Raw genomic sequence first — 57,671 nt, forward strand, 5'->3', positions numbered from 1 at the left:
TGTAATCGCATTTTTTGAAAAGATGATTGGCAATTTCGGAAAATTGATGATGAAGATTCTTTACTTTTGGCTTTTGAGGGCGATAATGGGAGATGGAATTGCTACGCCAAAGTTAGAGAAGAACAAAAACAATTTGTATTTTATTCCATTTGTCCTGTACAAATATCAGAAGATAAAAGATTAACCATTTCTGAATTTATCACCAGGGCAAATTATGGCATGATTAATGGTAACTTTGAAATGGATTTTAATGATGGAGAAATTCGTTATAAAACTAGTATAGATGTAGATGGAGATCAACTGAGTTCTGCACTAATTAAAAATATAGTTTATGCCAATGTCACCATGATGGATGAATATTTACCAGGAATTATAAATGTAATTGAAAGTGATATTTCTCCTGAATTAGCTATTAATAAAATAGAACAAAATCAAGAGATTAACCAATCATTAGATCAAGTTGAACAGTTACCATTGATTATAGCTGTTGATGAACAAAAAGAGGATCTTAAAACCCAAGAGAGAACTCCATATATACTAACAATATTAACACCAGAAGAAATTGCCCAATTTCATCACGCATTACAAGTAATGCCTCCTTATCAACATAAACAAACTAATGCTATATTGGAGAACCTTAAAAAAGAACTTATTTCCAGATTAGGGGAATTAGGAGAAACAATATTTATTCAAGCAAATATCTTTTTCAAAGAAATAACAATATCCGCAAAAAATATTAAATTGATTCAAAGATATTCAGGAATAGCGGGAAAAATACAGTCACTAGTAGAAAAATTACAGAATTTGAGCCAAAAATATGATGAATTACCTATAAATGCTCCTGAATTAAAAGCAATTTCCGATTTACAAACATTATTTAATAGTGTTGAACAACGGTTACAAGAATTACCAACTGATGCACTAATTGGTAATAAAGAAGTAGAATTATTGGTAGAAATTGAAGACTTGAGAGCAAATTTAGTTCGCCGAGAGAAGTTGTTATAAGTAATGTTAGTAAATCAATGGTGATGGATAGGATTACAGATTTTGTAACTGATAAATGCCATTATAGATTCAGTAACAGCGATCGCTACCCTCACCGAAAGCATCGCATTGCAGTTATGCACATTCGATAGAGAAGTAGTAGGGATAAGGGTAGAGAGAAAAGTAAATAAACCTACATTTCAAGAAATTCAAAATCTTCCTGATATAGGACAACAGAATATTCAAACAAAAAGAAATCCTACTCATCAACCATTCGACAGAGAAGTAGTAGGGATAAGAATAGTTATATAATCCGTAAATTACCCAGGGGGAATATGACTGACTGTTTTATACATACTTTTCCAGGTGAACAGATTAGACTTGTAAATAATCCTCTGGAAGACCTGGATGACTTGCAACTGGCAACTTTAGGTGTTGAATTTATTCAAGAATTTTACTCATTTATACAACCCCTCTCTGCTGATTTGATGGTTGTTTTCCGAGATACTGATTGGTCTGCTATGAGTAATATAGCGCCATTACTTCCACACTGGTATATTCAAGCTTTATCTGCACCTAGCAACATAATTTTAGGAGCAGGATTTACTAATCCCGATCCACAAGTTTCTCAAGCTCCCCAACTTTCGCCAGAGATTTTATTCAACTGGATAAAAACTGCATTGGAGCAAGACTGCACAAATCCTGATTATAGAATTACTTGGCGAATTATCCATATTTACGCAACTCGAACACGTCTATTTAATGAACAAGAATTTCAAGCAAGACAGTCATTGTTGTTAAATTCCAATGCTGGAGAACTGAATATTCCTATCGAGAGATTAGAGGATGGCTTGTGGGTTTCAGGGCCTGTCAAAGAAACATCCATTGAACCTCCTGTCACCTTTGCACTAAGTCAGGAATATGGAGGTTTGTCTGCTGACATGATGATTCATTGGTCTTTATGGACACAGCCTGGTCAGCCTGAACAAATAGCACTTCAAGATGCTATATCTCGCTTGTTAAATAAAGGTTGGGAAAAAGCCTAGATTTCCGTAAATCCAAGTCGCTAAACAGATTTTGTAACTAATACCATTATCCAAGCAGGAATAGAGTTTGTGCTGAGTATGTTAACCCCAGCATCTGCATTTGTGAAAGCCTGTAAAATGATTATTGATGTTGTCAAATTCTTTATGGAACGCGCTCAACAAATAGCTGATTTGATAAATGCCATTATAGATTCAGTAACAGCGGCTTCGCTGTCCGTAGACATCGCTAGTAGCAATAGGAAAAGCAACTCAAGCCATAGAAAATGCCCAGGGATATCTTTAATAAATTGAAAGAAATTAGCTTCCTCCAGACTCCTACAAATACTGATGCAAAGATAAGATTTTTGTTAAGCTTCCTGGAAAATTAAAATTTGAGTAACTTTTAAGACAGAAAAAAGTAGTGAATATTACGAATTGTATGTAATTAAGACCAATATCGCCGACGAATAGGAACGAAAATAAGTGTTCAAGAAAGTGGTCATCATTGGATGTTTAACCCTATTGTTGCTGATAGGGTTATTGACAGGAAATGCTTCTGCACAAACTTCAATTCCTGGACCTGCTCCTGATCCAGGAGATACAGCATTTATGCTCATATCATCAGCCATGGTATTGTTGATGACACCGGGGTTAGCATTTTTCTATGGTGGATTTGTGCGATCGCAGAATATTCTCAACACATTAATGATGAGTTTTGTGTTGATGGCGATTGTCGGAGTAACCTGGATTCTCTGGGGTTACAGTTTTTCCTTCTCACCGGGTAACTCGATCATCGGTAGTTGGCATTGGATGTTTGGGAATGTGGGTTTAGAAACTCAAGGCTATTTACCCCACATGGCTTATGAAGATGCCCTCAAAGCCGCAGATCCTACCTATGCTGATGTCACTTCCTATGCTAAGACAATTCCCCATCAAGCATTCATGATCTATCATGCCATGTTTGCAATTATCGCCCCAGCCTTAATTTCGGGAGCGATCGCCGAACGGATGAGTTTCCGTGCCTATTGTCTATTTGTGCTGCTGTGGTCAACCTTCATCTACACACCCCTAGCGCACATGGTTTGGGCAAAAGGAGGATTTTTAAGTTTATATGGCGGACTAGGCGCTCTAGACTTTGCTGGGGGTACAGTCTTGCATATTAGTTCCGGTGTTTCGGCACTAGTCGCAGCCATTGTCCTCGGACCCAGAAAAAATTATCCCAATCGTCTTAGCCCCCCTCACAATGTCCCCTTTATTTTGTTAGGTGCTGGCTTACTTTGGTTTGGCTGGTTTGGCTTTAACTCTGGAAGTGCCTTATCTGCTGGCACAGTAGCCACAGTAGCCTTTGTTGCCACTAATACATCAGCCGCGGCTGGGGCATTAATGTGGTTGATTTTAGAAGCCCAATTAAGGGGAAAACCTACTGCTGTAGGCGCAGCCACGGGTGCTGTAGCTGGTTTAGTTGGTATCAGCCCAGCCGCAGGATTTGTCACACCTCTAGGAGCAATGTTAATAGGTTTCATGACTGCTTGTGTCTGCTTCTTTGCTGTCAGTTTCAAGCATAAGTTACGGATTGATGATGCCTTAGATACCTACCCTATACATGGCGTTGGTGGGACTGTAGGTGCGATTTTCACAGCCATCTTTGCCACAACTCAAGTTAATCCCGGAGGTAAAGATGGTTTACTGCGTGGTAACTTTAGTGAATTATTTGTAGAACTAATAGCGATCGCTCTAGCCTATATTGTAGCCGGATTGGGAACTTGGATCATTCTCAAAATTATTAGTGCTACAGTCGGTTTACGAGTTCCAGAGCAAACAGAAAATCAAGGTTTGGATATCCACGAACACGGTGAAGAAGGTTATAACTCCGACTTCGCTGATCGCATTTCTCATAAGTAGTCAGTAGGGAGCAGGGGGGCAGGGAGCAGGGGAGTAGGGGAGCAGGGGAGTAGGGGAGCAGGGGAGCAGGGGAGCAGAGGAGCAGGGGAGCAGGAGAAATAATTCTTACCAATCACCAACCCTTCGGCTACGCTCAGGGCAAGTCACCAATCACCAATGACAACTGACAATTACCCATGACCAGATTTACAATTAATTCAATATCGGTAATGTTTCCTAGTCGTGTCTAATCGTGTAAAAACCTTTCCTTTCTGGGGATTCTTAGCATTGTTAACTAACATCATCCTAATGTTAGCGGTCATTTTATTGATTTGGCGACAGCAAAAACTAATCCCTGGATTAGAAACCACAGCTATCCCAAATCCCCCAGAACCAGTTAACCTCAACTGGAAAAATCAATATGTACCCCCAGAGTTGGGTCCTCGTCATAAACTCAGTTATCCCCAATGGTTAGACATTCTCAAACAAGAAGCGAAAGCAACTGTTGAAAAAAATCCCCAGCGATTAACTATCCTCGCAGGAGATTCTCTGAGTTTATGGTTTCCACCGGAGTTATTACCTGAGGATAGATCCTGGCTAAATCAGGGCATCTCTGGGGAAGTTAGCAATGGATTGTTACAAAGATTAGATTTTTTTGACCGCACCCAACCAGATATGATTTTAGTTATGGTGGGGATTAATGATCTAATTCGGGGACTAGGTGATCAGGAAATTTTAGGTAATTATCGGCGAATTATCAATTATCTGCAAAAAAAACACCCCCAAGCAGAAATTGTTGTGCAGTCAATTTTGCCTCATGGTGCAGAAGGAACAACTTGGGAAGGAAAAGAAAAACTCCTAGCTATTCCCAATCTGCGGATTCGTCAGTTGAATGAGGAATTGAATAATATCGCTACTGCAAAAGGTGTCAAATATCTCAATTTACATCCTTTATTCACTGATAAACAAGGTAATCTCCGTTCAGATTTTACTACCGATGGTTTACATCTGAGTCCCCCTGGTTATCTAGTTTGGCGGACTGCTTTACAAATGTATACTAACCAACAAGTAGCACCCCAGCTTCCTCAACCACAAAAGATCAACTCAGGAAATAGGATATAAATCACAATTTTCTGTATTAATCGTCTCCAAGCGCGAGAAAATCAAAAATAGTAATTTTAGTGGCTTATTTCAAATGGATACAAAAGCTTTTAAACGCAGCCTCCAACATTCAGCCAATTACAATCGTAAGGGTTTTGGTCATCAAGCGGAAGTTGCTACACAGTTACAATCTGAGTATCAGAGTAACTTAATTCAGGAAATACGCGATCGCAATTACACTCTCAAACGTGGTAATGTCACTATCCAACTAGCTCAAGCATTTGGTTTTTGTTGGGGTGTGGAACGGGCTGTAGCTATGGCCTATGAAACTCGTCAGCATTTCCCCACGGAACGCATTTGGATTACTAACGAAATTATTCACAATCCCTCTGTGAATAAACGAATGCAGGAAATGCAGGTAGAATTTATTCCCCTCATTGATAAGGTAAAAGATTTTTCTGTTGTTGGTAAAGGTGACGTGGTGATTTTACCAGCCTTTGGTGCAAGTGTTCAAGAAATGCAAATTCTCAATGATAAAGGTTGTCAAATTGTTGATACTACTTGTCCTTGGGTATCTAAAGTTTGGAACACTGTAGAAAAACACAAAAAAGGCGATTACACTTCAATTATTCACGGAAAATATAAGCATGAAGAAACCGTTGCTACCAGTTCTTTTGCTGGTAAATATTTGATTGTTTTGAATTTAAAAGAAGCAGAATATGTAATTAACTATATTCTCAATGGTGGCGATCGCGAAGAATTTTTAGCCAAGTTTGCTAAAGCTTGTTCTGCGGGATTTGATCCTGATCAAGATTTACAACGGGTAGGTATTGCTAATCAAACAACTATGCTCAAAGGTGAAACCGAACAAATCGGGAAAATGCTAGAGCGAACTATGATGCAAAAATATGGACCAACAGAGTTAAATCAGCATTTTCAAAATTTCAATACCATCTGTGATGCTACTCAAGAACGTCAAGATGCTATGTTGGAATTAGTGGAAGAGAAGGTAGATTTAATGATAGTTATTGGTGGTTTTAATTCATCAAATACTACTCAATTACAACAGATTGCTTTTGATAAAAATATTCCTTCCTATCATATTGATTGTGTGGAACGAATTCAATCAATTAAGACTATTGAACATCGGCAATTAACAGGAGATTTGGTAGTTACAGAAAACTGGCTACCGTCTGGAGAAATTAAGGTTGGTGTTACTTCTGGTGCTTCTACACCAGATAAGGTAGTTGAAGATATAATTGAGAAAATTTTCGCTCTCAAAACAACCGCAGCTTTAGTTTAATTATAGACTCCTGAAAGGGCGCAGACCCTGCGCCCCTACGGACTCCTAAAATCTTCCATTACCTTGAACAATGTGTTTCACAGTTGTCAAAGTTTCCAAACTAATAAATCCCCTTCTATGTCCTTTTTGATTTGACATTCCTAAAAATACTGCGTCTCCCCGTGAGGAGTTGCGAGCAAAACGGGGGGAAGCATTAATGTAGGTGGAGGCGCTATTTACTCCTAAGGCAAATTGACGACTTTCTTGATAGGATTCTGTGACAATGCTATCAGCATGACCACTACTATATTGATTAATCCAAGCGATCGCACTTTCTAAACTATCTACCAATTTAAACGCCACTGTTTTGGTTAAATAAGGTATTCCCCATTCTCCATCTTTTGCTAATTGCAACTGGGGAAAGGCTTCTACTAATTCCGCATCACCTCTGAGTTCAAAACCTTTTTCCTTTAAGCTACTCCACAACACTGATAAGGAAGATGGTAAAGATTGACGATGAATTAAAACTTTTTCAATCGCATTGACTGGATCTGGTTCGCTTTCATGGCTATCCATGATCATCAAGCGCACCATTTCTAAACTACTATTTAGTGACCAGTACAGGTAACAATTACCCATTGCTGATTTTAAAACTGGGCAGGTTGCTTGTCTAACTACTTGTTGAATTAAGCTAGAACGTCCGTAGGGAATAACTAAACTTAAATGCTGATCTTGAGTGACTAAATCTCGCACAGAAGCCCCATGTTCAGCGGTGATTAATTGTACACAACCTGCTGGTAAACCAACTTGAGTAATGGCTGATTGTAGTGAATTAGCGATCGCTGTATTAGAATGACTAGCTTCTGTACTCCCTTTGAGAATAATACTATTACCAGTTTTCAGGCAAAAACCAGCCGCGATCGCCCCTAAATCGGGGAAAGCCTCATAAATAAAGGCGATCACCCCTAAAGGCATTAACTGGGTATAACTTTGGGAGTCTTCCTGTTGATAATCAGCAGTTCTTACTCGTCGCAAAGGATCTGATAATTCCCCTAGTCTTTGCAGAATCTTGATTGTATTCTCCAATCTGGAGGGAGTTAGCTTCAACCAGTCCAAAATTAATTCTGGAACTGCCATTTCTCGACTTGCTTCTAGATCTAATGTATTAGCTTCGAGAATTTCATCAAAATCACATTCTATTGCTTGTGCCATTGCTAACACAGCCCGACTCCTGTCTATCCCCTTAGTAATTCCCAACTTCAATGAAGCTTGAAAAGCGCGTTCTGCACTAGTCATGGGTTCGGGGTAATCATCAATCACTTCACCTGTCATGGAGTTAACGTCTGTAAGTAAGCCAGACCATTAGTGCTGGCAGAATTGCCAACAACACTGCTACCATTGCCCACGAGAGGATGCTGGAACTAGTAGCAAACCACAGGGCTAATGGCAACCATATAATCACTAACACAAAAATAATGCTTAGTGCTATGGGTAAATAGCTTTGTCCTAAGCGAGGTTGAACTATGTGCCAGTTATTTCCTTTCCATCGCCAAGCCCGCTTATAGGGATAGGTTGTAGAAAGTTGTTCTAATACATATCCATTTTCCTCTACAACAAAAATCTGCTGGCAGCGATCGCATCCAAAGGCTTCTGTGAGAGTAATAGGAATCAATTGTCCCTTGCGACGACAAGGACAAGTATATTCCTTATTCAGGTCAATTTTATCTGGTTTTGGAGATTGCACAAGCGAGGTAAATAACTTGAGCGGTTTTTTTACATTATTCCCCAATTATTCTGAAAATCAGTATGGGGAAACCTAAAATTACTTCTAAAAGTTGATGTAGCCCGGAAAGTTTATATTACTATCCCAACTGAAAAAGCCATGACCCACTAGATTAGTAGGAACAAAAGACCGTTTAGCCCTGTTCTCATATCATAGCTTTAAATTAAAAGCGGGTGATGGGATTCGAACCCACGACATCAACCTTGGCAAGGTTGCGCTCTACCACTGAGCTACACCCGCAACTGCACAATAATCTTATTATTCCAGATTTATTATCAGTTGTCAACCCCTAAATTAAATTTTTTTGTCAGTGGTCAGTTGTCGGTGGTAAGTCGTCGGTTTTAACTGGCTAAATTTGGGCGTAGTTGACGCATTAGACTAGCCATTTCGATCGCATTCATGGCATATTCCCAACCATGATTACTTTTAATTCCGGCTCTTTCTAGAGCTTGCTGCATAGTATCTGTTGTCAAAATGCCAAAAATTACAGGTACACCTGTTTGAAAACTAGCCGCAGCAATGCCTTTAGAAACCTCAGCCGATACATAATCAAAATGTGGTGTTTGCCCTTTAATAACCGCACCAAGGCAAATTATGGCATCATACCGACCAGACATAGCCAATTGCCGAGCTACATTTGCCACTTCAAAACTACCAGGGACCCAAACGTAGTCCACTTGTTCACCTTCGGGATCAGGATCGATCCCGTGACGTTTCAAACAATCTTTACACCCTTCTACTAGTTTAAGTGTGACCAAATCATTAAATCGAGCAATGATCAATGCAAACCGCAATGACTCGGTTTGCAGAAAATTCCCTTCAAAAACTGCCATAACTGCCTCTGAATAAATTTACTCTACCTGCTTTATCAATATACTTTTCTATCTTCAAAATAGAAGAGCAGGAAAGCACAATTAGGAAAAAGTCATCGAGAAAAAAAGTTTTTTCCTTTTTGACCCTTTACCTGGGCTTTTCTGCTCCTCTAATCTGTATGTTATGTGTTAGTGGATAATTAAAGCAGTCAATTAAACCACAAAAAAGTTTAATATACCGACTAACACCACTAAAATTGCCCAAATTCCCGAACCAACCCAGAGCAGTTTTTTAGATTCTACCCAGTTTTGAGGAGTGGCGTAAACAACAGGTACACCAACTACAAGCACAAAAGAGAACAAGACTAATGATATTAAGGCGATTTGAAATACTATGGTCATTTTATTTTTCCCAACATAACGAAATCTTAGTTTTGCCCATAACTGTTACTGTATAAGCAGTCTGGGTTTTTCAGTGAACCTCATGAACTCACAAGGCATCACCTGATCAATTAATATTTTACGTCTGGTTTTTGACACTCTCAGCGTCTAAAGACGCTGAGATTCTTTAATCAATGAGCCAACTTACAATTGCTGGATTACTCCAACAAAAACAGAGGTCGATTCTCCTAAAGCGTTAATTCCGGTATGCCCTACCGTACTTGATTTTTGCATTTCATTTCTCACCAAATTTAGCTTTCCTAAACTGCAATACCGTTAGGTATGACTACGCACTCAACCAAATAAGTTAAGTTTTTACGTTGTTTAGTTATACTTAAATTCTAGAATCGTTGAAATTGTATCACATCTACTATTACCATTCGATGAATTAGGCGCAATATTTTCGCCCGTGTCGCTTATATCTCAGCACGCTTTGTGACTGAGCTTTACGCTTACCGGGTAATCTTGTATGTAACAGTTGCTCATTTCTCATCCTGCAATCTGTTATTTCTTTCGAGGATTGGGTATGGGGATTAGAGAAATGATTAAGATAGAAGTGGCATTAGCCATACTTCTGGGTGCAGTCCTTGCGCTCCTACATATATGGATTTAATTCTTTGTCATACAACTGCTGATTTTGATGCTTTAGGGGCAGCAGTGGGGTTAACTTGTCTTAAAGCAGGAAGTAAAATCGTCTTGACTGGAGGGGCCCATCCTCCTGTAAGAGATTTTTTGGCGTTACACCGAGATGAATATCCGTTGATTGAAAGACGTTCGGTAAATCCTGAAAAAATTCGTTCTTTAATGGTTGTTGATACTCAAAAGCGCGATCGCCTGGGTAAAGCTGCTGAATGGTTCGATTTACCTAATGTCCAAGAAATCATCGTTTATGATCATCATCTCGGACAAGAAGGGGATATTCCCACTACCCAATCATATATCGCCCCAGTGGGTGCTACAACTACCTTAATGGTAGAAGAATTGCAAAAAAGCCATATTTCCCTCAATTCTGCCCAAGCAACCGTTATGGCTTTGGGTATTCATGTTGATACAGGTTCATTAACATACAAACAATCTACATCTAGAGATGCTCTCGCATTAGCTTGGTTAATGCAGCAAGGGGCAAATTTATCAGTAATTTCTACTTACCGTGATCCTGGTTTATCGCCACAATTACAACAATTATTAAGTGAAGCTTTAGAAAACTTACAATATCTCTGTTTACGGGGATATACCATTGCTTGGGTGACACTGACAACAGATGGTTTTGTACCGGGTTTATCAAATTTAGCTTCCGAAATAATTGATTTAACCGAATCTGATGCTGTCCTCTTAGCGAATAAATATCCCTTGGGTGAAGATGATTGGCGCTTAACAGTAATTGGGAGAACTCAAATTCCCCATACCAATCTTAATTACTTATTCCAACCTCATGGCGGTGGTGGCCATTCCCAAGCTGCATCTCTCAACCTCCGCACTACAGATGCCCAACCAATTTTACAACAATTATTAGATGGTTTAAAAGCCCAAATTCCCCATCCTCCTACAGCTAGAGACTTAATGTCTTCTCCAGTCCGGACCATTCGTCCTGAAACCACAATAGCCGAAGCACAGCGGATTTTATTACGCTATGGACATTCAGGTTTATCTGTAGTTAATACCCAAGGTTTATTAATAGGAATTATTTCTCGACGGGATTTAGATATTGCTTTACATCATGGGTTTAGTCATGCACCAGTTAAAGGTTATATGACAACTAATTTAAAGACAATTAACCCAGATACTTCTTTACCTGAAATTGAATCTTTGATGGTGATTTATGATATTGGCAGATTACCAGTATTAGATCACGGGCAATTAGTTGGTATTGTCACCCGCACCGATGTTTTAAGAGAATTACATCAATTAACAATTCAAAATAGTGGTTCTGCTAGGCTGCCGGCAAAAAAATTCAAAACTCAAAATTCCGAACATAATTTAGGACTTAGTAGTGAATTAGAAAATCGTCTCGCGCCTCAACTTTGGCAATTACTAACTATAGCATCGCAAGAAGCAGAAAAACGAGGCTGGCATCTTTATTTAGTTGGTGGTGCAGTCCGAGATTTGCTACTATCAGAAGCGGAAACTCACGCCTTAATGATTAATGATATTGATCTAGTAGTTGATGGTTTCCATAAAACCGCAGATGTCGGTGCAGGTGTAGAATTAGCTAAAGCATTACAACCACTTTATCCTCATGCTAGATTAGAAATTCATGGCGCTTTCCAAACTGCGGCTTTATTATGGCACAAAGATCCAGAATTAGATTCATTATGGGTAGATATTGCCACAGCTAGAACGGAGTTTTATCCTTACCCAGCAGCAAATCCAGAAGTTGAAGCTAGTTCCATTCGTCAAGATTTATATCGGCGAGATTTTACTATTAATGCCATGGCATTGAGATTAACTTCTCCCCGTGCTGGAGAATTATTAGATTTTTTTGGTGGTTTTCTAGACTTACAAAATCAACAAATTCGGATTTTACACGCCAATAGTTTTATTGAAGATCCGACTCGGATTTATCGCGGAGTGCGTTTTGCTGTGCGGTTTGGATTTTACATAGAACCACAAACAGAAGCCTATATTCGTTATGCTATCAATAGTGGAGTTTATGATCGGACTAGTCAAACAAATCATAAAACTCCGGCTCTACAAACTCGTCTAAAAACCGAATTAAAATATATATTAGCAGCTTCTTATTGGCAATCAGCTTTAGAATTGCTGAATAGCTTAGGTGCTTTACAATGTATTCATCCTTCTCTCGAATTAGATACAGAACTGGCTCGACAATTAAATTTGTTAGCACGCTGTTTAGAGAAATTTGACCGCAACCAAACTTTAATAAATTGGCAACTACGTTTAGAAGTATTAATAGCTTATTTAAAACCAGAATATCGCCAAAAAGTAGCGAAGAATCTCCAATTAGCTGATGATAGTATCGCCAGATTACAGAAATTATCTCAAATTCAGTCTGAGGTGATGACATTATTGCCGACTTTTGAAAAACCTAGTCAAACTGTCTATTTACTCAAGAAGTATGATTTGCAAACTTTAATCTTAATTGCTTTACAAAGTCCCAGGAAAATTAGAAGACGCATTTGGCAATATTTAACTAACTGGGGAAATATTCAACCGCTGTTAAATGGGAATGATTTAAAAGAATTGGGTTATAAACCTAGTCCTCAATATAAGCAAATGCTTGATGATTTATTAAGTGCTACAGTAGATAGTTTGATTAAGAATAAAGTTGAAGCAAGAGAATTTTTAGCCAAGCATTATCCTCGGTAATTTAGCGACTAGAAGTCGCGGCTACACAGACAAAACCCATCTTCATGGGTTTCAAATTCTGGCGTTGCTGATTAAGAGTATGATTTTGTTATGCCTACGGCACGCTGCGCGAACACGCAGAGGCGCAGAGTCTACAGAGAGTAAGAGTTTGAAATCATTGATTTTTGAATTTCATACCCTAATTCAGCAACGCCCAAATTCTCATTCGTTAGTCACCAGTGCGGTGAATGAAACAATTGTCAATTATCAATTGATAAGATTTTGCCCAAAATGACTGAACACAAGCAACTCCAGTTGGATAATTTGCTAGAATTACGCATTGATTTTGGGAGTTTGATTAATGGCAATAATTTTAGAGATAAATAGTATGAATTTACTATCATGGCAACTACTACAAGCAGGAGTACCTGCTGAGGCAGTTACTAGCCAAGTTGATATGCTGCAAGGACTTATCCAGGCGTTTATTTTAGGGATTGTGCAAGGGATTACAGAGTTTTTACCCATTAGTAGCACTGCACATTTATTAATTGTTACCAAGATATTTGGGTGGAAAGAACTTGGTTCTAAAGATTTTGTTGATGCTATTCAGTTTGGTAGTGTGATTGCTATTTTATGGTATTTTTGGTCTGTGATTTCTAGTTTAGTTAAAGGTGCAATTAAAGCCTTTAAAGATAAAGACTGGGAAAGTGAAGATTGGAAAATTGTTGTGGGGATTACTGTGGGGACAATCCCGGCTTTAAGCATTGGTTTCTTGTTTAAAGATGTCATTCCTGAAAGTGCATTAATTATTGCTATAATGTCAATTGTTATGTCAATTTTGCTAGGTTTAGCCGAGAAAATTGGGACTCGCAAACGAGGTTTCGATACGTTAGAAATTAGAGATGGTATTTTGGTAGGATTAGGACAAACTCTAGCTTTACTTCCTGGAGTTTCTCGTTCTGGTGCAACTTTAACTACTGGGTTATTTCTAGGATTAGAAAGAGAAGCAGCAGCGAAATTTTCATTTCTGCTAGGGTTTCCAACTTTGACGATCGCTACTTTATACAAAAGTCTGAAAATCTTCCAAATGTTTCAATCTCAACAGTTACCAAATAATATTGTCATCCTACTAATTGTTGGCATCATTTCCACCTTTATTTTTTCCTATTTATCAATTGCCTTTTTAATCAAATATTTACAAACTAAAAACACATTTGTTTTTGTTTGGTATAGATTGGCTTTTGGTATTTCCATTTTATTAGCGATCGCCAGCGGTTGGCAAGGATAACCCTGTTATGTAAGAATTCAGGAATCAGGAGTCAGGAGTCAGAATATTCCCTATTCCCTGTTCCCTGTTCCCTGCGATGCACTGAGCTTGTCGAAGTGTTCCCTGTTCCCTGTTCCCTGTTCCCTGACTCATGACTACCATTCAACCTGCTAAAATTACTAAGGTGCTTCCTGACTCAATTGCTTCCGAAATTGGCTTTGAAGCCGGGGATGCGATTGTGGCTATTAATGGCACACAACCCCGTGATTTAATTGATTATCAGTTTTTATGCGCTGATGAAATTTTGGAATTAGAAGTTTTAGATACGACTGGAAAAACTCATCATGTAGAAATTGAAAAAGATTATGATGAGGATTTAGGATTAGAATTTTCTACAGCTTTATTTGATGGTTTAATTCAGTGTAATAACCGTTGTCCTTTTTGCTTTATTGATCAACAACCACCGGGAAAACGTTCTAGTTTATATTTAAAAGACGATGATTATCGCCTAAGTTTTTTGTATGGTTCTTACCTAACTCTTACAAATTTGACAGCAAGAGAATGGCAAAGAATTGAACAAATGCGGTTATCTCCTCTGTATGTTTCTGTGCATTCCACAGAACCAGATGTGAGAATTAGACTTTTGAAAAATCCTCGTGGTGGAGAAATTATTTCCCAAATTCGTTGGTTTCAAGAACGAAGATTACAAATTCATGCTCAAGTCGTGGTTTGTCCAGGAATAAATGATGGTGAACATCTAGAAAGGACATTACAAGATTTAACATCTTTTCATACTGGTGAATTACCAACAGTAGCATCAGTAGCAGTTGTTCCCGTGGGTTTAACGCGGTTTCGTCCCCAGGAAGATGAGTTAATTCCCGTGACTAAAGAAAAAGCACAAGAGGTAATTTGTCAAGTTAAATTACTCTCTCAACAATTTCGGAAAAAATATGGTTCTAATGTGGTGTGGTTAGCTGATGAATGGTTTTTAATTGCAGGGGAAGAACTACCAACAGAAGCTGAATATGAAGAGTATCCACAAATTGATAATGGTGTTGGTTCAATTCGTTTATTTATTAAACAATTTACCCAAACTGCAACTGAGTTATTACCACCAAAAATTACACAGCCCCGCAGATTAACTTGGGTTGTTGGTAATGCAGTGGAAACAGCATTTCAACCACTTGTACAACAATTAAATACTGTAGCAGGATTAGAAGTAAAAATACAAGCTTTCTCTAGTGATTATTGGGGACAAAGTATCAGTGTCACGGGTTTATTAACAGGACATGATTTACTTTTAAACTTAAAAGGGCAAGATTTAGGAGAGGGAATTTTATTACCTAGTGTTATGCTTAAACATGGGGAATTGGTATTTCTAGATGATATGACGGTTGAGGAAGTATCTAAAAAATTGAATGTCAGTATTTTCCCAGTAGCGGGAGTAGAGGAATTAATAAATACTTGTATACAATAGGATTGATAATTGACAACTAACAACATTACGGGCGAAGCATTCGGTGTAAGGGCGTTCGAGAAGCGTGCTGGAAGCATCAGCATTCGGAAGATAAATTATCGGTTTTTTCCCAAGTTTACTTTCCGAATGCTTCGCCCTTACGACAACTGACAACTGACAACTGACTAATGAATAACAAAACAGTCGGATTTATTATTTTAAATATTAACCTTTTCCTGTTTAATATCTTGGGAATATTACCTGCAAAAGCTACCAATAATACTCCTGTATTTAGTGTAGTGAATAGCCAAAATAATCCTGAACAGTGGAGGGGAATTAGTAACCGTTTACAGAAACTAGGTGTGAACTATTGTGTCATTTCTTTGAGTAACGTCAAAAATAAGGCTGATTGGGGTAAACCACAGGTATTATTTTTGCCAAACGTAGAGGTATTGACAACAGAACAAGCGATCGCTTTAGATCAATGGGTAAGTCAAGGTGGTTACTTAATAGCTACTGGACCAGTTGGTAATTTATCCACCCCCGGAGTTCGTCAATTATTACGAAAACTGCTGGGAGGGGCTTGGGGATTTAGCTTAAATACTGCGGAAAATTTACAACCCACAAACACGACTATTCCCAATTGGGTAAATCAATCAGAACTTTTTGGGATAGTTCGAGGTGGTGTCATTATTCCTAATAATTCTCCTAGTCAAACTGCTGTAGTTTGGAACTCAAAAGATCGTCCATTAGCAATATTAACAACAGAAAAATCTACCTTATTAGGTTGGCGTTGGGGAACAGATACTGTCGCCCCAGAGGGGTTAGATATTGCTTGGTTAAAAGCCTCTTTGAATCGGCATTTAAAATTACCAGTTAATAGTAAACTAAAAATTGCGAATCCTGCACCAAATTGTCAGCCAGCAACTATAAATACACAAAATCAACCACAAACTCCCACTTCTCCAGTCCAACCTAAAACTATATCCCAAAATGTCCAAGATCCAATTAATCAACTAGAACAAAACGTGCGTTTAGATGTTATACCTAATTCTAACTTACCGATTGATCAAAAAGAAGCGATCGCTCTGCAAACAGAATTAGAAAATCTCATTAGCCGTGTAGAAAGCGCCCATATAGCAGCCTCAGTTACTAATTTGTCTAGAGTAACTAATTCTCAAATCAAAAAAATAGAACCTAGAAAAACAGCGCCATCAAACTTAGAAAAAACCTTGATCAAAGCCAGGAATTCCGTCAAGTATCTCCCCTTATTAATTGAACAGAAAAACTATGCAAAGGCGCGGCAATTATGGTTGCAAACAAAATCTGATTTGTGGCAACAATTTCCGATTAATCAACAATTAGCCCAACCAGAAATCCGTTCAGTTTGGTTAGACAGAGGCACAATTGTTAAAGCTGGAAACGAAGCCGAATTAGCCAAAATTTTTGATAAACTAGCACAATCTGGGATTAACACCATCTTTCTAGAAACAATCAATGCTAGTTATCCTATTTATCCCAGTCAAATAGCACCCCAACAAAACCCTCTCATTCGTGATTGGGACCCTCTCGCCAGCGCCGTCAAATTAGCCCATGCTAGGGGAATGGAGTTACACGCTTGGGTGTGGGTATTTGCAGCCGGAAATAGCGCCCATAATAAACTTATTAATGCTAGTCCTGATTATTTGGGTCCCGTACTTGCAGCAAATCCTGATTGGGCTAACTATGATAACAAAGGTAACATTATTCCCATTGGTCAGACCAAACCTTTTTTCGATCCAGCCAATCCTCAAGTCCGGGAATATTTACTGAAACTATATACAGAAATTGCTACTCGCTATCAGGTAGATGGTATCCATCTAGATTACATTCGTTACCCTTTTCAAGACCCTTTTGTAGGTCGTACCTATGGCTATGGTAAAGCCGCAAGAGAGCAATTTCAACAACAGACGGGGATAGATCCTTTAGATATTTCCCCCAGTCAGCGGGAATTGTGGCAAAAATGGACAGCATTTCGGACTCAACAGGTTGATAGCTTTGTGTCCGAACTATCAAAGACGTTGCGACAAAAGCGGAAAAATCTGATTCTGTCAGTAGCCGTTTTTCCCTTACCAGAATATGAACGAATGCAAAAGATTCAACAGCATTGGGAAGTATGGGCAAGACGGGGAGATATAGATTTAATTGTGCCAATGACTTATGCTTTGGATACGCCGCGGTTTCAACGATTAGCCCAACCCTGGATTAGTTCGACAAAATTAGGTGCTACCCTATTAGTCCCCGGAATCCGTTTACTGTCTTTACCAAGCATAGGTGCATTTGATCAACTGCAACTGATTCGAGATTTACCAGTCAGTGGTTATGCCTTGTTTGCAGCCGAAAACTTTAATTATGAACTTGAGCAAATATTTAATAGTACCCAAGGGAGAAAAAATGACCCTATACCCCAGCGTCAACCTTTTCGCACTGCGGCTTCTCGTTATGCAGCGTTGCAAACAGAATGGCAGATAGTCCAAAATAATGGTCAATTATCCATGTCTGCGATCGCTAATACTGAGTTTAATAACCGAGCTAAAGAATTACAAATAGCTTTAAATCAACTGGCAAATGCCCCTACCGCCATTAATTTAATTACAGCTAGAAAGACTTTAACCCGTTTCCAGTCACAATTTCCCACCTGGATACAAGCAGAAAATTCTTCCAATCCTTATCAAATTAAAGTTTGGCAAAACCGTCTTTTGACCATAGAACGATTAATACGTTACGGTGAAAGAAGAGTGAATCTGCGTCGGCAGACTAGTACCAGTGTGAATTAAAAATTAATAATTGTAGCAACTGCCAAGGTGGTTAGGACATTAACTAATGATAAAACAAAAAACAGAAACAGACTTCCCACCCTGTCACGTGCTATAAAAATGAACATAATTTGGTCTGATCTCAAAACCTGGATAGAGAATTTTTGTCTACGATTTTCTAAGTCTAAATTTATACCTTTGTTAAGGAATAGTGATGTTTCTATAGATAGTGAAAAACGCTTTTGCTTTCTAGCCGAATCTATCCCCCAACAAGTCTGGATTGCTGATATTGATGGCAGTATTGAGTATGTCAATCAAAGAACCCTAAATTACTTTTGCTGTACCAAAGCAGAGATTCTGGGCTGGCAATGGTTAGAAATGGTACATCCCGACGATGTATCAACAACTCTGACTGCTTGGAATTATGCCTTAGTAACAGGCACAAATTATGAAATTGAATTTCGTCTTTACGACAAAGCTTCCCAATCCTACCGTTGGCATTTAGGACGGGCTGTACCTTGGAAAAATCAGCAAGGTAACATTATCAATTGGTTTGGAACAAATACAGATATTCATGACCGATTATCAGCAGAAATTTCCTTGCAAAATAGTGAACGTCGGTATAAAACTATTACCGCAATATCACCAGTAGGAATATTTCATACAGATGCTTTAGGCAATTGCCGTTATGTTAATGACCGTTGGTGCGAAATTACTGGTATCAACAGAGAAACAGCCCTGAATATGAGTTGGATTAATACTATTCACCCAGAGGACCGAGAACGAGTTGAAGCCGAGTGGTATCATGCTCTTACACAAAAGCGGCCATTCCGTTCCAAATACCGTTTTCAGCGTTCTCACGGAGAAGTAACTTGGGTTGTAGGTCAGGCTGTAACAGAGATAGACACAGGAGAAAAAGTTATTGCCCATGTCGGGACTATCACTGATATTAGTGATTATAAACAAGTTGAGGAAGCTTTAGCTGAACGGTTGCGATTAGCTGATTTGCAAGCTGATATAGATGCTATTTTAACCCGATCAGAAAGTTTGGAAGCGATGCTGCGCGGTTGTACGGACATTTTAGTTCAACATCTTGATGTTGCTTTTGCTCGAATTTGGATACTCAATCAAAAAAATAATATCTTAGAATTACAAGTCAGTTCGGGAATGTATACCCATATTGATGGATTTCATAGTCGCATACCTGTGGGTAGATTAAAAGTTGGTTTAATTGCTCAAGAGGGTAAACCTTATTTTACGAACTCTGTACCAAATGATCCGCAAATTAGTGATCAAGAATGGGTAAAAAGAGAGGGAATAATGGCTTTTGCTGGTTATCCCTTAATTCTTGAAGGTGAAACTATAGGAGTAATTGCTATATTTTGTTGTCAAAAAATTAGCGAACTTATTTTTAATGCTTTGTCTATTTTAGCAGATGAAATAGCCTTGGGTATTCAACGGAAAAAAACTGAAATTGCCCTGAAAGAAAGTGAAGAACGTTTTCGCAATTTAGTCGAAACTAGCAATGATTGGATTTGGGAAGTTGATCAAAATGCTGTTTATACCTATGTAAGTCCCAAGGTTTACAATATTTTAGGTTATGAAATCAAAGAAATGCTGGGTAAAATTCCTTTTGATTTTATGTCATCAGCACAAGCAGAAAATATCAATAATGATTTTGCAGAAATTTTTATCTCACCACGACCTTTTCAATGTTTGGAAAATTTGCAAATTCATAAAAATGGTTATCAAGTTATACTAGAAACTAGTGGAGTTCCTATTTTTAATGTTGCAGGACAATTCTGTGGTTATCGTGGCACAAGTCGAGATATCACCCTTCAGAAACAGGAAGCAGCCAAGTTAAAAGAAACTCAGCAGTGGCTTCAGGCAATTTTAGATAATTCTCCGACAGTGATCTATGTCCTAGATCCTGAAAATAGATTTATTTTAGTTAATCGGCAATTTAAAATCCTATTTAATCTGACTCAAGAGGATATTGTTGGTAAACATTTGAATGATATTTTTCCTGTTGATGTTGTCAATCGGTTTGCTGAGTATAATTTTCAGGTATTATCATCTGGTATTCCTCAAGAAAGGGAGGAAATTGTGCCTTTAGCAGATGGAATCCATACATATTTATCTGTTAAGTTTCCTTTGAAAGATGTTAATGGTATTTCCTATGCTTTATGTGGAATTTCTACAGATATTACGGAGCGAAAACGATCAGCAGAATATTTCCGGTTATTAATTGAAAGTGTTAAAGATTATGCAATTTATATGCTAGATCCTCAAGGACGGGTAATGAGTTGGAATTCTGGTGCAGAATGTATTACTGGATATACAGCATCAGAAATTATTGGCAAAGATTTCTCCTGTTTTTTCCCTCCAGAAGATATTTTGAATTCTCTCCCCCGTCAACAATTAAATAGAACAGCTATAGAGGGACGTTGCGAATGTGAAAGTATTTTTGTTCGCAAGGATAATTCTCAGTTTTGGGCAAATTGTATTTTAACGGCTTTGTATGATGATTTTGGTAACTTACGTGGTTTCTCAAAAGTGACCCGTGATATTACAGAACGCAAGTTAGCAGAAAAGTCTTTATTGCGGTTACAAAAGGCGATAGAAAGTACAAGTGATGCTATCAGTATTGCCGATATTACTGGAAAAGCAATTTATGTTAATCCCGCTTTTACGGAAATATTTGATTATACATTTACTGAGTTAAATGAACAGGGCGGATTATCAGCTAATTTTAAAATTCAGGAAGTATTTCAAACAGTATTTAGCACTGTCCAAAAAGGTGATTCTTGGCGTGGGGAAGTGACAATGGAAACCCGGAATGGTCAGGCTGTACAAATTCATTTATGCACAGATGCGATTAAAGATGCTACAGATACAATAGTTTCTTTTGTCAGTATATATACAGATATTACCCAACGAAAATTAATAGAAGAAGATTTGCGATTAAGTAACCGAGCGATCGCTGCTAATAGTAATGGTATTATCATCGTTGATGTGACTACTGTCCATAAACCGATTATTTATGTTAATCCTGCTTTTGAAAAGATGACAGGATACTTAGCCGCAGAGGTCATTGGTCAGAGTTTTCCTTTATTCACTGATATTCATATCAATCAATCTAGTTTAACACAACTCACTGCTGCCATAGAAACAGGACAAGATTGCACAGTTATTTTACGTAATTCATCTCAAAATGGTAACTTATTTTGGCATGAATTAAATATTTCTCCTGTTTATGATCATCATCATCTGATTACTCACTATATTGGTATTCAAACAGATATCACTGAACGTAAACAAGCAGAAATAGCATTACTTGTCAGTCAACAACGATTGCAATATTTACTCCATTCCAGTCCCGCTGTCATCTATACCTGCAAAGCTTATGGTGATTATGGTGTTACCTTCATGAGTGAAAATGTTAAATCCATTATGGGTTATGAAGCTAGTGAATTTGTAGCAGAATCTGATTTTTGGTATAGTCATATCCACGCAGAAGATAGAGAATATGTAATTACCGAAATGTCAACCACCGTACAAAGACAAGGTGAGTACATTCTAGAATATCGCTTTTTACATCAAGATGGTGTTTACCGTTGGGTATATGATCAAGGTAAAGTAGTATTAGATCAATCTGCTAATCCCATCGAAATAGTTGGTTATTGGGCTGATATTACAAATCGTAAACAATTGGAACAAGAACTAATAGTAGCACTTGAGAAGGAAAAAGAACTAAATGAACTAAAATCCCGTTTTATCTCCATGACTTCCCATGAATTTCGCACACCTTTAAGTACAATCCTTTCTTCCTCTGAGTTGTTAGAACACTACCGCCACCGCTGGACCGAAGAAAAACAACTAACTCATCTTCGTCGTATTCAAATGGCTGTTCAACGCATGGCAGAAATGTTAAATGATGTTTTAGTCATTGGCAAAGCGGAAGTAGGTAAATTAGAATATAAACCTATTTATATTGATTTGGTTGCTTATTGTCATCAATTGCTAGAAGATGTAAAATCCCATGGAAATAATCACAAAATCATTGATTTTAATTGTCAATATCAATCTATCCCCTGTTACATGGATGAAAAATTACTTAGTCACATTCTAACTAATCTCCTTTCTAACGCTATTAAATATTCACTTCATGCCGATATTGTTAAATTCACCCTTATTTGTCAAGAGGGAAAAGTAATATTTGAAATTGAAGATCAAGGAATTGGCATTCCGGAAGCAGATATCTCTAGATTGTTTGAATCTTTCTATCGTGCTGGTAATGTTGGTAATATCCTGGGGACTGGACTAGGACTAGCAATTGTCAAAAAATGTGTTGATATTTATCAAGGGGAAATTTCCTTCACCAGTCAAGTTAATGTTGGTACTAAGTTTACTGTTACTCTGCCTTTAAATTAAAAAAATCATCGTAAAATGAGGTGAATCATGCCGAAAATTTTAGTTATTGAAGATGAAGAATCAGTGCGGGAGAATCTACTAGATTTACTAGAAGCTGAAAATTTTGAAACTGTTGTCGCTGCTAATGGCAAAATAGGTTTAAATATGGCTATGTCGGAACAGCCAGATTTAATTTTATGTGATATGATGATGCCAGAATTGGATGGCTATGGTGTATTAACAGCTTTACGTCAAGATCCTTTGACAGCCACTGTTCCTTTTATTTTTTTGACTGCTAAATCAGCTAAGTCTGATTTTCGCCAAGGGATGAATATGGGCGCTGATGATTATCTCACTAAGCCCTTTACTAGGAATGAATTATTAAGTGCTATTCTCAATAAATTAGAGAAATATGCAAATCTCAGGAAGCATTTATCAGCTATTGCTAATAAGTTAACCCCAAGAATGCAGATAGTTATAGAAAATTTACACCAAACAATTAAAGAAAAAAATTTTGCAGGTTTTGAGATTAACTATCAACCAATTGTTGATATTAATACTGGGAGAATTACATCAGCAGAAAGTCTATTACGTTGGCAAAGTACAGAATTAGGAAGAGTTTCACCACAAGAGTTTATTCCTTTAGCCGAGTCGAATGGGTTAATTATTGATATTGGTAAATGGGTTTTAAATACAGTTTGTCAGCAAATGCGAATCTGGCAAGATGCAGGTATTTATGATTTAACCATAGCTGTAAATCTATCGGCAATTGAATTTAATCAACCAGAGTTGATTACTAAAATTATGTATTTAATATCTAGCAATAATATTCAACCAAATTGCCTAGAACTGGAATTAACAGAAACAATGATTATGGAAGATGTTAATGGGGCAATTGAGGCTATGAATACATTGCGTTCTCTAGGAGTGAAAATCGCCATTGATGATTTTGGTGTTGGTAATAATTCTTTGATTTCTCTGAAACAATTACCAATAGATACACTCAAGATTGACCGCGATTTTGTCCAAAATATTAATACGGATTACCGGAAATCTGCAATTACAAAAAACTTAATTCGGTTGGGGCATGAACTTAATCTTAAAATTATTGCTGAAGGAGTAGAAACTGAAGAAGAATTAGCATTTTTACGAGAAAACAATTGTGATTCTATTCAGGGCTTTATCTGTAGCCCAGCTTTACCTGCGCTAGAATTTTATAAGTTGTTAATTACGAATAAATCTTTATCTATTTAAGGAGTTAGTTGTCAGTTGTTAGTTGTCAGTTGTCAGTTGTTAGTTGTCAGTTGTCAGTTGTCAGTTGTCAGTTGTCAGTTGTCAGTTGTCAGTAGAAAGAAAATCACCAATTCCCAATTCCCAATCACCAATCACCAATCACCAATCACCAATCACCAATCACCAATTCCCAATCACCAATTATAAAATGGAAACTAAATCTAATTCGAGTATAAATTCATCCCATACAGGCGATCGCTATTGGGGCTATGTGGAAGTTATAGAAGAGGGCGCAAATTATCGCATCAGTCGCGTAGAAATTAAGCCTAGACACGGCATAAAATCACAAATCCATTATCATCGTCATGAACATTGGGTAGTGGTTTCTGGCGTGGCTAAAGTGACTTGTGGTGATGAGGAAATATTACTCAATCACAATCAATCAACCTATGTACCAGCAGCAACACTGCATAAAGTAGAAAACCCTGGTACGATTCCTTTAGTAATTCTAGAAATTCAAAATGGAGAATATTTAGGTGAAGATGATATAGAACGTCCAGCGGAGGTTAACGAGTAATTTTAAACAAGTTAAAATTTGCCAATGAATAATGCTTCCTTCAACTGGTTTGCCAAAAAATTAGCAAAATTGCAACTAAGAACCTTCTTAATAGTGCCGTTTGTTTTGCAAACGATGGGGATAGTCACATTAGTAGGCTACTTGTCATACCGCAGCGGACAGGAATCTGTAGAGAAGCTGGCTGATCAGTTGATAACAGAAGTAGGCGATCGCACTGATCAACATTTAGATAGTTATTTAGGAAAAGCCCAGGAAATCAATCGTATAAATGTAGATGCTTTCGAGTCCGGAATCTTAGACTTAAATGATTTTAATCAACTAGGCAAATATTTTTATCGTCAGGTGCGATCGCTCAATTTTACATACATCAATTTTGGTAGTCAAAAAGGAGAATTTATTGGTGCTGGTTATGGCATAGATAATAAACTAGGAATTGCCGAAATTCCCCTATCTGACATCAGCAAAATCCGCTCCTACTCAGTAGATGATCAAGGTAATCGGCTAAAGTTAGAATATGAAGCTAAAAACCCACAAACTAATCATACTGCTTGGTATTTAGATGCCGTCAAAGCTGGTAAACCGATCTGGAGTTCTATTTACACTTGGGGAGATTTACCTGATTATATCAGTATTTCCGCCAGTACACCTGTCTATGACCAGCAGAAAAATTTGTTAGGTGTATTCGGTATTGATTTGGAACTCTCGCAAATTAGTCAATTTCTGAAAATACTGGATCAGAGAAGATCAAATCACATCTTTATTATCGAGCAATCAGGGCTAATTGTTGCTAGTTCTGAGGATGAATCCCCTACTCCCATCATCAATGGTAAAGCAACAAGACTCACAGCCTTAAATAGCCGTGAACCGATGATCCGCGATGTGACGCAGGATTTAATACAGCGGTTTGGCAGTTTGCAAGCTATTTCTCAGCCACAAAGTTTCCGCCCTGCTTTAGAACAAAAACCCTTTGTCAGAGTCACACCCTACCGCGACGATTACGGCTTAAATTGGCTCGTAGTGACCGTAATTCCCGAAACGGAATTTATGGCAGAAATTCATCGGAATGCCCATAGAACCATTTTAATTTGTGGTTTGGCGTTGATAATTGCTATTGGCACAGGTAGCTTCACTGCATACTGGATAGCTCAACCGATTTTAAGGCTAATTCAAGCTAGTCAAGCAATGGCCAAAGGAAATTGGCAAGAGTCTTTATCTGAGGATATAGCGGACGTAGAAATAGCCGAATTGAAGGTTTTAGCAACGTCTTTTAACCAAATGTCGGCTCAAGTGAAAAAAGCCTTTCAGGAATCCGAAACAAAATTTTCAACCATTTTTCACACAACTCCTAGCCCCGTTTGGATTGCTACCTTAGCAGAAGGAAGATTTTTAAATGTAAACGAAAGTTTTTGCCAGTTTTGGGGAGATACTCCAGAAAATATCATCGGCAAAACCTGCATTGAATTAGGATTGTGGTTAAATTTAGAAGATTTGCACCACTTCAGACAAACCCTAATTAATCAAAGAAAATTTCTGAATTTTCAAGTAAATATTTGCACCTCCTCTCAACAAATTAAAACTGTTCTCATCTCTGCTCAGGTAGAATGGTTGGATGGGCAAGATTGTATTATTGGTGTGATTAGGGATATTACTGATCTCCATAATGAGCTTAGGTTACGCCAACAAGCCGAACAAACTTTATTAGAAAGTGAACACCGATTTAGAAGTTTATTTGAAAATTCCCCCGTTGCTTATCAGTCTCTCGATGAACAGGGATGTTTTATTGATGTCAACTCGCAATTGTGTGACTTATTGGGATACACCCAAACAGAATTAATTGGTCGAAGTTTTGGGGAATTTTGGTCACAGAAGACACAATCTTATTTTCCCGAAGCATTTGGATATCTCAAGTGTAATAGATATGCAAATGCAGAATTGTACCTAACCAAAAAGGATGGTAGTGAAATATTTGTTCTCCTGGAAGGTCGCGTTCAGCAGGATGTAGATGGTAAATTTGTGAGAACACATTGCGTTATCTACAATATCACCGAACGCAAGTACATGGAGGAGGCATTACAGTATAACCAGAATTTATTAGAAACATTAGCATCTAATATTCCGGGAACAATGTATACCCTTGTCCAGCATTCTGATCAATCTTTGACTTTTGAATATGTCAGTGTGGGTTGCCGATATCTTTTAGAATTAGAACCAGAACAAATTTTAGAAAACGCTAATCTTTGTTGTGAACAAATTCATCCTGATGATCTAGTTGGATATAATCTTGCTGCTGCCATTAGTGCCAAAAATCTCCAGCCATTGTTTTACGAGTGGCGAATAATTACACCTTCGGGCAAACTGAAATGGGTGCAAGCAAACTCTCGTCCAGAACTGCGAGAGAATGGTGATATTATTTGGCATGGTGTTTTGCTCAATATCACTAAGCGGAAACAGGCAGAAGCCGCGCTGAAAGAGAGTCAGCATTTCATTGAACAAATTACGGAACTAACACCAAACTTACTTTATATTTACGATCATATTGAACAGCAAAATGTTTATATGAATCGCTCTGTGGGGGAAATATTGGGTTATTCTGCGGCACAAATTCAGGAAATGGGAGCTAATTTGTTTCCTATGATTTGTCATCCTGATGATTTGAATCTGGTCTATAATTCCATACAACAGCTTTATCGTTTGCAAGATGGTGAGTTCGTGGATACAGAGTATCGAGTCAGAAATGCTCAAGGACAATGGCGTTGGCTTTATAGTCGAGATATGGTGTTTTCTAGAACTGGGGATGGTAGGGTAAGGCAAAATTTAGGAACATCCCAAGATATTACTGATCGTAAACAAACAGAGTTAGAACTCAGAAAAAGTCGAGATTTCAAAGAAGCTATTTATAATGAATCTACCGATGGAATTTTTCTGGTTGATGTTCCTGATCCATTGATTCTGGATTGCAATAATCGCGCTGTGGAAATGTTTGAAGTTGCCAGCAAAGAAGATTTAATTGGCACTAAAGGGCAGACTTTGCAAAAACAGCAATTTACTGATGATGAATTGGTGATGATTAATGAAGATGTAGCCAATTTGGGTTTTTGGAGTCGAGAAATAGAATATATTACTAAAAAAGGTCGGAATTTCTGGGGCAATCTGGCAGTAAAACGCATTAATATCGCGGGTAAAGTTATTGATTTGGTGCGAGTTACAGATATCAGCAACCGTAAGAAAATAGAATTAGCGTTGCTGAAAAGTGAGAAGCGGTTAAAAGAGATTTCTGCATCTTCTCCAGGAGTAATTTATATTACAGTTAGAAGATTAGACGGCTCTTGGTATTACGAATATATGAGTCGTGCATTTGAAGATATTCATGAAATTTCTGTGGAACAAATACTAGAAAATCCTGATCTTTGCTTTGAGCAGTTCCATCCTGATGATTTGGCTGGTTATGGAGAAGCGGTGACTTATAGTATGAAAACTATGTCTCCTTTTAATTATGAGTGGCGCATTATTACCCCTTCTGGAAAAATTAAGTGGATAAAAGCTAGTTCTAGACCAGAACTGCGGGAAAATGGAGAGATTGCATATTATGGTATTGTGTTAGATGTGAGCGAACGCAAAGTAGCTGAATTAGCTTTAGAGGCAGCGGAATATAACCTCAGATTAGCAAATCAAGAATTGGAAAAACAGGTACATACTGATGGTTTAACGCAAATAGCCAATCGCCGCTGTTTTGATAGTCGGTTAGAGCAAGAATGGCAACGACTCTACCGAGAACAGCAACCTCTATCTTTACTTTTATTTGATGTTGATTATTTTAAACTTTATAACGATACCTATGGTCATCAAATGGGGGATGAATGCTTGATTAAAATCGCTGAATCCGCACAGCAGGTGATGTACCGGGCAACAGATTTGGTAGCTCGTTATGGGGGGGAAGAATTTGTGGTGATTTTACCTAATACTGATGTTGAAAGTGCGATCGCTGTTGCTGAACGAATTCACGCTGCAATTCAAGATTTAGCAATTCCTCACCGAGCTTCTGAAGCACGGGATACAGTAACTATTAGTTTGGGTATGACTAGTATCATACCTACTTCTGAATCATCACCAGCTACTCTCATTGAACAAGCAGATCAAGCACTCTACCGCGCCAAACAACAGGGACGGAATCAGTCGGTTATTTTCTGCAGATAACTCAAGTTGCTGGTTATTTTTGGTGATTGGTGATTGGTGATTGGTGATTGGTGATTGGTGATTGGTTAGGACTTACGCACAAGTCACGGAAGAATGAACCACGAAGACACGAAGGACACGAAGGGAAGAGGGTTTCAGAGATATTTTGCGTAAGTCATATTAATTTTTAATTGTTTAAAACCATCCGTCTTGTTCGAGGGTTTCGATTAATTGCAAACCGCGAGGATCGCCTACTCCTAGAAGTGCGGCTTTAGTATCGGCTCTGACTCCTAAATCTTTATCTTCAGCAAAGGCTTGTATTAATGCGTCAATGGCTGTGGCATAGATGACGTTAGACGGGAGTTCTTTACAAAGCTGGCCGATTGTCCAAGCGGAGTTACTTCGCACGGCAGCGATGGGATCTTGCACTAGGGCTTCGATGAGGGCAGGAATCGCGCCAACGATGGCTTCATAGCCTACTTCTGTCATCTGTGCTAGGGCGCTGGCTGCCCAAAGACGGACGGCGGAAATATCGGTTCTGAGGGCATCTGTGAGGGGTGCTAAGGAACGGCGATCGCGGCAATTTCCTAAAGCCCAAACGACTCCTTTGCGAACATAACCATTCCAATCGCGGTTAAGTTGAATAATTAATGGTTCTACAGCTTCTTTCGAGGGGTTGCGTCCAATTCCATAGGCGGCACTGACTCGCACTAGGGGACAGTTATCTGTTAATAGATGAATTAGATGGGGTGTTGCTCGTTCATCTTGAAGATCACAAAAAGCACGCGCTGCTAACATCCGCTGCTGGGGCTGAGGATTTTCTAAAAGTACCAGCATTAAATCTGGATCAGGTTTTTCCACTGCTGACTCGTCAGTCAGTGGTTCTATGTGATCTAGAGGGCTTTCTAGCTCCCCTTCGGCATCGAGTAGGCTTAATTCGTATTCGTCGTACATCATGATTTCACTGTAATCCCTGGTAGGGATCAACATATCAACCCCTGTCAACTGATAATTGTCAATTGTCAATTGTCAATTGTCAATTGTCTAGAGTGATTTTACCATCCAGAGGGATTGTTCTTGATAACCGAGTTGATGATAAAGATTTAATGCGGGTGTGTTGGATAGAAATACTTGGAGGCCGATTTGGCGATCGCCTTTTTGTTTAGCCCAATTTTCTATATAATCCATCAATGCTTTACCAATGCCTCTCCGGCGATGTTCTGGGATCACGTAAAGGAGAAAAATATGCGGATGGCGATCGCCTCTAACCTGATCTATGGCATTTCCCACCCAAAGACAAGCTACGGGGGAAAATGTCTCTCCTTTGCTCCCTACACCCTGCTCCTTTGCTTCTTCATCTACCCACCATAAGGGAGTATCACGAGAAAAGTATTGCTCTACGGTATGAGCAAGGTGGGAAAAATCTTGATCAGGAAACTGTTCTTGGTAAGTCCGCTGCATGAACTTTACCAAGAGGGCTTTATTAACAGTAGAACCTTTGCGGATTGTATAGCCGGGGATTAATACATTCAAAATTTCAGATTGGGGAAATAAAATTACTGTTTACCCAATTACTAATTATCATCCCAATAGGTGCAGGTGCAGCCATATCGGCAGGTAGAAAAATCCGGGCGCTGACAGCAACTAAGGCAAAGGCAAATATGAGAATTGCGATAAAAGGGGCAATATATTGACGAAGAATAGCCATGTTGTTGATTGTAAATAAATAGCAACAGTATTGATTCTAGCGAACTACGGAAAATAGGATAGGGACGGTTAAATAATTGACAATTGACAATTGACAATTGACAACGAACAACTGACCAATTTTTCTATGATTGCTGATCTCGATCTAATTCATCTAAAACTCTTTCACAGTACCAATTTTCTGGCATTCCTGGATAGTTTTGCTTGGCTTGTTCAATTAATCTTTCAGCCGCTGCCACGTCTCCAGATAATCTAGCAATTAGACGATTTTTGAGGTAATTGCCAGTTACTTCTTCGTCTACTGGGGTGGGTATGCTGGGATTAACTGTTTGTAGTGGTTCTCGTCGCAGTTGCCAAAATAAGACGTAATAGAGTGTGCCGAAAATCAGTACCAGGCTAATTGTTCCTAGAAGGGTAAGGAAATTAAAAGCCAGGTTTTGCAGAACTAACTGCGAAAGGACATAGCCTAGTAAAAGACCTGTAACTATCAGAACAAATGTACCGACAAGAATAACTACTTGGGTCCCCATATATCCTCTTCTTCTTCAAGTCCTGGTCTAGTTACTGCCATTGGTTTAGAATTCCAAGGGGCAAACAGTGGTAACAGGAGAAGTCCCGGTACAGCAGCAAAAATACTAATTATGAAAAATAATGGCCAACCTGTACTTTTTGCTAAAGAACCTGCTGGCGCAACTAGAATATCACGACTTACGGCCATAAAACTAGAAAGTAAAGCATACTGAGTTGCGGAATAACGCTGATTACACATATTCATCAAGAAGGCAACAAAGGCTGCTGTCCCTAAACCAGCACAAAAGTTTTCTATGTTGATTGTCAGTACAAGAACCTGATAATTTTTACCAACTTGTGCAAGGATAAGATAGGCTAGGTTGCTGATTGCTTGTAAACCACCAAATACCCAAAGTGAGCGATTCAGTCCAATTTTACTCAAAAATGCGCCACCTGCCAATGTTCCCACTATTGTGGCTATTAATCCCATTCCGCCTTGGATTGCCCCAATGTCGGTTTGTGTGAAGCCGGTTTGGAGTAAAAACGGCGTGGACATATTATTGACAAAGGAATCGCCGAGTTTATAGAGAACTATAAATAACAGAGTGAGTATGGCTTGCATTACTCCTTGACGTTGGAAAAATTCTCCAAAGGGCAGAATCACAGCGGCTGTTAAGGAGTCTGGGGGACGGATTTCTTTTGGTTCTGGTGCAAAGAGGGTGGCAATAATCCCTAATGCCATGCCGACTGACATTAGTAAATATACTGATGACCAAGCTATTCTATCGGCAAGAATCAGGGCTAATGAACCGGTCAGGAGGAGGGCGATACGATAGCCAAGGACGAATACTGCTGCACCTGCACCCATTTCTAGGGGTTCGAGAACGTCGGTACGGTAAGCATCAGCGGCGATGTCTTGGGTGGCGCTGAGGAAGGCAATAACTACGGCGTTGATGGCTAGGAATTGCAGGGCTTGTTTGGGTTGCTGTAAGGCCATGCAGGCGATCGCTATTAGTAACCCAATTTGAATTGTAATTAACCAACCCCGTCTTCTGCCTAAAAATGGCAATGTAAACCAGTCTAACAGCGGCGACCACAGAAATTTTAAGGAATATGGCACACCTACGAGGCTAAATAAGCCGATGGCGGTTAAATCTACTTTTTCAACGGTCATCCAAGCTTGTAAGGTCTTGCTGGTCAAAAATAGGGGCAACCCAGATGAAAATCCGAGTAGGATCAAGGCTGCCATTTTCTGACTACCGAAAACTCGCAGTAGGGATTTGACTGGATTCATTTTTTATAGTCATTAAGGATATTTGCAGTCATCTGGCTATACTGGCTAGAGATTGCAAAATCAGGATTGTACTTTGTTTGTGGCGATCGCAATTAAATCTTCAATTTTCTTGATATTCTGATCTCCTGCTAGGTAGCCAATACCACGATGTAAGTGTAAGCGAAATTGGGTAATTAGGGTTTCTCTATCGGTATCTAAGCCGTCGTTGTAACAGCGTTGTTTGAGGGCTAAAAGCAATATATCGGCTATTTCTCCACCAAAAACCCGCCATGTCAGTTCGACGTTGCTATCTTGGGGGATAGGTACGGGGGAGGGTGGGGTGATTTCTGCGAGGGAACGACAAAACGCCCACCGACATAATATGTTCCATTGTTCTATTTTTGTACTGCGTTTGAGTTTGAGTAGTTGTTCTTTGGCTGTTTGGGAAAGTTTGATTCTTTCTATTGGTGATTCCATGTATTTTGGTGATTGGTGATTACATTATTTGTGATGATGAGGAATTGTATCTAATTTTGAATGGGATCTTCTGGAGGTGGATGACGATTAATAGCTTTATCAGCAGCGCGAATATTGATAATTCTTTCTCTATTTAAATCTAGTATTGCTATGGTTGCTTTTCCTGTAGGTGTCAAACCAATAATTATTAATCCATTTTTTGACCAAATAAAATGTTCGTTCCATAAGCTTTTTCTAGGGTTGAATAATGCAACTTGATTACCGGAGTCAGGATCTATTGCTGTGAGATTATTTGATTTTCTGCGATTACAATGAAAACAGGCTAATGCTAAATTATCTATAGTATTTTTGCCATCTTTACTTAATGGAATTACATGATCTACTGTAAATAGTACATATTGCCATTTTTCTGAGGCGTGACAATATTCGCATAATTCTAATGCGCGTTGACGTACTTGCTGCTGAATTGAATCTGTTATTTTCCGAGTTGACACTTTTATATAGTTTGGTGGTTTTGATTATGAGCAAAATTACGGACTATGCGATTTAGAAAACTGAGATAATCATCTATTTCTTCATAACTATCTAATTCTTGTTCTTCTTCTGGTGTCAGTTGAGAATTTTGTTGTTGCAAGAGTAATGTTTCAATGCGATTCTGGACATTACTAGAAGCACGAAAGATAGGTGTTCCTTCTTGTAACTCGATTCTGATAGCACCTTCTAAGGGTAAGGTAGCAGGTAAATTATGTAAGGTTGGTAGTAAGGGAATTGTCATATTTAACTCTGTGAAATACTAAATGATATTTTACCAAAAATAACCGGGTTTTATTGTGGTTTCTCTTTTACCGGAGTTGTATTGGAGGAGGTATTCGCGGGCTATGGCTTCGGTTTCTTGCAGGTTTTGATATTCTTTTTTTGCTATTTCGGTGTCGGTGGAAAGGAGGATTACTTGATGACTGGCTGAGGGGAAGTATCTTTCTACTAGGTTGTTACGGTGGGAGGAGTCTAGTCTTCCTAGAGGGGTGTCTATGGCGACGGGTAAGCGTCTTCCTGATACTTTGGCTAATCCCCACAAAAATGCGATCGCTAATAGTTGTTTTTCACCGGCGGAAAGGCGATGTTTGGGAACTGGTTTACCGTTTAAATCATATAATGATAAGCCGAAGGTTTTGCTATCAATAGCTATGCGATGTACTAAATCTGATTTATGTAATAAATACAGAAAACAGTTTTTTACTTCTTCTTCTAATTTATTAAGTTTTCTCAGGGTTAATCTTTCTCGAAACACTTTTAATGTTTGTTGAACTTTTAAGGCTGAATCAATAATGTGTTCGCTATTTTGATATTTGAGATTTTCTACTGTATATTCATTTAGTTCTTGTCTCAATCTTTTAGTTTCTGTTTCTAATTCTATCAGTTTTTGAGTCATTATATCTGACTGAGATTTAAGTTTATTAAATTCAGTTTGTGCTTCTTTTACTGCTTTTTGTAGTTTTGTATATTCTTCCGGTGCAGCCGCTGTTTGTACTTGTCTTTCTAAGGTGAGGATTTCTTCTTCATAATTAGTTAGTTCATCTAATTGTTTTTGGGCTGTACTTTTGGTAGTTTGCAAACGATAAGTTATATTGTCAAGTAAACTTAAACTTTCTTCATCTCCATTTAACCAGTTATTTTCTGTTGATAAGTTATTGGTATATAAGTTATTGATATCTTCAGCTAAAAAAGATTGAATATTAGTAACTTTATTAGTTTCTAGATTTAATTGTTGTAGCCAATTTAATAATCTTTCATCTCTGGCTATTAAGACATCTTTAGCTAATTGGATTTGTTGAGTTTTTAGTTCTTTTTCTCCCTGTCTTTGGACTTGCGATAACAAAGGACTAATTAAGGCTAATGGTAAAACATCAGCAGCTAGTTCACATAAGGATTCACGAACGTTATTACCAAGTTTGATTTTATCTTCTTTTTGTTGTTCTAATTGGCTACGTTCAGCGGCGATTTTACCACCTTCATTCACAAATCTATCTAAAGCTTCTTCATGAATTTTTTCTAATTCTTCAACTTCAATATTCAAATTCGCTAACTTTATCTGATTATTTTCGTATTCTGCCTGTTTTTCATGGAGTCGGGTTTCAATTTCTTCTAATTTTGCTAAATCTTTTGTATCTGCAAATTCTCGTTTTTTGCGATTTACTAATATTTCTAAATCAATTGCTAATTTATCTGCTAATTCTAAACCCAAAAGTCCGTTAATCGCATCAACAACTATAGGGGGCGGGATTTCCTGTTCTGCAAGTTCTTTAACTTGTTCACCGTCGAAGAGAAATAAATTGGAAATACCTATAGGTAAGATATTTTCTATATATTCATCCCAAATATTTACTAATGAATCAATTGGCCATGTTTCATCATCTCCTAATATTCCTAAATGGTCTTTTCCGTCTTTGGGATTTTTTTCCCAAGTCCGCACAACTCGATATTTGATTGGTCTATCTTCTTCGATATGTTCAAAAACTAATTCAATTCTGGTTTTTTCTGTAGGGGTACTTTTACTATTTACACATTGGGTTAAAAAGTCACTATAACTCAGATTTCCCCTTGTTGAACATTGGGCGCGTTGTCCATATAATGCGAGGCGAATGGCATCCATTAGGGTGGTTTTTCCGCCGCCATTCATTCCCCCAAACAAGATAATTGGACGGGCGTTATCTTCGTCAATTTGGGGGTTGAGGTTGATGATTTGTTTTCCAGCATAAGGACCGAAGTTTTGCAGGACTAATTCTAGGAAGATCATGATACAATTTTGGATTTTAGATTTAAGATTTTGGATTGATATTGTTCTCTATCGGATGATTAGAGGAAGGGTAAAGATATTACTTTCTTCTCAGCCGAAGAATATAGATTAAATGAACCACGTTCGCGGAGCGTCCCGAAGGGATAGGAGCGAAGAACACGAAGAAGGAAGAAGGAAGAAAGAAGAAGGAAGAAGATAATTAATTTTTATCTGGGAAGGGAGTATTCTATTCATCTGGGTTCTTTTGTGCATATTTGAAGTTAGCCCACGTTTGTGGTTTACTTTCTTGTTTTTCGGGGGTATCTCCTAAGCTTAATTGCTGGAATTTTTCCCGAATTGTGGCAACATCACCATCTAATGCTGCTTGTCTTAAATCCCTTTTTAAATGGGCATTTGCGATCGCTTTTTCTGGAGAACGGGAACTTGTATCAAAGCATTTTTCTAGGCTTTCGTAGATACCTACACGGCGGATTTTTTTCTTGAATTGTCTTTCTGTATCTAATAATCTGGCCATTAATTCTAGGTGCATTCCGTCACCGTCACATATTTCTTCTAATACTCCCCATTCGTCGCTACCAAGTATGCTATGGTCAGCACCAGGACGGGGATCTTTAAATACTTCTCCTGTTACTTCTTCGTATATGCGGGGAACGCTATCATCAAATTCGTGTTTTTCTTCTAACCATATTCGGCGAATTTCACTTAATTCTGCTTGAGAAATTAGGGTAATATCGCGCATATTTTCGGGCGCATTTTGTCGCATTTCTGTTTGCGCTGTCAATAATTTTCTTAGCCAATATTCTCGCCAATATTTTGTATAAGGACCATGTATAGGTTCAACAGATGTTTCACCATTTACATTACGTTCAAATAATTGAACTTCTCCCCGTAACCGACGAAAATCTCTTTTTTCGCGGTCACGGTCAACATCTAATTCAGCACGAAAATCAACTAATGGTTGTAACCATTCTTTTTCTTCATCATTTTGAATCATTGCTTGCATAGATTTATCACTATTAACCAATGTGCAAACCCAGCAACCAAAGCGAGAACTACCACAGCTAGGAGTAGAAGTATCAACAACTAAAGGACATTCATTATCTGCTGTTGCACCCCTATACATAGAAAATAAATCTTTATTGCTATATCCCCAAGGGTTTTCCCATTGCATTAAATATAGCCAAACTTCATCAGTCCGCCAATCTTCAATAGGTGTGTAAAGTAGAGAATTTATTAAATTAGGATGAGGACAAAGGCGTTCTCTGACTCGACCTAATTCACGTTTTTCCATAATCAAACCGCGAGTTATGCTTTCAGTTTTGCGAGTTCCTAAAATAACTATTGTTTCACCATTAGCTCTCACAACATCACGAATAAAAAGATTAGAAGGTTCTATTTTTAATCGTCCGGTACACCAACGGAATTTATTGCGCGGTGCTGGGTAGCCTTTACCAATTAAACCTGCCCAATATGTTTGTTTAGTTTCTGGTTGTAACAAATGAGGTTGTATTGGCATTTGTTGTTCTTGAGCAGCTACTTCCATTTGTTTTAATGAATTTTTTACCCAAGCAGAAACATAGGGATTTTCTACCCCTGTATCTGTCGTAATTACATGAATTGGTTTAGTTCGTTTTTTCTGGTGGAAGTCCAGAAATTGCATTCCACACAAGTTGTAAAGTAGCACTGCTATCTTTTCCACCGGAATAGCCTACTACCCAAGGTATCTGGTCTAAACAATACAATTCTTGAATTTCTGTAGAGAGAACTTGGATATACTCCACTAACTCTGCTACAGTACGATTCGGCTGATTTTTATTTTCTGGCTGTTGGGCTGTAGTCATTTTTCCCCACCTATGTATATATGGACTTAGACTCAATACTTCCCTGCGGGGGAAATTATCTGGTATATAAATAAACCTAGCTACGAGTGCAACATATTTTTAAAAATTGCATCCCTAGTATCCATTTTTTTTGACAATAAAGCAAGAGTTAGTTACTAAGTTTTCAAAAAGCAATATGAATAATAGTACAAACACACTAAATGATCAACTCGCTAACGAGTATTTAGAACGGGAAAATAAGGATAAACAGGTATTAGCTTTGCTGCTAGACAGGTTTTTAGAGAAGAAAGACCAAATTCTTGTCCAAAAGACTGAAATGGGTGGAACTGAGGCTTATGTAGGTTCTGTGACATTGGAATGGTTCGCGGGACGGGTACATTTTGCGTCTGGTTTACCCCTGCTGCAAAAAAAGTACAACCCAGACACAGAGAATATTGAAATTGACGCTGATAGTATTGATGAAATTCAACAACGTCCTGTTGATTGGTCGCGTCAAGCACCGTTAGTGCAGTATTTAGCAGCAAGAAAAAACCATAAATTTCCGGCTGTTTTGGTGGTAATTAATCAACCTTGGGTAGATAACCCCAAAGCAGCGGAGTGGGATAGTCAAGGAAGGGCTAAAAAAGCGACTACTGATTTTATACCTTTAGATAAAGATGGTAAAGTTGGTTTACTGAATATTTCTGAAGAAAATGTGACAATTTATGCTTTAGATGGTCAGCATAGATTAATGGGTGTCCAAGGTTTAATGGAGTTAATTAAATCTGGTAAACTCCAACGTTATAAAAAAGATAAAACTGCTGATGAAAGTTTTATTACTCTATCTGATTTAATCGAGAAATATCAAGTAGAACCTGCTTATTTACAAAATTTGCGTCAAGAAAAGATTGGGATTGAATTTATTTGTGCGGTGAATACTGGGGAAACTCATACAGAAGCAAAACGACGGGTAAGATCAATTTTTGTTCATGTGAATTTGATGGCTGCACCTTTAACTAAAGGTCAGTTAGCACAATTAAATGAAGATGATGGTTTTGCTATTGTAGCGCGAAAAATTGCGGTGACACATCCACTTTTAGAACAAAAACCAAATCGTAATCCCCGTGTTAATTGGAATAGTGCCACAGTCGCTGCTAATTCTACAGTTTTAACGACGCTGCAAGCCTTACAAGATATGTCTGAAAGGTATTTGGGGCAAAAGTTCCCCCATTGGAAACCTTTGGAAAAAGGGTTAATTCCCATGCGTCCAGAAAATGAAGAAATTCAGGAAGGAATTGCCGATTTTAAGCTACTTTTTGATAATTTAGCTAATCTTCCCAGTTATAAAATATTGGAACATGAAGAAACAACTGCTTTGCGTCGCTTCTATTTTGAAAAAGATGGTGGTGAGGGAAATATGTTATTTCGTCCAGTTTCTCAAGTTGCTTTAGCACAAGCTTTGGGAACTTTGGTATTTAAAAAAGGTTTTGCTTTGACGGATATTTTTAAGAAGTTGGAGAAATTTGACCGTCAAGGGGGTTTTAGTAGTATGGAATATCCTCAATCTTTATGGTATGGGGTTTTATATGACCCCAATAAAAAGCGGGTGCAGGTAGTAGGAAAAGATTTAGCTGTGAAGTTATTTATTTATATGTTGGGAGGAATGACTGAAAAAATGGAAGTTACTGCTTTACGTAAAGCTTTAGCTAATGCTAGGACGACAGAAGAACAAACTATAGGTTTTGATGGAAAGTTGGTCAAACCACAGGAGGTAGGGCTACCAGTTATTTTATAATAATGGCTAATTATGGCTGAAATATATGATAACGATGCCATTGTAAGGCTTCAATATCTGGAAAATATTTCTCTACTTTCGGTAATATGAGTATTTCCCCATGAAATTCCGTTATTGTTCTAGCATGGGGAGATACTTCTTCTAATTCTTTACTAACGATAATTTTGTATTTATCATCAACAGCAAACCAACCTCTATCAAAAGCCCAATGATGATTTTTACAAAGTGCTATGCCGTTATGTATTCTACTGTCATAGAAAGCAGAAAATGGCTTTATATGTGCGCCGTCAACAATATTTTGATTACCAGTTTTAGTAACTTTCAACCCACAAAAAGCGCATTGACAATCATATACAGAAACAACCGCTTTTCTAAAAAAAGCATTTCTAATTAGGGTTTTTTTTAAACTCCATTTAGGGTTGTTAGGTAAATTTTCAATATTATCTAGTTTTTCTACTTCTGGATAATCTTGAAAAGTCTGATTAATTTGTAGAAATTCCTCAATTTCATCTTCATTATCCGAGAAAAAAGCAGCTACAAGTGCATCAATTAATTCTTTTCGAGAAGATTCATTTTCTAAATAATTAAATAATTCACGGTCTAAATATGCGTATTCAACAGCTAATTTTAATTTGTTAGTTGTTTTTGGTTGTAAATTATTAAAACCTGCTTTTATTTGTACGTGCCAAAATCCCTCATTTTGCAGATGAAAAAATGGGTAGTGTAAACCCCCTTGATAAGATTGTGAGCCAATTACATCCCAATATTTATTAAAAGTTTGAATTAATTCATCTGAAACAAAAATTTGATTATTGGTAATAACTCCTCTCATAATCAAATCAATTACGGTTAAAAGTAATATTGGTTTATATTGAGCATTACCACGTTTTCGGCTATTACTTACTTTCAAGCTAGAGAATTTTTCACAATAAAAACGAAGATTATTCATGTTTAACTACTTTAGAAAATGGATCATTTTAAAAATCTACTTAAATTAAATTCTTCCTCTATGTTATTTTCTGGATAATCTCTTGCAGTAATTAAAATTACTAGAAGTTGTGCTGCATAATCAACAACTCCGCGCAATTCACTTTGTAATATTTCTAATCCACCATTAGCATACTCTTCAAATATTTGAGTCCGTTTATCCTCATATTCATCTTCCCTAGACGCAAGTATTTGGATATCACTGGTCTCAACAATTCCTAATAATTTTATAATTTTGTCATATCCAAGTGAAGCAAAATTGTCTTGTGGAATTGGAGAAGGATCTCTTTTTGTGGTATCTCCTAGAGGAACGCTTTTTTTATACTTTACGCCTAATGCTGCTGCAAATATCATCACCTCCACATAAGTCTGGAAAGGTCCCGGTGTTTCCTTAGACGCTAGTAACGATTTCACCAACTCAGCCTTATCTTGAGCAATTTTGATTCTATTTGCAGCCATAATTATAAAATCTACACCCTAAATATATTAAACCAAACCTAACTTACTAATACCATACTCTTATGCTCCTCTTTGCGCCTCTGCGCCTCTGCGTGAGAAAAAAATCAAAAAACATCCTCATAAACCAGAGAAAGAGGAAAAGTAAAATCAACACTAACTAAATGTACCTCATCACCCTCAACAAAAGGATGCAACTCCCATAAACCCTTCTCATTTAAGCGAAAACAATCCAAACCGATTTTATCAGCACTAATTAAAACATATTCCTGTAAAGATTCAATCCGTCTATATAGCTGAAACTTTCCCCCCCTATCATAAGCTTCCGTACTCGGAGAAAGCACTTCAACAATTAAACTAGGAAATTGAATAAACTTAATTGCTTTACCAGCAATATATTGAGGAGGTACAGCATAAATATTTAACGCTCGACACATTAAAGCAGCAACTTCACCTCTAGTAGCAGTTGCTTGAGGTTTTAACTTTTTGACATCAGGATAATTAACAACAATACTATTAATAGTTCCCGCAGCTATAGAACTTTGAGCATAATTAGGAATTAAATTAGCATCTTCAAAATAACGTTGTAATATCTGCGCTGGGTTAGAGACAGAAGCATAATTTTTTCCCCCAGCAACAACACCAATAATTTGCGCTCTGGGAATTGCTTGATTAGGTTGAAAAATATTTCCTGGATAACCAGAGAAAAAACCCTTTTGATAAGCAGAATTAATTGCTTTATATCCCCAATAATTAAGAGATACATCCTTAAATATTACCGCATTGCGTTTCACCGACGCATTAGGAAAAGCATTCAACATTAAAACCGCAGCTTCCGCGCGGGTAACAATTGCATTAGGACGAAAACTACCATCAGGATAACCAGAAAGTAACCTCCTTTCTCCTAACTCTTGAATACAATCTTTACCCCAATAATTTTGAGTATCAGAAAAAGCCAAAACACGAACAGGAAAAAAACTTAAACCAACCACCAACAAACAACTTCTAAATAACATTCTTCCTTTGCGTCCTTTGGGATTCTGTGTGAGATATATCAACTAAAAATTCCTAACAACCAACGATTCACTTCACCATCATCTTGAGTTAAACTCTTCTGAATAGCTTCCTTAACAATAGCGATTTGCAAACCTGGTAAAACCTTTGACTCCTCAATTCTTCTACTTCCTCCGTCAATAATTTCAAAAGCAATAATATCATGATTATTAGCATCCATTACCCAATATTCCTTTACACCCAAACGTTCATAGAGTAACCGCTTAAAACCCAAATCATCATTAATAGAAGAAGCAGCAACTTCCACAACTAGAGTCGGTGCTGCTAAATCATTAATATTCACAGGAGAATTATTCAAAGGAGGGAATTTTATTTTCTCACCAATATAAAAAGCTAAATCAGGTTGACATTCTCCTTCATTCATTCTGCGAAAACTGGTATTTACCCAACCTTTAATTTTAATATTTTTCAATGTCGCATAAAAATTCACAACATTGGCCACAACATTATTATTGTTTCCATGAATTGAACCAACAGGTGACATTTCTACCCTCATATAATTTTGATAAAAATAAAATCTTCCTTGCTGATAATCAGAATGTTCAACAAATTCTAGAAACTCATCCCAACTTACCTTTACCCAACTATCAGTAACCAAACTCAAAGAACTAACAACCATTTCTTTCTTCCTTTGCGCCTTTGCGTGAGACATTCTAACCTCGTTCCACTTCCACAATTTCCGTATATTCAAAACCATTCAAACTCTGTCTTACCAAAGCATATCTTTCCCTACCCAACTCAATAAAATCCTGTTCACAATTAGGCTTAGAAGAATAATAAACCAACACATATTCCTTACCAATCTTATCAGCAATTTCCTCCTCAACCTCCACCCGCCATTGCGTCTTAGTCACCAAAACAACCAACTGATTTGCTAACTTAGGAATAGTTCTAGCAATGTGACGACGAGAATTAGCATCTAAACTTCCAAAAGGAGAATCCATAACAATTGGAAAAGTGCTACTATCAGGAACCATCATCATTTTCCGCTTCTCACTCCAGTCTCGCACCTTATCAATAATACTAGCGATAAAAGATAAACTGAGAACTTGATTTTCACCCGTCGAAGCTGCGACTGGTGCTTCAATTCCCGTCGTATTTTCCACCAAACTCAACTCATACTTTTCGCTAATTTTGGGAACATAAGGAGTAAAAGAAATATCCGAGAAAATTTCCTGTACCCGCTGTTCTAATTGCAGACGAAACTGATTTTCTTGACGATTTTTAACTTCCGATAACCGTTCAATAGCATCTTGAGTAGCATTAATCCGCCGCTGTGCTAAAGATTGTTTTTCCTCATTTTGTTTTTGCTTAGATATTTGTTTTATCAAAGCATCAATAGCTGTTTTCAGGTGAGAAACTTCCTGTTGATTTGCACCATGTTCTCGATTCAACTCATCAATTTTCGCTTCAATTTCATCAAGACGTTTTTGTAAACTACTAATTTCCTCATTCGGATCTTTTCGTAATTGTTCTTGAATAGTTGCTAATTCCAGTTCAACTTGACTGAGATTTTCCCTTAACTGTTGAATTCGTACTTGTTCCCTATCCGCTTCTTCCCAAAAAGCAACTGCTTGTTTATCAATTTCATCAACTTGTGCGCTCATTCTAATTGCGGTTTCTTCCACAGTCGAAGAACCTGCTTTTTTCATCAAATTCTTCACATGAAAATGAGTATGCGTTCCTTCCCTTAAATCTGCGCCACAAATACAACGCCCACTAGTGAGTAAATCATTCACAAATTCCCGTGAAATTCCCGCAGTCAATTCACCCTTTTGTTTTAAATCTGTGAATATTTCCCGAAACTTAGTCGTAGTTTCTGACAACAAAACAGTATAACCCCGTGCGGAAATAACCTTTTTCAAATTCTCCCGTGTTTTCTTCAACTCCTCCCGTAAACTATCTTTTTGAGATTCTAAACTTTGCTTTCTTTCCTGTAATTCCTTAACAGCACTCAATTCTCGTAACTTATTACCAACTTCCTTTTTAAAAGTTTGTTGATATTCCAACTCTTGATTTATTTCCGTTTGACGTTTATTGATATTGTCAATTTCTAATTCTTGCTTTTCTTGCTGAGTCAATAACTGTTTAGTTTCCGCATCACCAATATGTTTTAACTCAGTTTCCAACGACTTCTTAGCATCTTTCAAGTGTTTAATAGAAAGTTCAATCACTTCTACACCTAAAAAAGTTCTAATTGCTTCAGAAATTTCCGCCTTATTATCAGAACGAACAATTTCCTCAATCCGTTCACCGTCAAAGAAAAAATATTGATGTAAACTTGCTGGTAAAATCTGAGTAATAATTTCCTCCGCTTGCTGAAGAGGAAAATACCATTTTCCATCATCTCCAGCAACTTGAATTTTCAACTGAGTTTTCCCAGCTTCAATCACATCACTTTCATTTTTATAAACCCGACAACCACGAGTAGCACGATAACGATTACTTTCATGTTCCCAACCAACTTCCACCCAACATTCCACAGGTTGACTAGGTTGAGATTCCGCAATGGCACGTTTATTTACTAACTGTTCAGTTGACGCAAAAGCCGCACTAAATTTTTCATATAAAACCCAAGTAAACGCATTCAAAATACTAGTTTTACCTGCGCCATTACTACCATAAATCATCGTCGTATTACGAACATCTCCACCAGCTAAAATTATCTCCGGAGTTTTCCCATAAAAAGAACGAAAATTACATAATTTAATAGAAGTTAGCTTCATTGCACCGCTTCCTTCACAATAGTGAGAATATCATCATTAATATGACCCTTACTTTTCCGATCTAATCTGCTTTTCTCCAGTCTCCATACCTTCTCAATAATTTGCTTTACCTCCGGTGGTGCGCTAGTAATTGGTTCTTGAACATCATCAATATTTGCTTCTGGAATCATTTCAAAATAGCAATAGATTTATTTTCCATTTTAACCATTTCTGATACTATAAATATAACCCACACAAAAATTCTCTAAAACCCTTCTTCCTTCTTTTCTTCCTTCGCTTCCTTCGTCCCTTCGTGGTTCATTTCTCATAATTCCTACATAAATACAAGTATTAAATTATATTTAAGTAGAAAAAAAATTTCTTTTTTTGAGGTTTTGGGGGTTGACTTGCGCCGCTAGGGATGATATTCTGATAATGGGAATGCGTGCTTTCATAAAAATTTTATCACCACTCCATTATATTAATATAGCACATCGCCGGCGATGTTGCAAGCCAAACCCCGAAAAAAAATTCGCCCCAGACACAAAACTGAGAAATTGTGTAGAATTGCTGTGTGTAACGTTGAATCTGGATAATGAATTTTAATTTACAAGCACCTTTTGTACCTACGGGTGATCAACCGCAAGCGATCGCTCAACTTTCTGCTAGTATTCAAAAAGGAAATCATTATCAAACATTACTGGGTGCGACAGGAACAGGAAAGACATTTTCCATAGCCGCAGTCATAGAAAAAGTCGGTAAACCAACCCTAGTATTAGCACATAATAAAACATTAGCAGCCCAGTTGTGTAACGAACTGCGGGAGTTTTTTCCTAATAATGCAGTTGAGTATTTTGTCAGTTATTACGATTACTATCAACCCGAAGCATACCTACCTGTTACTGATACTTATATAGAAAAAACATCAGCAATTAATGAAGAAATAGATATGCTACGACATTCCGCCACCCGGTCCTTATTTGAACGTCGGGATGTGATTGTTGTCGCTTCCATTAGTTGTATTTATGGGTTAGGAATGCCGGCGGAATACCTCAAAGCTGCAATTCGTTTACAACTGGGAATGGAAATTGATCCACGTCAAGTTCTACGAGATTTAACAGCAGTCCAATATACCCGCAACGACATCGAAATGGGGAGGGGGAAATTCCGAGTTCGGGGTGATGTTTTAGAAATTTCTCCTGCTTACGAAGATAGAATTATTCGTGTAGAATTCTTTGGTGATGAAATTGATGCAATTAGATATGTAGATCCTGTTAGCGGTGAAATTCTCAACAGTTTAGAAGCAGTAAATATCTACCCAGCCCGTCACTTTGTTACCCCCAAAGAAAGAGTAGAACTAGCTTGTGAAGATATAGCCACAGAATTAAAATACCAACAATCAACATTAGAATCAATGGGTAAATTAGTTGAAGCGCAACGCATTGATCAACGCACCCGTTATGATTTGGAAATGTTACGAGAGGTGGGATATTGTAACGGCGTAGAAAATTATTCCCGTCATTTAGCAGGAAGAGAAGCAGGAGAACCACCAGAATGTTTAGTTGATTATTTTCCTAAAGATTGGTTATTAGTTATAGATGAATCTCATGTTAGTGTTCCCCAATTGCGAGGAATGTATAACGGAGATCAAGCTAGGAAAAAAGTATTAATAGATCATGGTTTTCGGCTTCCCAGTGCGGCGGATAATCGTCCTTTAAAAGCCGAAGAATTTTGGCAAAAAGTCAATCAATGTATTTTCGTTTCTGCGACTCCAGGAAATTGGGAATTAGAGATTTCCGAAGAGAATATTATTGAACAAGTAATTAGACCAACAGGAGTAATTGATCCAGAAATATTTGTGCGTCCCACGGAAGGACAAATTGATGATTTATTAGGAGAAATAAAAGATCGAGTTGACCGTCAAGAAAGAACTTTAGTTACCACATTAACTAAACGTATGGCGGAAGATTTGACCGAATATTTAGAAGAAAGGGGAATTCGGATTAGATATCTGCATTCAGAAATTAATTCAATTCAACGGATTGAGATATTACAAGATTTACGAAATGGTGTTTTTGATGTGTTAGTTGGTGTAAACCTCCTCAGAGAAGGTTTAGATTTACCCGAAGTTTCTTTAGTGGCGATTATGGACGCGGATAAAGAAGGATTTTTACGAACTGAACGTTCTTTAATTCAAACTATCGGAAGGGCGGCGCGTCACATTAGAGGAAAAGCAATTTTATATGCTGATAAACTCACAGGGAGTATGATTAAAGCCATTGATGAAACTGATAGAAGAAGGGGAATTCAAACTGCTTATAACAAACTGCATGGAATTACACCACAACCAATTATTAAAAAACAAAGTAATTCGATTTTATCATTTTTAGATGCTTCCCGACGATTAAATGCCACTGATTTAAAAATGGTTGATGAACATTTAGATGAATTATCGTTGGAAGATATTCCAGAGTTAATTGTACTGTTAGAGAAACAGATGAAAGAAGCAGCGAAGAAGATGGAATTTGAAGAAGCTGCAAAATTACGCGATCGCATTAAACATCTGCGAGATAAAATGTTGGGTAGATAAACTAAATTTATAATTAACGCCTTACTAACTTCTTTTGCATAGCAGCATCTTGAATAACATATTTATTGCTAGTAAACACCTGAATACCTGGAACAACACTATAATCCATATCATCAGTAATAATCTTAACTGTTCCTGCTCCTGCTTTGCTAATAGCTTCAAGCATCAGCAAATCATAACCATCAACTGCTTGAGTGGTAAATCGGTTAATAGCAGCATCAGTTGTTGCGTCATCTACTGTTAAATCAATAGGAATTGCAATTTTTTTGATTCGTCGCCAAGTAAACTGAACTTCAGCGACTACATTAGCTCTTTCTGTTGGATAATCATGACGGTATTTCTTAAAGTGTAAATATCCATTAGATTGAACATAAATATCATATTCTGTTTTCTCAATAATATGAGCAAGTTCAGCTAAAGTGAGTCCAGAATAAGTAAGAGTAGCTCCATTTTGGCGTGTTTTGTTGATATAGTTGGGATAATCTGTAATTTGGTAACGTTTAGCCGTAAATGCAGCATTTGTATAAGTTTGCCAAAACCAGATGTTGGTATCTACAAAGAAAATGTCACTTTGCTGTGGTATGTCAGTTGTGATATCTATGATATCAGCTTGAATAATTGCCATACCTCAAAAACTTGCAGCCATATCTGTTATCACCGTATCCACAGCATTACGATATTTTTCATCAGAGTAATAACGTTTAGCTCTAGTCATTACGTGATTAATAACATCCCAACCATCAGCATTGAGAGAGGTAAATTCAAGTAATTGATTCAACTTTTCAGATGGAATATCTTTCAACAATTGACCAAATGCAAAATTCACAAATGGAGATGCAAAAATCTTCACTCCTGCAAAATCTAATTCCACTGTTTCATCACTTAGTAAACATGGATGAATCTGATCATATAACCTTTGTCCACCATCAGGAGTTATGGCATACTCACCAACTATATCGTAAACTTTATACATCATGTCCTTATCTCCCTCTCTCTAGAGCTTCAGCTTCTTGAGTTTAGGAACTTCTGAAGCTAAACAATAGTATTTTTCATCACATCGAAAAGCTATATTGACTAGCGTTCCTGAAAAGTTAGTACAAATGTTTTCGTATTTAACTCTATTATCCCCTATATTGACATAGCTGTCATTACTGAAAATCATCAGATTTCCATGATTTTTTTGGACAAATTCTTGTAGGATGTGTAAACCTTCACCCTGTCGGACACCTCGCTGCTTGGTGCTATTTCCTGGCTTAAATGCCCACTCTAGAGCCTCAATAGATGTCATTGCTGCATTTTCGGGTAAAGTACGAACACTATTAGAAATACCAATCCCAAAGTCAACCACCGTTAACTGAAGAGTACCTGAAGTAGTGTAATGTTGACCGCAGCTAAATACACCTATGGGAGAATTGCTATGTTCAAAGGCATTAAAGTATATTTCTACAACTTTACCTGCGATCGCATTCTGTAATCCAGAACTGATATTAACCCAACCTTTACCCAGCCATTTATATCCTAAGTAGTCAGCAATGGCTATAGGGTCGTGTTGAGTATCACTTCGATAAGGTACGGAGTTACCATCCCAAGGTTTCTGATTGTAGCCAAAATCATAGAGGAATCCATTTTGAGCCAAATTCACACGGATTTTCTCTATAAGCGTATCCCATAGGAACTTGACCTTCCCACCCCTGTATTCAAATAGACGAACTATTCCGCCTAAAAAGGCAACGCCAATGTGTCCTAAGAATGTGCAATAGTGGAAATCAATTATCAATTCTAAGCAATCTTCAGGGAGTTGCAATATCTCATACCAGTCTTTCAAAAGCATCTCTACATGGCGCGGATAGTCTCTTATTGTATCCACATACAAAACTGGTGGTTGATTTTCGGTAATTATTAATGACAAAACAACTCCAAATAATTATGATTCTCTAGAATTTTGACCATTAGATGTCAATAATACTAGATGTCATAACCTCATTGGTTATTTTTGGCTAGAGTAGTATATTTTTATCCTTCGCATTAAACATCTTCGAGATAAAATGTTAGGAAGATAGATAATATATATCAAAGGTGATTATTCTGTAACTTTTCCTCTAGTCAACTTAATTTGTCCACGCTTGTTTTTACTATCGAGACGTTTTCTTTGAGAATTGCGACTTGGTTTAGTTCGTTTGCGTTTTCGTGGTAAAACAGACACACTTTTGACTAGTTCCTGAAGTCGTCTGAAAGCCTCCTCCTTATTCTGTTCTTGACTGCGGTATTCCTGCGCTTTAATCACCACAACTCCCTCAATAGTAATGCGGTGATCTTTCAATTTCAAAAGCCTTTCCTTATAGATTTCTGGTAACGACGAAGCCCCAATATCAAAGCGCAAATGAATAGCAGTAGCCACCTTATTAACATTTTGACCACCTGCACCCTGAGAACGAATTGCACTAATTTCAATATCGCTATCAGGAATAATTACAGTATTAGAAATTTCTATCATAGTAATTTAGATCCATAGCTCATAATATTAACATACAGCAGTTTTAACTCTTGAATTCTCTTTGCGCCTCTGCGCCTCTGCGTGAGACATCAAAATTTCCATCCCCGCAAATGCTTATGAACCACCGCTAAATACCACATATAATCATCAAGTTTGTAATCATCAGCAGCCTTAACAATATATTCCCGCGCTAACTCCAAATTACCCTCAACCTCATAATATAAACCCAAATAAAGATGACTGTAGAACTTACCCTTTAAACCTGCCAACTTTCCCACATTCAAAACATCATCTTTTGAACAATTACCAGCAAAGAAATCATATATAGATAGCATAATTTTCCGAGGATCATTTTTCACAAGTAATAGAGAATTACGAGCTTCTTCAACACCTGATAACTTCGCCATACAAAGATATCGCCAAACAGTTTCCTCCACATCTTGAGCATTAACAGTCAAATCAATCTCAAACTGTTTTGCACCCTCAGCAAATCGTTCAGCATAATAATAAGATAAACCCCGTTGCCAAAGATAAGGAGTAATTTGAACATCTAACCTTTCAGCAGTATCAAAATCTTGAATTGATTCCTCAATTTTTGCCAACTTAAAATAAACCATGCCTCGACGAATATAAGCACTAGCATTATTTGGCTGCTTACTAATAGAATTGTTCCACTGCTGGAGTTGATTTTCTAGAGAATTGGTAAAAAACATATTGGTAATTGGTGATTGGTAGAAGGCTTAATTAATCTACTTTTTTAATTTTTAATTTTTAACTCCACCCTGCGGTACTAGCTTATAATTACCAATGGGCTGATGCTCTGTACTCGTAAATTAAAGGGGAATAGATGACAATTAAGCGGTTGCTGTTACTGGGGCTAACATTGTTAGCGATAATGTTGTCAGGGTTATCTTTATTGAATAGCTGGCAAAAACCTCAATTCCAAAGTCGTCTAGAATTATATCAGACTAATATTATCTTACAAGCCCAAGCATGGCAACCAGAAGATAGCAGCGACAAAAATATTCAAACGATTCAAGAATCTATTCTGGGTGCAAATCCTCAGATGAGCGCGACAAAGCAATATAAAGAAGCGAGTGAATCTGTCCAAACCAGTTTAAAGACAACTAAGGAAAAATTAGTAAAACTGCAATCGTCAGCACCTACTCCTGTTTTATCTCTCTCTGTAGAGGAAAAAAGGTTACAAAAATCTATCCAGCAACAACAAAAATTGTTAGCAGAATTAGATTTGCGTCTAGGGATTTTGCAAACACAGCAACAGGAAATAGACAATGCTATTAAAACTTGGAGTCAATTACCACAATACTCAAATATCAACCCCAAATATCAAGAAACCGCTGAAGTATTAAGTGGAATGTGGAGTAACCCTCCGCGTCTATTTCCCAAAGCTGAACAACTAATTCAACAAAACTTAGATAGTTGGTTTCGTTCAACGGCGTTAGAGAAATTATATCAACTCCAACAACGTCAAGAAGCTTTATCATCTCTAAAAATTGCCCAACAAGAAGCAGCAACTCAAGCATTATTAAAATTAGCTATAATTGCTACTATCCCCACCTTAACAGCCTTGCTAGGTACAATTATACTGATTTTCTTATTGCTTCAAAGGTTATTTAAAGGTCGAGAATCACTATTAGCAAGAAATGGCGATTTAGTTTGGTCAACTCCTTGGAATTGGGAAATAATTATCCAGGTTTTCGTCCTTGGCTTTTTCTTAATGGGGCAATTATTTATCCCCGAAATATTATCTATTTTGCCGATTCCGCGGGGGACAGGTAATGCCAGAATTGAGGCTTTTGTCGTTTTAGTTAGTTATCTGTTAGTGGCTTTTGGTTCTTTGTCAGTTCTGTATTTTTCCATTAGACGGTTTTTCCCCCTTCCTGAAAACTGGTTTCGCTGCAAATTCTTCAGTAATTGGTTTTTTTGGGGACTGGGTGGCTATTGTGCAGCTTTACCCATTGTGGTGATAGTATCCTTGATTAATCAAAAATTATGGCAAGGACAAGGTGGCAGTAATCCACTATTGCAAATGGCACTAGAAAGCCGGGATAATACAGCATTGGGGATATTTTTCTTTACCGCAGCCGTGGCCGCACCATTTTTTGAAGAATTCCTATTTAGGGGCTTTTTATTACCATCCCTGACTCGTTATACATCCGTTTGGGGAGCAATTTTCGCCAGTAGTTTGTTATTTGCGGCTGCTCACCTCAGTTTAGCGGAAATACTACCTTTGACAGCATTGGGAATGGTATTAGGAGTAGTTTACACGCGATCGCGCAATTTACTCGCCCCCATGCTCCTCCACAGTCTTTGGAATAGTGGCACATTAATCAGTTTGTTTCTTTTAGGTAGTAATAATTAGGGCGTTTATTCCTAGTTGTAGAGACGTTCCATGGAACGTCTCTACGATCTTTTTTGGAAATGTCTATTAAATGCTAGACAAAAATAGGCTTATAACTATCTAGTTATAGGTTAAATTATCTTGAAATAACTTTTAAAAAAATCCTCCGGATATCTCCAAAATAGATATGTAGAAAAATCTATATTGTTATATCTTTGTTTGCCATTTTCAGAATTATTCATACCTTGAAAATTGCAAATATGCTACACAATATTTTCTGCCAAATTGGCTACATTTTATCTAAAAATTTGATATTTTTACGCTCATTCTTGAGGAGCATTTCATCATTATCTAAATCATAGCTAGTCAAAGCCCAGTGATGTTTGATAGCACAGCTTGATGTCAAACATGGTTTGATCTGTATTTTCCTATTCCTTAAATTTTATAATTCATCTATCAAGGAGCATAACTAAATATGAGTAATCTCAACCCCTCTCATACCACCAAACAACTATTAGCCGGCTATGCTGGAATTATCTTTGGTGGATTTGGACTGCATAAGTTTATTTTGGGTTATCCATCCGAAGGTTTTATTATGTTAGTAATTTCTGTAGTTGGTGGCTCTTTCACCTACGGTTTTGCATTAATAGTTATGCAACTCATCGGTTTAATTGAAGCCATGATTTATTTAAATAAACCCCATGAAGAATTCGTTAATACCTATTTTGTTAATAAACAAGGTTGGTTTTAAAAGATTTGATATGCACATTTTTAAGCAAAAACAGATACACTGGCTCATTTTGGTGATGATGAGTATGGGATATTTTAGTGTTGTATCAAATTGGGAAATAACTTTTTTTTACAAAAGCCTAATTTTGATGTTGCCTATACAATTAACTGCTATAATTTACACTACGAGAATAAAATTATAATTCTTGTGGTAGCGATGATTTGAATGTCAACTATTCTTGGTTTGTTGGGTTATGGCTTCGCCACACTTCGTGAACGTTCCTTAACCCAAGCTACGTGATTTCATTGTTTTGAGCTTAACTGACAAGTATTGAGACGTGAGGGATCTCAAGAAACTTAATATTCTTTCACTTGGTCAAAGTTGCAGATTTCGCCTAACCTCAAAGTAGAGACGCTGATTGTCAAGCCTCTAAATAACAAAAGCAAATCTCAAAACTGACCATGCAACTGATCCCAAAAACTGAAATAGTCCCAGAATCCGCCCTTCCCCAAACAGTATTGAACTTAGAGAAAATTATTTTAGATGTTGGGGGAATGAAGTGTGCAGGATGTGTAAAAGCAGTAGAAAAACAACTAACTCAGCATCCAGGAGTCAAAAGTGTTTGTGTCAACCTAGCAACAGAAGTTGCTGTAGTAGAGACAGAAATTGGTACTGTAGATGCAAATGCACTAGCACAGGGATTAACAGCCACAGGATTTCCTAGCCAATTGCGGACTGCTAAACGTGCGGGTGAGCAATCTGCAAACTCTAATCTCGAAGCCAGACATCGCCAAGAAATGGAGGCGACAATTAGACAGTTGCTAATTGCTAGTTTACTACTGGTACTATCAGGAATTGGACATTTTGGTAATATTGGTAGCTCCATTTTCCCGATTTTAAATGACATCTGGTTTCATTGTGGACTAGCAACGATCGCGATCATTATTCCCGGTAGACCAATTTTAGTAGAAGGTTGGCAAGGTTGGCGACGAGGTGCGCCGAATATGAATACTCTCATCGGCTTGGGAACACTCACAGCTTATACTGCAAGTTTGGTGGCGCTGTTGTTTCCCCAAATGGGTTGGGAGTGCTTTTTTGATGAACCCGTGATGATGTTGGGTTTTATTCTTTTGGGTAGAACTTTAGAAAAACAGGCTAGAGGACGCGCAGCCACAGCATTTCGGCAATTGTTAGCCCTTGCACCCCAAACAGCCAGATTGATTATTAACCCAGAATCGGAAAAATTAATCGCTGGCGCAAATATTATGGAAATTCCCGCGGAACAAGTGCGCGTGGGGGAATGGTTGCAGGTGCTACCAGGGGATAAAGTGCCGGTGGATGGGGAAATTCGCTTTGGCCAAACTACCATAGATGAGGCGATGCTGACTGGGGAAGCAGTCCCTGTATTGAAGCAACTAGGAGATCCTGTCATCGGTGGGACTTTGAACCAATCAGGAGCGATCGCAATTCAAGCTACTCGCACTGGTGATGATACAACTCTAGCTCAAATCGTGGCTTTGGTAGAAGCTGCTCAAACTCGTAAAGCCCCAGTTCAAAAATTAGCTGATACGGTAGCTGGTTATTTTACCTACGGTGTCTTAACAGCCGCTGGTTTAACATTTGCATTTTGGTATTTGTTGGGAACTCACATCTGGCCAGAAGTTACCATGTCCGGTGGGATGGAAATGGCTCACAATATGGGACATAATCCCCAACATTTATTACCTCAAAGTCAATATTCCTCCTTTTTAATTAGTTTAAAATTAGCGATCGCTGTCATGGTAGTTGCTTGTCCCTGTGCTTTAGGATTAGCTACCCCTACCGCTATCTTGGTGGGGACGGGTATGGGTGCAGAAAAAGGACTATTAATCAAAGGTGGTGATGTTTTAGAAAAAGTCCACAAACTAGATACTGTAGTTTTTGATAAAACCGGCACTCTCACCACAGGTAAACCCACGGTAACTGATTGTGTAGTTGTAGCAGAATCAGCTTTACCATTATCCTTAATTCAACTAGCCGCAGCAGTGGAAAGTGGTACTTATCATCCCCTGGCTACAGCTATTCAACAGGAAGCTAAACGACAAGAGTTAACTATTCCCCATGCTGTAGACTTCCACACAGAACCAGGAATGGGTGTATCTGCTGTCGTCACCGGCAAAAATGTCCTGCTAGGTAATTGGGAATGGTTAAATTATCACCAAATTAAGATTAGTGAAACCGCAGAACAACAAGGACAACAATTAGCCACAGCCGGAAAAACAGTAATTGGTGTAGCTGTAGATGGAACTTTAACCGGATTAATTGCCGTTAGTGATACCCTCAGACCAGATGCTAAAACCGCAGTAGACAAACTCCGACAAATGGGTTTGCGGGTGATGATCCTCAGTGGTGATAGATTAGAAGCAGTCAAAGCGATCGCCCAACAACTCGGTATAGATAACGCCGATATCATGGCTGGTATCCCCCCATCCCAAAAAGCTACTACCATTCAATCTCTTCAGTCTGGGACAGCCAAATCAATCGTAGCTATGGTAGGAGATGGCATTAATGATGCCCCAGCCCTATCCCAAGCAGATGTAGGCATAGCTTTACACTCTGGTACAGATGTAGCAATAGAAACTGCGGAAATTATCTTGATGCGAAATTCTATTACTGATGTTGTAAAATCTATTCAGCTAAGTCGCGCTACTTTCAATACTATCCGCCAAAATTTATTTTGGGCTTTTGCCTATAATACGATAGGTATTCCTCTAGCGGCTGGTGTATTATTACCTAGCTGGGGTTTTGTCCTCAGTCCCTCCAGCGCCGCAGCATTAATGGCTTTTAGCTCTGTTAGTGTTGTGACTAACTCAATTTTATTAAGGAGGTTTTTCCTATAGTGAATTGTTTTTCTTGTCTGTTGTAACTAGTAGTAATTGCCGAAAAATATACTCAACTAATATATATGATTGATCAAAGTGCAAGCAATTTTAGTAGTCTATCAATGGCATCCCCAAATAATGAAAACCATCTACTAATCATTGAAGACGACCAAGGAAGGAAAGAGTTTTCTTTAGAAAATCCCGTCTATTCTATTGGTAGAGATCGTGATTGTAATATTCGTTTGTTCTCACAGTTTGTTTCCCGTCACCATGCCACATTAGTGAGATTACCACGCCCAAAAAACAGTCAGCGGTACTATTATCGCATTGTAGATGGTAATGCCAAAGGAAAACCCAGTTCTAACGGTTTGATGATTAATGGGCGGAAAATCCCAGCCCATGACCTCCAAAATGAAGATGAAGTAATTTTTGGACCTCAAGTTCGTGCCATTTATTATCTGCTCAAAAATACCGAGCGTTTTTCGTCAACTGATGCTAGTGAGTACGACATTACATTAATTAATCCTGGCATGACTGAAGATTTTGAAGATTGATAAAATGTTGATTAAATTAGGTCCTAGACAACGAGCAAATGAAAATAGCAATTAGCGGTGCAACCGGATTTGTAGGTAGTCGGTTAGTAGAAAGACTACACACAGCAGGTCATAGAATCTTAGTTTTAACTCGAAATACTACCTCTGCCCAAAAAGTTTTTCCCTCCCAACGGTTTCCTAATTTAGAAGTTGTTTCCTATACTCCTACTGTGTCCGGTGCTTGGCAAGATGCTATAGCAGGTTGTGATGGAGTAGTTAATTTAGCCGGAGAACCCATTGCTGAGGAACGTTGGACACCAGAACGGAAGCAGGAAATCCTCAACAGTCGCAAACTGGGAACACAAAAAATTGTCGAAGCGATCGCTAAAGCGAATCCTCAACCCGGTGTCTTAGTCAACACTTCGGCTATTGGTTACTATGGAACTAATGAAACTACCACTTTTGATGAAGATAGTCCTTCTGGTAACGATTTTCTAGCTCAAGTCTGCCGGGAATGGGAAGGGGAAGCTAACAAGGTCAAAGATGCCAATGTGCGGTTAGTGATTTTACGCTTTGGTATCGTTCTAGGTAATGAGGGCGCTTTGGGAAAAATGATTACTCCCTTTAAACTCTTTGCCGGTGGTCCAATTGGCAGCGGCCGACAGTGGTTTTCATGGATTCATTTAGACGATATTGTGAGTTTAATTATCCAAGCTTTAACTAATCCCACAATGGAAGGAGTATATAATGCCACTGCTCCTCAGCCAGTCCGCATGAATGAGTTAAGTACAACTATGGGTAGAGTCATGAATCGTCCTTCTTGGTTGCCAGTTCCTGGATTTGCCATAGAAGCTCTATTAGGAGATGGGGCAAAGGTAGTATTAGAAGGACAAAAGGTTATCCCCAAACGCACTTTAGAGTCCGGTTTTCAGTATCAATATCCTCAGCTAGAATCAGCACTAACGCAGATTCTCACGTCATCTTAAATCCTATGACATCGGAGTAGATTTAGTAAGTTTCTTAGAAACCCAGCTAATAATTCCACTCAGTAAAGCACCACCCATAAGGATACCAATGGCTGGGTTAAATAATGGTATCCAAAGTTTATGCCATAAATCTAAACCGAGATTAATTCCGGAAGCATCACCAATTACAGCGATAACAAGCCACGCAAAACCTAAAATAACTAGGAAAACATCAGCAACTAAGATGAAGTTGAGCCAGTTTAATAATTTGTCTTTCATTTTTATTGGTAATTGGTGATTGGTGATTGGTGACTTGCCCTGAGCGTAGCCGAAGGGTTGGTGATTGGTGATTGGTGATTGGTGATTGGTGATTGGTGATTGGTGATTGGTGATTGGTGATTGGTGATTGGTGATTGGTGATTGGTGATTGGTAATTGGTGATTACTCTTGCCTGTTCCCTGTTCCCTGTTCCCTGTTCCCTATTCCCTAATTACTCTTCAAATAACCATTTTTTGACTTTGGTTAAATTTTTCCAATCGGGTTTTCTGGTTAAACCATCTTCAATACTATTCTTAATTTCTTCTTGCCATTCTTCATTGACAAACATCAATTGTTGTGCAAAGTCAATATGTTCCCGCAAACCTTTTTGACCTGTTTCTAGCATTGCTAAAGCTAGATTAATTCTCCCTTGTGGGTCTTGAGGGTTGAGTTTCACAGCTTTATTAGCAGCTTTAAAAGCCAATTGACCTTTGTTATCAAGGAGATAGAGCCAAGCTAGACAAATCCAAGCTGAACTGGCTTTAGGAGAGCGATCGCATACTTCTTTAAATACAGGAATGAGAGATTCTACAGATTCTCCAGCTTTGTATCGTTCTAAACCTGTATCAAACAAGGAATCAATTGTATTAGTCATGTGTCCTAAATCAGTTATTAATTGTCAATTGTCAATTGTCAATTATTAGTTGTGATGAGCAACCAATAACTGACAAACTTTTCTCAAGTATTATAC

The 57,671-nt window shown here is 37.9% G+C and carries 47 protein-coding genes, 1 tRNA gene and 2 pseudogenes (1 of these 50 running past the window's edge); 21 read left to right on the forward strand and 29 right to left on the reverse strand.

The features are described from left to right. Positions 1 to 36: 36 nt before the first annotated feature. From FJR38_RS12265 to FJR38_RS12290, 6 genes and pseudogenes are all read left to right on the forward strand, one after another. Positions 37 to 1,005, forward strand: a pseudogene (locus FJR38_RS12265) (YbjN domain-containing protein); the annotation flags it as partial. Between the two features lie 314 nt (positions 1,006 to 1,319). Next, on the forward strand, positions 1,320 to 2,030 hold the full coding sequence (locus FJR38_RS28485) for a hypothetical protein (protein WP_254449443.1): 711 nt from the start codon (positions 1,320 to 1,322) through the stop codon (positions 2,028 to 2,030). Positions 2,031 to 2,099: 69 nt separating this feature from the next. Continuing rightward, positions 2,100 to 2,321 carry a hypothetical protein gene (locus tag FJR38_RS12275; RefSeq protein ID WP_168537317.1) on the forward strand — a complete coding sequence of 74 codons (222 nt, stop codon included), beginning with the start codon at positions 2,100 to 2,102 and terminating at the stop codon, positions 2,319 to 2,321. A gap of 171 nt (positions 2,322 to 2,492) precedes the next feature. Next, positions 2,493 to 3,911 carry an ammonium transporter gene (locus tag FJR38_RS12280; RefSeq protein ID WP_168537319.1) on the forward strand — a complete coding sequence of 473 codons (1,419 nt, stop codon included), beginning with the start codon at positions 2,493 to 2,495 and terminating at the stop codon, positions 3,909 to 3,911. 288 nt (positions 3,912 to 4,199) lie between these two features. Continuing rightward, positions 4,200 to 5,012 (forward strand): SGNH/GDSL hydrolase family protein, encoded by an 813-nt coding sequence (locus FJR38_RS12285; protein WP_174763986.1) that lies wholly within the window; start codon positions 4,200 to 4,202, stop codon positions 5,010 to 5,012. Between the two features lie 73 nt (positions 5,013 to 5,085). Further along, positions 5,086 to 6,294, forward strand: coding sequence for a 4-hydroxy-3-methylbut-2-enyl diphosphate reductase (locus tag FJR38_RS12290; protein WP_168537323.1), 1,209 nt, complete (start codon positions 5,086 to 5,088; stop codon positions 6,292 to 6,294). A gap of 45 nt (positions 6,295 to 6,339) precedes the next feature. Here the strand turns inward: FJR38_RS12290 and FJR38_RS12295 are convergent, their stop codons facing one another. The 5 genes from FJR38_RS12295 to psbZ all read right to left on the reverse strand — a co-directional run bounded on the left by FJR38_RS12295 (position 6,340) and on the right by psbZ (position 9,270). Further along, a complete protein-coding gene (locus FJR38_RS12295; RefSeq protein WP_168537325.1) occupies positions 6,340 to 7,605 on the reverse strand; it encodes a glutamate-5-semialdehyde dehydrogenase in 1,266 nt (421 codons plus the stop codon). 4 nt (positions 7,606 to 7,609) lie between these two features. After that, positions 7,610 to 8,017: a hypothetical protein gene (locus tag FJR38_RS12300; protein WP_168494404.1), complete on the reverse strand. Its 408-nt coding sequence runs from the start codon at positions 8,015 to 8,017 to the stop codon at positions 7,610 to 7,612. Positions 8,018 to 8,224: 207 nt separating this feature from the next. Then, positions 8,225 to 8,296 (reverse strand) — tRNA-Gly (locus FJR38_RS12305). A 101-nt stretch (positions 8,297 to 8,397) separates the two neighbouring features. Next, a complete protein-coding gene (gene ribH, locus FJR38_RS12310; RefSeq protein WP_168494406.1) occupies positions 8,398 to 8,889 on the reverse strand; it encodes a 6,7-dimethyl-8-ribityllumazine synthase in 492 nt (163 codons plus the stop codon). 192 nt (positions 8,890 to 9,081) lie between these two features. Then, positions 9,082 to 9,270, reverse strand: a complete 189-nt coding sequence (gene psbZ, locus FJR38_RS12315; RefSeq protein ID WP_168494408.1) for a photosystem II reaction center protein PsbZ — start codon at positions 9,268 to 9,270, stop codon at positions 9,082 to 9,084. A 642-nt stretch (positions 9,271 to 9,912) separates the two neighbouring features. On the opposite strand from psbZ, the gene FJR38_RS12320 reads away from it, so the two are divergent. From FJR38_RS12320 to FJR38_RS28490, 8 genes are all read left to right on the forward strand, one after another. Further along, the gene (locus tag FJR38_RS12320; protein ID WP_168537327.1) at positions 9,913 to 12,636 is read left to right on the forward strand and encodes a CBS domain-containing protein; all 2,724 of its coding nucleotides are present in this window, start codon (positions 9,913 to 9,915) and stop codon (positions 12,634 to 12,636) included. 340 nt (positions 12,637 to 12,976) lie between these two features. Continuing rightward, positions 12,977 to 13,903: an undecaprenyl-diphosphate phosphatase gene (locus FJR38_RS12325; protein WP_168537329.1), complete on the forward strand. Its 927-nt coding sequence runs from the start codon at positions 12,977 to 12,979 to the stop codon at positions 13,901 to 13,903. 130 nt (positions 13,904 to 14,033) lie between these two features. Next, positions 14,034 to 15,359, forward strand: a complete 1,326-nt coding sequence (locus FJR38_RS12330; protein ID WP_168494414.1) for a TIGR03279 family radical SAM protein — start codon at positions 14,034 to 14,036, stop codon at positions 15,357 to 15,359. Positions 15,360 to 15,526: 167 nt separating this feature from the next. Then, the gene (locus FJR38_RS12335; protein ID WP_168537331.1) at positions 15,527 to 18,154 is read left to right on the forward strand and encodes a family 10 glycosylhydrolase; all 2,628 of its coding nucleotides are present in this window, start codon (positions 15,527 to 15,529) and stop codon (positions 18,152 to 18,154) included. 99 nt (positions 18,155 to 18,253) lie between these two features. Continuing rightward, positions 18,254 to 22,567 (forward strand): PAS domain S-box protein, encoded by a 4,314-nt coding sequence (locus FJR38_RS12340; RefSeq protein ID WP_168537333.1) that lies wholly within the window; start codon positions 18,254 to 18,256, stop codon positions 22,565 to 22,567. 27 nt (positions 22,568 to 22,594) lie between these two features. Further along, complete coding sequence (locus FJR38_RS12345) at positions 22,595 to 23,800, forward strand: EAL domain-containing response regulator (protein WP_168537335.1); 1,206 nt, start codon at positions 22,595 to 22,597, stop codon at positions 23,798 to 23,800. A gap of 187 nt (positions 23,801 to 23,987) precedes the next feature. Next, the gene (locus FJR38_RS12350; RefSeq protein WP_168494422.1) at positions 23,988 to 24,356 is read left to right on the forward strand and encodes a phosphomannose isomerase type II C-terminal cupin domain; all 369 of its coding nucleotides are present in this window, start codon (positions 23,988 to 23,990) and stop codon (positions 24,354 to 24,356) included. A 24-nt stretch (positions 24,357 to 24,380) separates the two neighbouring features. Beyond that, entirely contained in the window at positions 24,381 to 28,550 is a 4,170-nt protein-coding gene (locus FJR38_RS28490) for a PAS domain S-box protein (RefSeq protein ID WP_254449444.1), read from the forward strand. A 174-nt stretch (positions 28,551 to 28,724) separates the two neighbouring features. Here FJR38_RS28490 and FJR38_RS12375 read toward each other — a convergent pair whose 3' ends face one another. The 10 genes and pseudogenes from FJR38_RS12375 to dndC form a co-directional block, all read right to left on the reverse strand. Further along, the gene (locus tag FJR38_RS12375) at positions 28,725 to 29,483 is read right to left on the reverse strand and encodes a HEAT repeat domain-containing protein (RefSeq protein WP_168494646.1); all 759 of its coding nucleotides are present in this window, start codon (positions 29,481 to 29,483) and stop codon (positions 28,725 to 28,727) included. Positions 29,484 to 29,573: 90 nt separating this feature from the next. Further along, complete coding sequence (locus FJR38_RS12380) at positions 29,574 to 30,062, reverse strand: N-acetyltransferase (protein WP_168537337.1); 489 nt, start codon at positions 30,060 to 30,062, stop codon at positions 29,574 to 29,576. A 4-nt stretch (positions 30,063 to 30,066) separates the two neighbouring features. Continuing rightward, positions 30,067 to 30,237 (reverse strand): hypothetical protein, encoded by a 171-nt coding sequence (locus tag FJR38_RS12385; protein ID WP_168494426.1) that lies wholly within the window; start codon positions 30,235 to 30,237, stop codon positions 30,067 to 30,069. 124 nt (positions 30,238 to 30,361) lie between these two features. Beyond that, the gene (locus FJR38_RS12390) at positions 30,362 to 30,766 is read right to left on the reverse strand and encodes an ABC transporter permease (protein WP_168537339.1); all 405 of its coding nucleotides are present in this window, start codon (positions 30,764 to 30,766) and stop codon (positions 30,362 to 30,364) included. Next, on the reverse strand, positions 30,751 to 32,040 hold the full coding sequence (locus FJR38_RS12395) for an AmpG family muropeptide MFS transporter (protein ID WP_168537341.1): 1,290 nt from the start codon (positions 32,038 to 32,040) through the stop codon (positions 30,751 to 30,753). Before FJR38_RS12395 ends, FJR38_RS12390 begins: the two co-directional genes overlap by 16 nt. A 60-nt stretch (positions 32,041 to 32,100) precedes the next feature. After that, the gene (gene dndE, locus FJR38_RS12400) at positions 32,101 to 32,496 is read right to left on the reverse strand and encodes a DNA sulfur modification protein DndE (RefSeq protein WP_168494431.1); all 396 of its coding nucleotides are present in this window, start codon (positions 32,494 to 32,496) and stop codon (positions 32,101 to 32,103) included. 50 nt (positions 32,497 to 32,546) lie between these two features. Next, positions 32,547 to 32,990 carry an HNH endonuclease signature motif containing protein gene (locus tag FJR38_RS12405; protein ID WP_168537343.1) on the reverse strand — a complete coding sequence of 148 codons (444 nt, stop codon included), beginning with the start codon at positions 32,988 to 32,990 and terminating at the stop codon, positions 32,547 to 32,549. 2 nt (positions 32,991 to 32,992) lie between these two features. Continuing rightward, complete coding sequence (locus FJR38_RS12410; RefSeq protein WP_168494435.1) at positions 32,993 to 33,271, reverse strand: hypothetical protein; 279 nt, start codon at positions 33,269 to 33,271, stop codon at positions 32,993 to 32,995. 30 nt (positions 33,272 to 33,301) lie between these two features. Next, entirely contained in the window at positions 33,302 to 35,290 is a 1,989-nt protein-coding gene (gene dndD / locus FJR38_RS12415) for a DNA sulfur modification protein DndD (RefSeq protein ID WP_168537344.1), read from the reverse strand. A gap of 226 nt (positions 35,291 to 35,516) precedes the next feature. Continuing rightward, a pseudogene (gene dndC / locus FJR38_RS12420) lies at positions 35,517 to 37,131 on the reverse strand (DNA phosphorothioation system sulfurtransferase DndC). 175 nt (positions 37,132 to 37,306) lie between these two features. On the opposite strand from dndC, the gene FJR38_RS12425 reads away from it, so the two are divergent. Next, positions 37,307 to 38,905 carry a DGQHR domain-containing protein gene (locus FJR38_RS12425; RefSeq protein WP_168494441.1) on the forward strand — a complete coding sequence of 533 codons (1,599 nt, stop codon included), beginning with the start codon at positions 37,307 to 37,309 and terminating at the stop codon, positions 38,903 to 38,905. Positions 38,906 to 38,915: 10 nt separating this feature from the next. On the opposite strand, the gene FJR38_RS12430 is transcribed toward FJR38_RS12425, so the two are convergent. The 6 genes from FJR38_RS12430 to FJR38_RS12460 form a co-directional block, all read right to left on the reverse strand. Next, on the reverse strand, positions 38,916 to 39,854 hold the full coding sequence (locus FJR38_RS12430; protein WP_168494442.1) for an HNH endonuclease: 939 nt from the start codon (positions 39,852 to 39,854) through the stop codon (positions 38,916 to 38,918). A 23-nt stretch (positions 39,855 to 39,877) separates the two neighbouring features. Beyond that, positions 39,878 to 40,351 (reverse strand): DNA phosphorothioation-associated protein 4, encoded by a 474-nt coding sequence (locus FJR38_RS12435; RefSeq protein ID WP_168494445.1) that lies wholly within the window; start codon positions 40,349 to 40,351, stop codon positions 39,878 to 39,880. A 104-nt stretch (positions 40,352 to 40,455) separates the two neighbouring features. Continuing rightward, the gene (locus FJR38_RS12445; RefSeq protein WP_371418191.1) at positions 40,456 to 41,364 is read right to left on the reverse strand and encodes an S-layer homology domain-containing protein; all 909 of its coding nucleotides are present in this window, start codon (positions 41,362 to 41,364) and stop codon (positions 40,456 to 40,458) included. Between the two features lie 38 nt (positions 41,365 to 41,402). Continuing rightward, a complete protein-coding gene (locus FJR38_RS12450) occupies positions 41,403 to 42,074 on the reverse strand; it encodes a Uma2 family endonuclease (RefSeq protein ID WP_254449445.1) in 672 nt (223 codons plus the stop codon). Position 42,075: 1 nt separating this feature from the next. Then, positions 42,076 to 44,148, reverse strand: a complete 2,073-nt coding sequence (locus tag FJR38_RS12455; RefSeq protein ID WP_168537345.1) for an AAA family ATPase — start codon at positions 44,146 to 44,148, stop codon at positions 42,076 to 42,078. Further along, positions 44,145 to 44,318, reverse strand: a complete 174-nt coding sequence (locus tag FJR38_RS12460; protein WP_168494378.1) for a hypothetical protein — start codon at positions 44,316 to 44,318, stop codon at positions 44,145 to 44,147. Before FJR38_RS12460 ends, FJR38_RS12455 begins: the two co-directional genes overlap by 4 nt. A 401-nt stretch (positions 44,319 to 44,719) precedes the next feature. Between FJR38_RS12460 and uvrB the strand changes: the two genes are divergently transcribed. Further along, a complete protein-coding gene (uvrB, locus tag FJR38_RS12465) occupies positions 44,720 to 46,717 on the forward strand; it encodes an excinuclease ABC subunit UvrB (protein WP_168537708.1) in 1,998 nt (665 codons plus the stop codon). A 13-nt stretch (positions 46,718 to 46,730) separates the two neighbouring features. Here uvrB and FJR38_RS12470 read toward each other — a convergent pair whose 3' ends face one another. From FJR38_RS12470 to FJR38_RS12490, 5 genes are all read right to left on the reverse strand, one after another. Further along, entirely contained in the window at positions 46,731 to 47,342 is a 612-nt protein-coding gene (locus FJR38_RS12470) for a hypothetical protein (protein ID WP_168494453.1), read from the reverse strand. Between the two features lie 3 nt (positions 47,343 to 47,345). Continuing rightward, complete coding sequence (locus FJR38_RS12475) at positions 47,346 to 47,693, reverse strand: STAS-like domain-containing protein (RefSeq protein WP_168494455.1); 348 nt, start codon at positions 47,691 to 47,693, stop codon at positions 47,346 to 47,348. Between the two features lie 18 nt (positions 47,694 to 47,711). Continuing rightward, the gene (locus FJR38_RS12480) at positions 47,712 to 48,626 is read right to left on the reverse strand and encodes a hypothetical protein (RefSeq protein ID WP_217360017.1); all 915 of its coding nucleotides are present in this window, start codon (positions 48,624 to 48,626) and stop codon (positions 47,712 to 47,714) included. Positions 48,627 to 48,797: 171 nt separating this feature from the next. Then, a complete protein-coding gene (gene arfB, locus FJR38_RS12485; RefSeq protein WP_168537346.1) occupies positions 48,798 to 49,211 on the reverse strand; it encodes an alternative ribosome rescue aminoacyl-tRNA hydrolase ArfB in 414 nt (137 codons plus the stop codon). An 89-nt stretch (positions 49,212 to 49,300) separates the two neighbouring features. Next, entirely contained in the window at positions 49,301 to 49,924 is a 624-nt protein-coding gene (locus FJR38_RS12490) for a hypothetical protein (RefSeq protein WP_168537348.1), read from the reverse strand. 134 nt (positions 49,925 to 50,058) lie between these two features. Here FJR38_RS12490 and FJR38_RS12495 point away from each other — a divergent pair, with 134 nt between their 5' ends. The 5 genes from FJR38_RS12495 (at position 50,059) to FJR38_RS12515 (ending at position 56,683) form a co-directional block, all read left to right on the forward strand. After that, positions 50,059 to 51,594, forward strand: coding sequence for a CPBP family intramembrane glutamic endopeptidase (locus tag FJR38_RS12495; RefSeq protein ID WP_168537350.1), 1,536 nt, complete (start codon positions 50,059 to 50,061; stop codon positions 51,592 to 51,594). Between the two features lie 454 nt (positions 51,595 to 52,048). Continuing rightward, complete coding sequence (locus FJR38_RS12500) at positions 52,049 to 52,324, forward strand: TM2 domain-containing protein (RefSeq protein WP_168494464.1); 276 nt, start codon at positions 52,049 to 52,051, stop codon at positions 52,322 to 52,324. Between the two features lie 440 nt (positions 52,325 to 52,764). Beyond that, complete coding sequence (locus FJR38_RS12505) at positions 52,765 to 55,182, forward strand: cation-translocating P-type ATPase (RefSeq protein WP_168537352.1); 2,418 nt, start codon at positions 52,765 to 52,767, stop codon at positions 55,180 to 55,182. A gap of 65 nt (positions 55,183 to 55,247) precedes the next feature. Further along, the gene (locus FJR38_RS12510) at positions 55,248 to 55,718 is read left to right on the forward strand and encodes an FHA domain-containing protein (RefSeq protein WP_168537354.1); all 471 of its coding nucleotides are present in this window, start codon (positions 55,248 to 55,250) and stop codon (positions 55,716 to 55,718) included. 38 nt (positions 55,719 to 55,756) lie between these two features. Continuing rightward, positions 55,757 to 56,683, forward strand: coding sequence for a TIGR01777 family oxidoreductase (locus tag FJR38_RS12515; protein WP_168537356.1), 927 nt, complete (start codon positions 55,757 to 55,759; stop codon positions 56,681 to 56,683). Positions 56,684 to 56,686: 3 nt separating this feature from the next. On the opposite strand, the gene FJR38_RS12520 is transcribed toward FJR38_RS12515, so the two are convergent. The 3 genes from FJR38_RS12520 to FJR38_RS12530 all read right to left on the reverse strand — a co-directional run. Then, positions 56,687 to 56,941: a hypothetical protein gene (locus FJR38_RS12520; RefSeq protein WP_168502845.1), complete on the reverse strand. Its 255-nt coding sequence runs from the start codon at positions 56,939 to 56,941 to the stop codon at positions 56,687 to 56,689. A gap of 211 nt (positions 56,942 to 57,152) precedes the next feature. Further along, on the reverse strand, positions 57,153 to 57,575 hold the full coding sequence (locus tag FJR38_RS12525) for a M48 family metallopeptidase (protein ID WP_168537358.1): 423 nt from the start codon (positions 57,573 to 57,575) through the stop codon (positions 57,153 to 57,155). Between the two features lie 90 nt (positions 57,576 to 57,665). After that, positions 57,666 to 57,671, reverse strand: the 3' portion of a protein-coding gene (locus tag FJR38_RS12530) for an iron-sulfur cluster assembly accessory protein (protein ID WP_168494475.1). It continues 351 nt past the right edge of the window; 6 of the gene's 357 nt are visible here — the last part of the coding sequence; its start codon lies beyond the right edge, outside the window — the gene reads right to left on this strand; the stop codon is at positions 57,666 to 57,668.

The organism is Anabaena sp. UHCC 0253 (genome assembly GCF_009712085.1).
GTDB lineage: Bacteria > Cyanobacteriota > Cyanobacteriia > Cyanobacteriales > Nostocaceae > Dolichospermum.

Coding starts and splice junctions, on each gene's coding strand:
- FJR38_RS28485 (WP_254449443.1), top strand. CDS start 1,320: ATGACTGACTGTTTTATACATACTTTTCCAGGTGAACAGATTAGACTT.
- FJR38_RS12285 (WP_174763986.1), top strand. CDS start 4,200: ATGTTAGCGGTCATTTTATTGATTTGGCGACAGCAAAAACTAATCCCT.
- FJR38_RS12290 (WP_168537323.1), top strand. CDS start 5,086: ATGGATACAAAAGCTTTTAAACGCAGCCTCCAACATTCAGCCAATTAC.
- FJR38_RS12295 (WP_168537325.1), bottom strand. CDS start 7,605: ATGACAGGTGAAGTGATTGATGATTACCCCGAACCCATGACTAGTGCA.
- ribH (WP_168494406.1), bottom strand. CDS start 8,889: ATGGCAGTTTTTGAAGGGAATTTTCTGCAAACCGAGTCATTGCGGTTT.
- psbZ (WP_168494408.1), bottom strand. CDS start 9,270: ATGACCATAGTATTTCAAATCGCCTTAATATCATTAGTCTTGTTCTCT.
- FJR38_RS12320 (WP_168537327.1), top strand. CDS start 9,913: ATGGATTTAATTCTTTGTCATACAACTGCTGATTTTGATGCTTTAGGG.
- FJR38_RS12325 (WP_168537329.1), top strand. CDS start 12,977: ATGGCAATAATTTTAGAGATAAATAGTATGAATTTACTATCATGGCAA.
- FJR38_RS12330 (WP_168494414.1), top strand. CDS start 14,034: ATGACTACCATTCAACCTGCTAAAATTACTAAGGTGCTTCCTGACTCA.
- FJR38_RS12335 (WP_168537331.1), top strand. CDS start 15,527: ATGAATAACAAAACAGTCGGATTTATTATTTTAAATATTAACCTTTTC.
- FJR38_RS12340 (WP_168537333.1), top strand. CDS start 18,254: ATGAACATAATTTGGTCTGATCTCAAAACCTGGATAGAGAATTTTTGT.
- FJR38_RS12345 (WP_168537335.1), top strand. CDS start 22,595: ATGCCGAAAATTTTAGTTATTGAAGATGAAGAATCAGTGCGGGAGAAT.
- FJR38_RS12350 (WP_168494422.1), top strand. CDS start 23,988: ATGGAAACTAAATCTAATTCGAGTATAAATTCATCCCATACAGGCGAT.
- FJR38_RS28490 (WP_254449444.1), top strand. CDS start 24,381: ATGAATAATGCTTCCTTCAACTGGTTTGCCAAAAAATTAGCAAAATTG.
- FJR38_RS12375 (WP_168494646.1), bottom strand. CDS start 29,483: ATGTACGACGAATACGAATTAAGCCTACTCGATGCCGAAGGGGAGCTA.
- FJR38_RS12385 (WP_168494426.1), bottom strand. CDS start 30,237: ATGGCTATTCTTCGTCAATATATTGCCCCTTTTATCGCAATTCTCATA.
- FJR38_RS12390 (WP_168537339.1), bottom strand. CDS start 30,766: ATGGGGACCCAAGTAGTTATTCTTGTCGGTACATTTGTTCTGATAGTT.
- FJR38_RS12395 (WP_168537341.1), bottom strand. CDS start 32,040: ATGAATCCAGTCAAATCCCTACTGCGAGTTTTCGGTAGTCAGAAAATG.
- dndE (WP_168494431.1), bottom strand. CDS start 32,496: ATGGAATCACCAATAGAAAGAATCAAACTTTCCCAAACAGCCAAAGAA.
- FJR38_RS12410 (WP_168494435.1), bottom strand. CDS start 33,271: ATGACAATTCCCTTACTACCAACCTTACATAATTTACCTGCTACCTTA.
- dndD (WP_168537344.1), bottom strand. CDS start 35,290: ATGATCTTCCTAGAATTAGTCCTGCAAAACTTCGGTCCTTATGCTGGA.
- FJR38_RS12425 (WP_168494441.1), top strand. CDS start 37,307: ATGAATAATAGTACAAACACACTAAATGATCAACTCGCTAACGAGTAT.
- FJR38_RS12430 (WP_168494442.1), bottom strand. CDS start 39,854: ATGAATAATCTTCGTTTTTATTGTGAAAAATTCTCTAGCTTGAAAGTA.
- FJR38_RS12435 (WP_168494445.1), bottom strand. CDS start 40,351: ATGGCTGCAAATAGAATCAAAATTGCTCAAGATAAGGCTGAGTTGGTG.
- FJR38_RS12445 (WP_371418191.1), bottom strand. CDS start 41,364: ATGTTATTTAGAAGTTGTTTGTTGGTGGTTGGTTTAAGTTTTTTTCCT.
- FJR38_RS12450 (WP_254449445.1), bottom strand. CDS start 42,074: ATGTCTCACGCAAAGGCGCAAAGGAAGAAAGAAATGGTTGTTAGTTCT.
- FJR38_RS12455 (WP_168537345.1), bottom strand. CDS start 44,148: ATGAAGCTAACTTCTATTAAATTATGTAATTTTCGTTCTTTTTATGGG.
- FJR38_RS12460 (WP_168494378.1), bottom strand. CDS start 44,318: ATGATTCCAGAAGCAAATATTGATGATGTTCAAGAACCAATTACTAGC.
- FJR38_RS12470 (WP_168494453.1), bottom strand. CDS start 47,342: ATGGCAATTATTCAAGCTGATATCATAGATATCACAACTGACATACCA.
- FJR38_RS12475 (WP_168494455.1), bottom strand. CDS start 47,693: ATGATGTATAAAGTTTACGATATAGTTGGTGAGTATGCCATAACTCCT.
- arfB (WP_168537346.1), bottom strand. CDS start 49,211: ATGATAGAAATTTCTAATACTGTAATTATTCCTGATAGCGATATTGAA.
- FJR38_RS12490 (WP_168537348.1), bottom strand. CDS start 49,924: ATGTTTTTTACCAATTCTCTAGAAAATCAACTCCAGCAGTGGAACAAT.
- FJR38_RS12495 (WP_168537350.1), top strand. CDS start 50,059: ATGACAATTAAGCGGTTGCTGTTACTGGGGCTAACATTGTTAGCGATA.
- FJR38_RS12500 (WP_168494464.1), top strand. CDS start 52,049: ATGAGTAATCTCAACCCCTCTCATACCACCAAACAACTATTAGCCGGC.
- FJR38_RS12505 (WP_168537352.1), top strand. CDS start 52,765: ATGCAACTGATCCCAAAAACTGAAATAGTCCCAGAATCCGCCCTTCCC.
- FJR38_RS12510 (WP_168537354.1), top strand. CDS start 55,248: ATGATTGATCAAAGTGCAAGCAATTTTAGTAGTCTATCAATGGCATCC.
- FJR38_RS12515 (WP_168537356.1), top strand. CDS start 55,757: ATGAAAATAGCAATTAGCGGTGCAACCGGATTTGTAGGTAGTCGGTTA.
- FJR38_RS12520 (WP_168502845.1), bottom strand. CDS start 56,941: ATGAAAGACAAATTATTAAACTGGCTCAACTTCATCTTAGTTGCTGAT.
- FJR38_RS12525 (WP_168537358.1), bottom strand. CDS start 57,575: ATGACTAATACAATTGATTCCTTGTTTGATACAGGTTTAGAACGATAC.